A 57671-nucleotide genomic window follows, 5' to 3' on the forward strand; every position below is an offset into this window, starting at 1 on the left:
GCGATGAACAGCTGGAAGCGCTGTCCCATGCGCTGCTGGACATACCGCGTTTATCCTACACGACGCGCGGCGTGGTAGATGAGAACAGGCATCACGGGGCGCTGTTCCGGTTTAAGGTGTTTCATCGGGCGGGAAAAAAGTGCGAGCGATGTGGCGGGATTATCGACAGGATTATGCTCTCTTCGAGACCTTTTTACTGGTGCCCGCACTGCCAGAAATAAAAGTAAAACGGTAACCCAAGGGTTACCGTTTTTAAGGTTTTCACCCTCTCCCTGTGGGAGAGGGCTGGGGTGAGGGCATCATGCCGCACCCAACGTCTGTTAGCGCTTAATATCAGACTTAAAATCACGCTGCTCGTAGCCGGTATACAGCTGACGAGGACGGGCGATTTTCATGCCTTCGCTGTGCATTTCGTTCCAGTGCGCAATCCAGCCTACGGTACGGGCCATGGCGAAGATTACGGTGAACATGGAAGACGGAATACCCATCGCTTTCAGAATGATACCGGAGTAGAAGTCGACGTTCGGGTAGAGTTTCTTCTCGATGAAGTACGGGTCGTTCAGCGCGATGTGTTCCAGCTCCATCGCCACTTCCAGCAGATCATCTTTGGTACCCAGTTCTTTCAGCACTTCGTGGCAGGTTTCACGCATCACGGTGGCGCGTGGGTCATAGTTTTTGTAAACACGGTGACCGAAGCCCATCAGGCGGAAGGAGTCATTCTTGTCTTTCGCGCGACGCACGAATTCAGGAATGTGCTCAACGGTGCTGATCTCTTCCAGCATCTTCAGTGCCGCTTCGTTCGCACCGCCGTGCGCCGGTCCCCACAGGGAGGCGATGCCCGCAGCGATACAGGCGAACGGGTTCGCGCCTGAAGAACCCGCGGTACGGACGGTAGAGGTGGAAGCATTCTGTTCGTGGTCAGCGTGCAGGATCAGGATACGGTCCATTGCGCGTTCCAGCACCGGGTTCACTTCGTACTCTTCGCACGGCGTGGAGAACATCATGCGCAGGAAGTTACCGGCGTAGGAGAGGTCGTTACGTGGATACACAAACGGCTGGCCGATGGAGTATTTGTAACACATCGCCGCCATGGTAGGCATTTTGGACAGCAGACGGAACGCCGCGATATCACGGTGACGCGGGTTATTCACGTCAAGGGAGTCGTGGTAGAACGCCGCCAGCGCACCGGTAATCCCACACATCACCGCCATCGGGTGAGAGTCACGACGGAACGCATGGAACAGACGGGTAATCTGCTCATGGATCATGGTGTGACGGGTGACGGTGGTTTTGAATTCATCGTACTGCGCCTGCGTTGGCTTTTCGCCGTTCAGCAGGATGTAGCACACTTCCAGATAGTTGGATTCGGTGGCTAACTGATCGATGGGGAAGCCGCGATGGAGCAGGATACCTTCGTCACCGTCAATGTAGGTGATTTTGGATTCGCAAGATGCGGTAGAGGTAAATCCAGGGTCAAAGGTAAATACTCCTTTGGAACCCAGCGTACGGATATCAATAACATCCTGACCGAGCGTGCCTTTTAGCACATCCAGTTCAATAGCATCACCACCGTTGAGGGTGAGTTTTGCCTTTGTATCAGCCATTTACGGTCTCCTTAGCGCCTTATGCTTAAGACTGCGCTTTACCGGATTTGCTTTCAGCTGTTAATCACCGTTACCAGATTGTTATTTGGCTTACCGCTCAGCTCACGAGGACAAACCAGGGTACAGAGCTATGGCGCCTTGCAGGTAAACGAATGAAATATCAGTGAAACAACAGCAAATCAGCGTTTTTGCAGTCCGAATTATTCAAACCTGTATATCACTAATAACTGTCCTGATAACTTCGGTCAATACCATCACACTGTTACATAACTATTTGTCAGGTGAAAGAGAGACCTCATAACTTTTGCGCATTATATGCCTTTTCTGATGACGTTTGTAACAATATTGTTTAACATTTGTCAAATCAGATGATTAAAAATTAAAAAGATGTTGTTATCGTGACCCTGATCACTGTTCCAGAGAAAACCCGACAAACTGTATGTAGGTTAATTGTAATGATTTTGTGAACGGCCTATACTGCCGCCAGGTCTCCGGAACACCCTGCAATCCCGAGCCACCCAGCGTTGTAATGTGTCGTTGAAGCATCTGGAAGCATTGTTTTGCATGACGCGCAGTTATAGAAAAGGAACGCTGCTTGACCCGCATCGCAGTCCGGAGGAAGGAAACAATAAGAACAGCATGTGGGCGTTATTCATGATAAGAAATGTGAAAAAACAAAGACCTGTCAATCTGGATCTGAAAACGATCCGGTTCCCCGTAACAGCAATAGCGTCCATTCTGCACCGTGTTTCAGGTGTAATTACGTTTGTGGCGGTCGGCATTCTGCTGTGGTTACTGGGTACCAGCCTCTCCTCCCCTGAAGGATTCCTCCAGGCCTCTGCCATCATGAACAGCTTCTTCGTGAAATTCATCATGTGGGGCATTCTGACCGCGCTGGCGTACCACGTCGTCGTGGGTGTTCGTCATATGCTGATGGACTTTGGCTACCTGGAAGAGACGTTCGAAGCCGGGAAACGCTCCGCTAACATTTCATTTGTGATTACTGTCGTGCTTTCACTTCTCGCAGGAGTTCTCGTATGGTAAGCAACGCCTCCGCATTAGGACGCAACGGCGTACATGACTTCATTCTTGTCCGTGCTACCGCCATCGTTCTCACCCTTTACATCATCTATATGATTGGTTTCTTCGCGACCAGCGGTACGCTGACGTGGGAAATCTGGAGTGGGTTCTTCGGATCCGCCTTCACCAAAGTGTTCACCCTGCTGGCGCTGTTCTCCATCCTTATTCATGCGTGGATTGGTATGTGGCAGGTGTTGACCGATTACGTTAAACCGCTGGCGATTCGCCTTCCTCTGCAGCTGGCCATTGTCGTTGCACTGGTGGTTTACGTTATTTATGGATTCGTTGTGGTGTGGGGTGTGTAATGAAACTGCCAGTCAGAGAATTTGATGCTGTTGTGATTGGTGCCGGTGGCGCAGGTATGCGTGCCGCACTGCAAATTTCCCAGAGCGGCCAGACCTGTGCGCTGCTCTCTAAAGTGTTCCCGACCCGTTCCCACACTGTATCCGCGCAGGGCGGTATTACCGTTGCGCTGGGTAACTCCCATGAAGATAACTGGGAATGGCACATGTACGACACGGTAAAAGGTTCCGACTACATCGGCGACCAGGATGCCATCGAATATATGTGTAAGACCGGCCCGGAAGCGATTCTGGAGCTGGACCACATGGGGCTGCCGTTCTCCCGTCTGGAAAACGGCACCATCTATCAGCGTCCGTTTGGCGGCCAGTCGAAAAACTTCGGCGGCGAGCAGGCGGCACGTACCGCAGCGGCGGCTGACCGTACCGGCCACGCACTGCTGCACACCCTGTATCAGCAGAACCTGAAAAACCACACCACCATCTTCTCCGAGTGGTATGCGCTGGATCTGGTGAAAAATGCCGATGGCGCAGTGGTCGGTTGTACCGCGCTGTGTATCGAAACCGGTGAAGTCGTTTACTTCAAAGCCCGCGCAACCGTGCTGGCCACCGGCGGTGCAGGCCGTATTTACCAGTCCACCACCAACGCCCACATCAACACCGGTGACGGTGTCGGCATGGCAATCCGCGCAGGCGTGCCGGTTCAGGATATGGAAATGTGGCAGTTCCACCCAACCGGTATCGCCGGTGCCGGCGTTCTGGTAACAGAAGGCTGCCGTGGTGAAGGCGGCTACCTGCTGAACAAACACGGCGAACGCTTCATGGAGCGTTATGCCCCGAATGCGAAAGACCTGGCGGGTCGTGACGTGGTGGCGCGTTCCATCATGATCGAAATCCGTGAAGGCCGCGGCTGTGATGGCCCATGGGGTCCACACGCGAAGCTGAAACTCGACCATCTGGGTAAAGAGGTGCTGGAATCCCGTCTGCCGGGCATTCTGGAGCTGTCTCGTACCTTCGCACACGTCGACCCGGTGAAAGAGCCAATTCCTGTTATCCCAACCTGCCACTACATGATGGGCGGTATTCCGACCAAAGTGACCGGTCAGGCGTTGACCGTGAACGAGCAGGGCGAAGATGTGGTTATTCCTGGCCTGTTCGCCGTAGGTGAAATTGCCTGCGTATCCGTTCACGGCGCAAACCGTCTCGGCGGCAACTCGCTGCTGGACCTGGTGGTATTCGGCCGTGCAGTCGGTCTGCATCTGCAGGAATCCATTGCCGAGCAGGGCGCGCTGCGTGACGCGACCGACGACGAAATTGATGCCTCTCTTGAGCGCCTCAACCGCTGGAACGGCAACCGTAACGGCGAAGATCCGGTGGAAATCCGTAAAGCACTGCAGGAATGCATGCAGCATAACTTCTCGGTATTCCGCGAAGGTGACGCAATGGCCAAAGGTCTTGAGCAACTGAAAGCGATCCGCGAGCGTCTGAAAAATGCCCGTCTGGATGACACCTCCAGCGAGTTCAACACCCAGCGCGTTGAATGCCTGGAGCTGGATAACCTGATGGAAACTGCGTTCGCGACCGCGATGTCGGCAAACTTCCGTACCGAGAGCCGTGGCGCGCATAGCCGCTTCGACTTCCCGGATCGTGATGACGAAAACTGGCTGTGCCATTCCCTGTATCTGCCAGAGTCGGAATCCATGACGCGTCGTAGCGTCAACATGGAACCGAAACTGCGTCCGGCGTTCCCGCCGAAGATTCGTACTTACTAATGCGGAGACAGGATAATGAAACTCGAATTCTCAGTTTATCGTTATAACCCGGATGTTGATGATGCTCCGCGTATGCAGGACTACACCCTGGAAGCGGAAGAAGGTCGCGACATGATGCTGCTGGATGCGTTAATCCAGCTGAAAGAAAAAGATCCGACACTGTCGTTCCGTCGCTCCTGCCGTGAAGGGGTCTGCGGCTCTGATGGCGTGAACATGAACGGCAAAAATGGCCTGGCCTGCATCACGCCAATTTCCGCGTTGCAGCGTCCTGGTCAGAAAATTGTTATCCGTCCTCTGCCAGGCCTGCCGGTCGTGCGTGATTTGGTGGTAGACATGGGGCAATTCTATGCACAATATGAGAAGATTAAGCCTTACTTATTGAATAATGGGCAAAATCCACCCGCTCGCGAGCACTTACAGTCTCCTGAGCAGCGTGAAAAACTCGATGGGTTGTACGAGTGTATTCTCTGCGCATGTTGTTCAACGTCCTGTCCGTCGTTCTGGTGGAACCCGGACAAGTTTATCGGCCCGGCCGGTCTGCTGGCTGCCTATCGCTTCCTGATCGATAGCCGCGACACCGAAACCGAGAGTCGTCTGGAAGGACTGAGTGACGCTTTCAGCGTATTCCGCTGCCATAGCATCATGAACTGCGTCAGTGTATGTCCGAAGGGACTGAACCCGACGCGCGCCATCGGCCATATTAAGTCGATGCTGCTGCAGCGCAGTGCGTAAGTAAAAACGCCGGATGGCGCTGCGCTTATCCGGCCTATGTAACAGTAGGCCCGGTAAGCGTAGCGCCACCGGGCAAATTGCAGAAACCTTTAAAAACTGCCCTGAAGTTTAGACAGTTTCTAAAGGTTCCTTCGCGGGCCAAATGAAAAGAGCTCGCAGGTGAACCCCGGCACGTACACGTGGTGTGCGTGGTAGTTTCTACGGCGAAAGTAAGCATAAAAATGCTTAAGGGATCACGATGCAGAACGGCGCAATGAAAGCCTGGCTGGACTCTTCTTTCCTTTCTGGTGCGAACCAGAGCTGGATTGAACAGCTCTATGAAGACTTCTTAACCGATCCTGACTCAGTGGACGCAAACTGGCGTTCCATGTTCCAGCAGTTGCCTGGCACAGGGGTCAAACCGGATCAATTCCATTCCAAAACACGTGATTATTTCCGTCGTCTGGCGAAGGATGCCTCACGTTACTCTTCTGCGATTTCCGACCCTGACACCAATGCGAAGCAGGTTAAAGTCCTGCAGCTTATCAACGCTTATCGCTTCCGTGGTCACCAGCATGCGAATCTCGATCCGCTGGGACTGTGGCAGCAAGAACGTGTGGCCGATCTCGATCCGGCGTATCACGATCTGACCGAGGCCGATTTCCAGGAAAGCTTTAACGTAGGTTCTTTTGCCATCGGCAAAGACACGATGAAGCTGGGCGAACTCATTGATGCGCTCAAGCAAACCTACTGCGGCTCCATCGGCGCGGAATACATGCACATTACCTCTACCGAAGAGAAACGCTGGATCCAGCAGCGCATCGAATCCGTAGCGGGCCATGCGAATTTCTCAGCAGACGAGAAAAAACGTTTCCTTGGCGAACTGACTGCAGCAGAGGGTCTTGAGCGCTATCTGGGCGCGAAATTCCCGGGCGCAAAGCGCTTCTCGCTGGAAGGCGGCGACGCGCTGGTGCCGATGCTGAAAGAGCTGATTCGTCATGCAGGCAAGAGCGGTACCCGTGAAGTGGTACTGGGCATGGCGCACCGTGGTCGTCTGAACGTCCTGGTCAACGTGCTGGGTAAAAAACCGCAGGACCTGTTCGACGAATTTGCGGGCAAACATAAAGAGCACCTCGGCACCGGCGACGTGAAGTACCACATGGGCTTCTCGTCTGATATCGAAACCGAAGGCGGTCTGGTTCACCTGGCGCTGGCGTTTAACCCGTCACACCTGGAGATCGTCAGCCCGGTGGTTATCGGTTCCGTGCGAGCGCGTCTGGATCGTCTGGACGAGCCAAGCAGCAACAAAGTGCTGCCAATCACCATTCACGGTGATGCGGCGGTAACCGGGCAGGGCGTGGTTCAGGAAACCCTGAACATGTCGAAAGCGCGTGGTTATGAAGTGGGCGGTACCGTTCGCATCGTGATCAACAACCAGGTGGGCTTCACCACCTCTAACCCGCTGGATGCTCGCTCTACACCATATTGCACCGACATCGGTAAAATGGTTCAGGCGCCGATCTTCCACGTGAACGCGGACGATCCGGAAGCTGTCGCTTTCGTGACCCGTCTGGCGCTGGACTTCCGTAATACCTTCAAACGCGATGTGTTCATTGACCTCTTTTGCTACCGCCGTCACGGCCACAACGAAGCGGATGAGCCAAGTGCAACCCAGCCGCTGATGTATCAGAAAATCAAAAAACACCCGACGCCACGCAAAATCTATGCTGACAAGCTGGAAAGCGAAAAAGTGGCGACGCTGGAAGATGCGACCGAACTGGTCAACCTCTACCGCGATGCGCTGGATGCGGGTGAATGCGTAGTGAAAGAGCTGCGTCCGATGAACATGCACTCCTTTACCTGGTCGCCGTACCTCAACCACGAGTGGGATGAGAGCTACCCGAACAAGGTTGAGATGAAGCGTCTGCAGGAGCTGGCTAAACGCATCAGCACCGTACCAGACGCTATCGAGATGCAGTCTCGCGTGGCGAAAATCTATGCTGACCGTCAGTCCATGGCAGCAGGTGAGAAGCTGTTTGACTGGGGTGGCGCGGAAACGCTGGCTTATGCAACGCTGGTTGACGAAGGCATTCCCGTGCGTCTGTCCGGCGAAGATGCGGGCCGTGGCACCTTCTTCCACCGTCACGCGGTGGTTCACAATCAGTCTAACGGTTCAACCTATACCCCACTGCAGCACGTCCACAACGGTCAGGGCCAGTTCAAGGTCTGGGACTCCGTACTGTCTGAAGAAGCGGTACTGGCCTTCGAATACGGCTACGCCACCGCTGAACCACGCACCCTGACCATCTGGGAAGCGCAGTTCGGTGACTTCGCGAACGGTGCGCAGGTCGTTATCGACCAGTTCATCTCCTCCGGCGAGCAGAAGTGGGGCCGCATGTGTGGTCTGGTCATGCTGCTGCCGCACGGTTATGAAGGCCAGGGTCCGGAGCACTCCTCCGCGCGTCTGGAACGCTATCTGCAACTTTGCGCTGAGCAGAACATGCAGGTTTGCGTGCCGTCCACTCCGGCTCAGGTCTACCACATGCTGCGTCGTCAGGCACTGCGCGGTATGCGCCGTCCGCTGGTGGTCATGTCTCCGAAATCCCTGCTGCGCCATCCGCTGGCGGTATCCAGCCTGGATGAGCTGGCAAACGGCACCTTCCTGCCAGCCATCGGTGAGATTGACGAGCTGGATCCGCAGGCCGTGAAGCGTGTGGTGATGTGTTCTGGTAAGGTTTATTACGACCTGCTGGAACAGCGCCGTAAGAACGATCAGAAAGATGTCGCCATCGTGCGTATCGAACAGCTTTATCCGTTCCCGCATCAGGCGATGCAGGAAGTGCTGAAACCTTACGCTCACGTTCATGATTTTGTCTGGTGCCAGGAAGAGCCGCTTAACCAGGGCGCATGGTACTGCAGCCAGCATCATTTCCGTGAAGTGATTCCATTTGGGTCCGCTCTGCGTTACGCAGGTCGCCCGGCCTCCGCCTCTCCGGCGGTAGGGTATATGTCCGTTCACCAGAAGCAGCAACAAGATCTGGTCAATGACGCGCTGAACGTCGATTAATTAAAGGATACATAATGAGTAGCGTAGATATTCTTGTTCCCGACCTGCCTGAATCTGTAGCAGATGCGACCGTCGCTACCTGGCACAAAAAACCAGGCGATGCCGTTAAGCGCGATGAAGTGCTGGTAGAAATCGAAACTGACAAAGTGGTACTGGAAGTACCGGCTTCGGCGGATGGCGTACTGGACGCGGTGCTGGAAGATGAAGGTACGACCGTCACCTCTCGTCAGATCCTGGGTCGCCTGCGTGAAGGCAACAGCGCGGGTAAAGAGTCCAGCGCCAAGTCTGAAGAGAAAGCCTCTACGCCGGCTCAGCGCCAGCAGGCTTCTCTGGAAGAACAGTCTAACGACGCCCTCAGCCCGGCGATCCGTCGCCTGCTGGCTGAACATAGCCTTGACCCGGCTGCCATCAAAGGCACCGGTGTGGGTGGCCGTCTGACGCGTGAAGACATCGACAAGCACCTGGCGAAAGCACCTGCTCAGGCAGAAGCGAAAGCCCCTGCGGCAGCGCCAGCAGCAGCTCAGCCTGCTCTGGGTGCCCGTAGCGAAAAACGCGTCCCAATGACGCGCCTGCGTAAGCGTGTAGCCGAGCGTCTGCTGGAAGCGAAAAACTCCACCGCGATGCTGACCACCTTCAACGAAGTGAACATGAAGCCAATCATGGACCTGCGTAAGCAGTACGGTGACGCGTTTGAAAAACGTCACGGTATCCGTCTGGGCTTTATGTCCTTCTACGTGAAGGCTGTCGTTGAAGCGCTGAAACGCTACCCGGAAGTGAACGCGTCCATCGATGGCGATGATGTGGTTTACCACAACTATTTCGACGTCAGCATGGCGGTTTCTACCCCACGTGGTCTGGTCACCCCGGTTCTGCGTGATGTGGATACCCTGGGTATGGCTGACATCGAGAAAAATATCAAAGAGCTGGCTGTTAAAGGCCGCGACGGCAAGCTGACCGTAGACGACCTGACCGGCGGTAACTTCACCATTACCAACGGCGGCGTATTCGGCTCGCTGATGTCTACCCCGATCATTAACCCGCCGCAGAGCGCGATCCTGGGTATGCATGCCATTAAAGATCGTCCGATGGCGGTAGACGGTAAAGTTGAGATCCTGCCAATGATGTACCTGGCGCTCTCTTACGATCACCGCCTGATCGACGGCCGCGAGTCCGTGGGCTTCCTGGTTGCCATTAAAGAGCTGCTGGAAGATCCAACGCGTCTGCTGCTGGACGTCTAGTTTTGCAGTCTTGCCCGGCGGCGTATGGCTGCCGGGCCACTAAAAGCACTACCTAACGATTACCTGAAGGATGGATAGAACACATGAACTTACATGAATATCAGGCCAAACAGCTGTTTGCCCGGTATGGCTTACCGGCTCCGGTGGGTTATGCCTGTACTACCCCGCGTGAAGCAGAAGAAGCCGCATCTAAAATCGGTTCCGGCCCGTGGGTAGTTAAATGTCAGGTTCACGCTGGTGGCCGTGGTAAAGCGGGCGGTGTGAAGGTTGTTAAGAGCAAAGAAGAGATTCGTGCGTTTGCTGAACATTGGCTCGGCAAACGTCTGGTGACCTACCAGACAGATGCGAACGGCCAGCCGGTTAACCAGATCCTGGTTGAAGCTGCGACGGATATCGCTAAAGAGCTGTACCTGGGCGCGGTTGTTGACCGTAGCTCCCGTCGCGTGGTGTTCATGGCGTCTACCGAAGGCGGCGTGGAAATCGAAAAAGTGGCGGAAGAAACCCCACATCTGATCCACAAAGTGGCGATCGATCCGCTGGCAGGCCCAATGCCTTACCAGGGTCGCGAGCTGGCGTTCAAACTGGGTCTGGAAGGCAAGCTGGTTCAGCAGTTCACCAAGATCTTCATGGGTCTGGCGACTATCTTCCTGGAGCGCGACCTGGCGCTGATCGAGATTAACCCGCTGGTGATCACCACCCAGGGCGATCTGATCTGCCTCGACGGCAAACTGGGTGCTGACGGCAACGCGCTGTTCCGCCAGCCGGATCTGCGCGAAATGCGCGACCAGTCTCAGGAAGACCCTCGTGAAGCACAGGCTGCACAGTGGGAGCTGAACTACGTGGCGCTGGACGGCAACATCGGCTGTATGGTCAACGGTGCGGGCCTGGCAATGGGCACCATGGACATCGTTAAGCTGCACGGTGGTGAGCCAGCGAACTTCCTCGACGTGGGCGGTGGCGCAACCAAAGAGCGCGTGACCGAAGCGTTCAAAATCATCCTCTCTGACGACAATGTTAAAGCGGTTCTGGTTAACATCTTCGGCGGCATCGTTCGTTGCGACCTGATCGCCGACGGTATCATTGGTGCGGTAGAAGAAGTGGGTGTTAACGTTCCGGTGGTTGTACGTCTGGAAGGTAACAACGCTGAACTCGGCGCGAAAAAACTGGCTGACAGCGGCCTGAATATTATTGCAGCGAAAAGTCTGACGGATGCAGCTCAGCAGGTTGTTGCCGCAGTGGAGGGGAAATAATGTCAGTTTTAATTAATAAAGATACCAAGGTTATCTGCCAGGGCTTCACCGGTAGCCAGGGGACTTTCCACTCCGAACAGGCGATTGCCTACGGCACGCAGATGGTTGGCGGCGTCACGCCAGGTAAAGGTGGCACCACGCACCTGGGCCTGCCGGTGTTCAACACCGTGCGTGAAGCCGTAGAAGCGACGGGCGCAACCGCGACCGTTATTTACGTTCCGGCACCGTTCTGCAAAGATTCCATTCTGGAAGCGATCGACGCGGGCATCAAACTGATCATCACCATCACTGAAGGTATCCCGACGCTGGATATGCTGACCGTGAAAGTGAAGCTGGATGAAGCCGGCGTGCGCATGATCGGCCCGAACTGCCCGGGTGTTATCACGCCAGGCGAATGCAAAATCGGCATCATGCCGGGTCATATTCACAAGCCGGGCAAAGTAGGCATCGTGTCCCGTTCCGGTACCCTGACCTATGAAGCCGTTAAGCAGACCACCGATTACGGCTTCGGCCAGTCCACCTGTGTGGGCATCGGCGGTGACCCGATCCCGGGCTCTAACTTCATCGACATCCTGAAACTGTTCCAGGAAGATCCACAGACCGAAGCGATCGTGATGATTGGTGAGATCGGTGGTAGCGCGGAAGAAGAAGCGGCTGCTTACATCAAAGAACACGTGACCAAGCCGGTTGTCGGTTACATCGCGGGTGTGACCGCGCCGAAAGGCAAGCGTATGGGTCACGCAGGGGCGATCATCGCCGGTGGTAAAGGTACGGCTGACGAGAAATTCGCAGCGCTCGAAGCCGCAGGCGTGAAAACCGTTCGCAGCCTGGCGGATATCGGCGAAGCACTGAAATCCATCATTAAGTAAGTCCTCTCTGCTCCCCGACAGGGGAGCGTTGAAGTAAAAAAATGTCCGTTTCGACATGGTTGGCCGCTGAAAAGCGGCCTTTTTTATTGCCTGCGTTTGGCAACGAGCGTGAACTTGTAATCGTCGGTATTGAAGACGTTGCGACTGTATTCAAATACCCGTCCGTCCTTCAGGAAACCGCGGGAGGCTTTTTCCAGGATCGGTTTGGCCGGATCGAGCGCCAGCGCGGCGATCGCCTCCTCTGATGGCATGATCGGCACCAGCTCCTGCTCGCTGCGATCGATAACCATCTTTTTGATCTGCTCGATGTAGTGGTATTTCGAATTTTCCATTACGTCCCAGGTGAGGTCGGGAAACATTGCCAGCGGCATCCATGTCTCTTCCAGGTTAACCGGCTTCTGCTTGATGAAGCGTACGCGCTTCACGTGCCAGACTTTATCCTCCGGATTGATGGCCAGCGTTGCCGCAAGCCGCTCATCGGCTTTCACCACTTCAAAAATTTTAACATCACTGTGCGTATCGACGTTTCGGTCAGCCAGCTTTTCGTAAAAACCGGTGAGCTGGTAGATATCGTAATTTACGCGTTCCTCTTTTACATAAGAGCCGCTGCCCTGAATGCTTTCGATAATCTGCTCATCAGCCAGCAGTTTCAGGGCCTGCCGGACGGTGACACGGCTAACGCTGAACGTCTCCTGAAGGCTGGACTCCGTCGGGAGCGCGTCACCGGGTTTTAACTCCCCGGCGTTAATTTTCTCGCGAAACGCATCGGCTATCTGCCGGTACATCGGTTTATTACCCATTTGATTGCGCCTGCTTAATACCTTTTCAGGGAATTATGCATTCAACTGATGATTTGTAAATAATACAAATAAAATACAAATTGGCTTATTAGTGAAAGTGATCACATACATGTATTATAAGGTCTGCCAGAATCCATCCCAGACAATAACGATCTAAATGTGAGGATCACTATGAACCTGACGACCCTGACCGATCCGCGTGCAGTCTGCGTTCAGGCGCGGTTTTCCTGCCGGGATGAGGCAATCCGTCAGCTTGCGACACGTCTGGTGGCGCTGGGCAAAATCGCTGATGCCGATGCTTTTCTTAAAGAAGTTTTCCATCGGGAATCGCTTGGCCCCACCGCCCTGGGCGAAGGGCTGGCGGTGCCCCACGGTAAATCAGCCGTCGTGAAAGAAGCGGCCTTCGCCGTGGCAACGCTGCGCGAACCGCTGGAGTGGGAAGGCGTGGACGGACCGGAAGAGGTTGAGCTGATTTTTCTTCTCGCCATTCCTCCTGCCGAAGCGGGGTCGACACATATTCAGGTACTGACGGAACTGACGTCTCGCCTGGCGGATGACGATCTCCGGGCGCGCGTGATGGCAGCCACCACGGCGGAAGATGTGCTTGCTGCCCTGGAAGCGACCCCTGAAGCGCAAGAGGCCGCCGTTGCGGTGAATGCCCCGACGATCGTTTGCGTTACCGCCTGTCCGGCTGGAATTGCGCATACCTATATGGCTGCGGAATACCTGGAAAAAGCGGGACGCAGGCTGGGCGTCAACGTGGTGGTCGAAAAGCAGGGGGCGAACGGCATTGAGGGGCGCATCACTGCGCAGCAGTTGAAGGAGGCGAAAGCATGCATTTTTGCCGCAGACGTGGCGATCAAAGAGCGTGAGCGTTTTCAGGGGATCCCCGCGATTTCCGTCCCCGTTGCGGAGCCCCTGCGCCATGCTGAAGCGCTAATTGAGCGCGCGCTGGCGCTACGGCCTTCATCCGATGCGGGTCATGAGTATGTCGATACCGAAACGAAAACGGGCGTAAAAAGTGAGCTCAAACAGGCGCTCCTCAGCGGGATCTCCTTTGCGGTGCCGCTGATCGTCGCTGGCGGTACGGTGCTGGCTGTGTCGGTACTGCTGGCGCAAATCCTGGGCTTGCAGCACTTGTTCGACCAGGAAAACTCGTGGCTGTGGATGTACCGCAAGCTTGGCGGCGGCATGCTCGGAATTTTGATGGTTCCCGTTCTGGCCGCGTATACCGCTTACTCGCTGGCGGATAAACCCGCCCTGACACCGGGATTTGCTGCTGGTCTTGCTGCCAATATGATCGGCTCCGGTTTTCTGGGGGCTATCGTGGGCGGCCTGATCGCGGGTTACCTGATGCGCTGGGTGAAAAATCACATCCGCCTGAGTAGCCGCTATAACGGCTTTTTAACCTTTTATCTCTATCCGGTCATTGGCGTGCTGGGGGCGGGTAGCCTGATGCTGTTTGTGATCGGCGAACCGGTGGCCTGGCTTAATAACACGCTCACCGTCTGGCTTAATGGTCTGTCCGGTGCGAATGCGCTGCTCCTGGGGGCGATCCTCGGCTTTATGTGTTCATTTGATTTGGGCGGGCCGGTCAACAAAGCCTCTTACGCGTTTTGCCTGGGCGCGATGGCGAACGGCGTATACGGTCCCTATGCCATCTTTGCCTCCGTCAAAATGGTCTCGGCCTTTACCGTGACGGCGTCAACGATGCTGGCTCCGGGACTGTTTAAACCGTTTGAAATTGAAACCGGTAAATCAACGTGGCTGCTCGGACTCGCGGGCATTACCGAAGGGGCGATTCCGATGGCGATAGAAGATCCCCTTCGCGTCATTGGCTCCTTTGTGCTCGGCTCCATGGTAACCGGCGCGATTGTTGGGGCGATGGGGATCGGGCTGTCTACCCCGGGGGCGGGTATTTTCTCCCTCTTTTTACTTCACGACGCAGGGCTGACCGGTGTGGTTGCCGCAGCGGGCTGGTTTGGCGCGGCGCTGCTGGGGGCCGCTATCTCCACGTTTGTTCTGCTGCTCTGGCGACGCCAGGCGGTAAAAAAGGGCAAATACGTCACTGAAGACGCCATACGGTAAAAACTCACACACAGGAAACGAAGATGAAAGCTGTATCTCGCGTTCATATCACACCGCATATGCACTGGGACCGTGAGTGGTATTTCACCACCGAAGAGTCACGTATTCTTCTGGTCAATAATATGGAAGAGATCCTGACCCGCCTGGAGCAGGATGACGAGTATAAATATTACGTCCTTGATGGGCAGACGGCGGTGCTGGAGGATTATTTTGCCGTCGTGCCTGAAAACCGCGCGCGCGTGAAGGCCCTGGTCGAGCGCGGAAAACTGATTATCGGCCCCTGGTATACCCAGACTGATACCACCCTCGTCAGCGGCGAGTCGATCGTCCGCAACCTTATGTATGGCATTCGCGACTGTATGGCGTTCGGCGAGCCGATGAAAATCGGCTATCTGCCGGATTCATTTGGTATGTCCGGTCAGCTTCCGCATATTTATAACGGGTTTGGCATAACGCGGACCATGTTCTGGCGCGGCTGCTCGGAACGACACGGAACCGATAAAACGGAATTTCTCTGGCAGAGCCAGGACGGCAGCGAAGTGACGGCACAGGTGCTGCCGCTGGGCTACGCGATTGGTAAGTACTTACCGGAGGACGAAGCGGGGCTGCGAAAGCGGCTCGACAGCTATCTCGAGGTGCTGGAAAGCGCCTCCGTCACCAAAGAGATTTTGCTGCCCAACGGTCACGATCAGATGCCGCTGCAGCAGAATATTTTTGCAGTAATGGACAAGCTGCGAGAAATCTATCCCCAGCGTCAGTTTGTGATGAGTCGGTTCGAAGAGGTATTTGACCACATCGATGCGCACCGCGATGAACTGGCGACGGTAAAAGGGGAGTTTATCGACGGGAAATACATGCGCGTTCACCGGACAATCGGCTCTACGCGCATGGACATCAAAATCGCCCATGCGCGTATTGAGAACAAAATTGTCAATATCCTCGAGCCGCTGGCGACCCTTGCCTGGACGCTGGGCTTCGATTACCACCACGGTCTGCTGGAGAAAATGTGGAAAGAGATCCTCAAAAACCACGCTCACGACAGCATCGGTTGCTGCTGCAGCGACAAAGTGCATCGTGAGATTGTCTCCCGCTTCGAACTGGCTGAAGACATGGCAGACAACCTGGTGCGTTTCTATATGCGCAAGATTGTCGACAACATGCAGCAAAGCGATGCCGATAAGCTGGTGATGTTCAACCTGATGCCCTGGCCGCGTGAAGAGGTGATGAACACCACCATCCGACTGCGTGCCAGCCAGTTCCGTCTGCGGGATGATAAAGGCAATGAGATTCCGTATTTCATTCGCAGCGCACGCGAACTCGACCCCGGTCTCATCGACCGACAGATTGTCCATTACGGCAATTACGAACCGTTTATGGAGTTTGATATTCAGCTCAGCCAGATACTGCCGTCGATGGGGTACCGTACGTTGTTTATCGAACCGAACGTGGCCGGGAAGCAGCGCCCAGAGGTGAAAAACACAGAATCCTTACTTGAAAATGCGTTCTGGCAGGTTGATTTCAATGAAGACGGCACGCTGCGCCTGCGTGACAAAGAAACCGGGCTGATTTATGACCGCGTACTGGAAATCGAAGAGAGTTCGGATGATGGCGATGAGTACGACTACTCGCCTGCCCGGGAAGAGTGGAGGCTCACTTCAGCACAGGGCGAGCATCAGGTTGAGGTGACGCATGAAGGCTGGCAGAGCAGGGCGGTGATCCGTCATCGGATCGCTGTTCCGGCTAATCTGGCCGAACGCACGGCACGTCAGAGGAACGGTTCTCTCAGCGCTGAGTTTGAAATAACGCTTAGCCACAACAGCAGACGCATTGATGTGGCGGTTCGTCTGGACAATCAGGCTGACGACCACCGCGTTCGCGTGCTGATCCCAACGCCGTTTACAACCCTGGAGGTGTTAGCGGATACGCAGTTTGGTACGGTCACGCGTGCTGCGCAGGATCCCGCCATGCAAAACTGGCAGGAGGAGGGCTGGAAAGAAGCGCCGGTTCCCGTCTGGAACTTACTCAATTACGCCGTCCTGCAGGAGAAACGAAACGGGCTGGCGCTGTTCACCGAGGGACTGCGCGAATTTGAAGTGGTGGGCGAGGATAAAAAAGCCTTTGCCGTAACCTTGTTGCGTGGCGTGGGGCTACTCGGCAAAGAAGATTTGCTGTTGCGTCCCGGCAGACCATCAGGGATCAAACTGCCCGTTCCTGACTCCCAGGTTCGGGGCGCGCTAAGCTGTCGCTTTAGTCTCTTCAGTTTCAGCGGTACGCCGGAAAATGCGGGTGTCGCGCAGCAGGCTAAATCGTGGTTAACGCCTGTACAGTGCTACAACAAAATTCCCTGGGATGCCATGAAACTGAACCGCGCACCGTTTACCACGCCGGAAAGTTACAGTTTGTTAGCGCTTTCGCCAACGGGATGTGTGCTCAGTGCTCTCAAAAAGGCGGAAGATCGTGATGAGCTTATTCTTCGTCTGTTTAACCCGTCAGCGTCCAGCGCATGTGATGCGACGTTATCTGTGAATCCGACGGTGAAACGGTGCTGCGAAACGGACATGAATGAACAGGTGTTAGCGCAGCATGAAGGCGAGGGCATTGCCGGGGTATTCAGGCCTGGACAGTCACGCACCTTTAGCGTGCTTGTCGGCTGAAAACAGTGATAAAAAGGCTGCAGCGTTAGCGGCCTTTTTTCATTGAATAGTCACACCGTGGTGTTAACTTATGGGGTGATAAAGGTAAATTAAATGTAATTTCTAAGAGTTGAAGAAAAGCAATGGAAAAATAATCTGGCTCGACTACGCTTTATTGTTGGTCGCGCTTGAAAAGGACAATTTCTCTCGCGTTAATAAAAATCACTTCTGTTTATATTTTTTCCTTCTTCGATAACCTATCACATCCTTGCATGTACATATCGTTAACATGGTTTTTACCATTCTCACCGCGTTTAAACATGATTAACATTGCTGCTTGTTTTTGATTTAAATCAATGTTTAATCCTTGGAAAAAGGCGTTGAAAAGCGCTAAATTGTTCCCGATCAAAATGGCCGAAAAGTGGTAATTTTGCTATAAATTGATCGCCGTCGAAAAACGTAAATGTGATTCAATAAAAACCTGTTTATTGTAAGGGTTTTGCAGCGTATTATATTTGCGGGATCAATTTGAGTTTTTTATTAACCTATTTGTAACCTGACGTCATCGTTTTTATCCTTCTTCAGGGTAATAACGACGACCAGGATGCGAATAATTTGTATTGGGGCATGCGTGTGGATCTCTTCTGACGGGGTTCACTCTCGGAGTCTTCATGCGATGAGCAAGGAGTCATAATGTTAGACGTAGTCGAACTGTCGCGCTTACAGTTTGCCTTGACCGCGATGTACCACTTCCTGTTTGTGCCGCTGACGCTCGGTATGGCGTTCCTGCTGGCCATTATGGAAACGGTTTACGTCCTCTCCGGCAAACAGATTTATAAAGATATGACCAAGTTCTGGGGCAAGTTGTTTGGTATCAACTTCGCACTGGGCGTGGCCACCGGTCTGACCATGGAGTTCCAGTTCGGGACTAACTGGTCATACTATTCCCACTATGTAGGGGACATCTTCGGTGCGCCGCTGGCCATTGAAGGTCTGATGGCCTTCTTCCTCGAATCCACCTTTGTAGGTCTGTTCTTCTTCGGCTGGGACCGTCTGGGTAAAGTCCAGCATATGGCCGTCACCTGGCTGGTGGCATTAGGTTCGAACCTGTCCGCGCTGTGGATCCTGGTGGCGAACGGCTGGATGCAGAACCCCATCGCGTCTGATTTCAACTTCGAGACCATGCGTATGGAGATGGTCAGCTTTGCCGAGCTGGTCCTGAACCCGGTTGCACAGGTGAAATTCGTTCACACCGTGGCTTCTGGTTACGTGTGCGGCGCGATGTTCATTCTGGGCATCAGCTCTTACTACATGCTGCGCGGTCGTGACTTCGCCTTTGCTAAGCGCTCCTTTGCTATCGCTGCAAGCTTCGGTATGGCTGCCATCCTCTCTGTTATCGTTCTGGGTGATGAATCCGGTTACGAAATGGGTGACGTGCAGAAAACCAAACTGGCTGCAATCGAAGCTGAATGGGAAACTCAACCCGCGCCTGCTGCCTTTACGCTGTTCGGTATTCCCGATCAGGACGCGCAGGAAAACCGCTTCGCGATTCAGATCCCTTACGCGCTGGGTATCATCGCCACCCGTTCTGTTGATAAGCAGGTCACTGGTCTGAAAGAGCTGATGGTTCAGCACGAAGAGCGTATCCGTAACGGTATGAAAGCCTACTCGCTGCTGGAACAGCTGCGTGCCGGTTCGACCGATCAGGCGGTACGTGACCAGTTCAACGACGTGAAGAAAGATCTGGGTTACGGTCTGCTGCTGAAACGCTATACCCCGAACGTTTCTGATGCGACGGAAGCGCAGATCCAGATGGCGACCAAAGACTCCATTCCGCGTGTTGCGCCACTGTACTTCGCATTCCGTATCATGGTGGGCTGCGGCATCATCATGCTGCTGATCATTGCGGCTTCCTTCTGGTCCGTCATTCGTAACCGCATCGGCGAGAAAAAATGGCTGCTGCGCACGGCGCTGTACGGTATTCCACTGCCGTGGATCGCTATCGAATCCGGCTGGTTTGTTGCGGAGTATGGCCGTCAGCCATGGGCCATTGGTGAGGTACTGCCAACGGCGGTAGCGAACTCTTCCCTGACTGCAGGCGACCTGATCTTCTCCATGCTGCTGATTTGCGGTCTGTACACCCTGTTCCTGGTGGCTGAACTGTTCCTGATGTTCAAGTTCGCGCGCCTTGGCCCAAGCAGCCTGAAAACCGGTCGCTATCACTACGAGCAGTCCACTGCGACTACTCAGCCGGCACGCTAAGACAGGAGTCATCAAATGATCGATTATGAAGTATTGCGTTTTATCTGGTGGCTGCTGATTGGCGTTCTGCTGATCGGTTTCGCTGTCACCGATGGTTTCGACATGGGGGTGGGGATGCTCACTCGTTTCCTCGGTCGTAATGACACCGAGCGTCGAATCATGATCAACTCCATCGCCCCGCACTGGGACGGTAACCAGGTGTGGCTGATCACCGCAGGCGGCGCGCTGTTTGCTGCCTGGCCGATGGTCTACGCGGCTGCGTTCTCCGGCTTCTATGTGGCGATGATTCTGGTGCTGGCCTCTTTATTCTTCCGTCCGGTCGGTTTCGACTACCGTTCCAAGATTGAAGACACCCGCTGGCGCAACATGTGGGACTGGGGCATCTTCATTGGTAGCTTCGTTCCACCGCTGGTGATCGGCGTGGCGTTCGGTAACCTGTTGCAGGGTGTACCGTTCCACCTGGACGAATACATGCGTCTTTACTACACCGGTAACTTCTTCCAGTTGCTGAATCCGTTTGGTCTGCTGGCGGGTGTGGTGAGCGTGGCGATGATCATCACGCAGGGCGCAACATACCTGCAGATGCGTACGGTGGGTGAACTGCACCTGCGTTCCCGTGCGACGGCTCAGGTTGCTGCACTGGTGACGCTGGTCTGCTTCGCACTGGCAGGCGTATGGGTGGTGTACGGTATTGATGGTTATGTCGTGACGTCTGCAATCAACCATACGGCACCGTCTAACCCGCTGACCAAAGAAGTGGCGCGTCAGGCTGGCGCATGGCTGGTGAACTTCAATAACATGCCTGCACTGTGGGCGATCCCGGCTCTGGGTGTACTGCTGCCTCTGCTGACCATGCTGACGTCTCGTCTGGAGAAAGGCGCGCTGGCGTTCCTGTTCTCCTCGCTGACCCTGGCGTGCATCATCCTGACGGCGGGTATTGCCATGTTCCCATTCGTCATGCCATCCAGCACCATGCTGAATGCTAGCCTGACCATGTGGGATGCAACCTCCAGCCATATGACGCTGAACTTAATGACTTACGTTGCTTGCGTGTTCGTTCCGATTGTTCTGGCTTACACCATCTGGTGTTACTGGAAAATGTTCGGTCGTATCACCAAAGAACATATCGAAAGCAACACCCACTCTATGTACTAAGTAAGGAGCTGAATATGTGGTATTTCGCATGGATTTTAGGGACGCTTCTTGCCTGTGCTTTTGGTGTCATCACCGCCCTGGCGCTTGAGCATGTTGAAGCGACGAAAGCGGGTGAAGAAAAACACTGATGAATATTATCGCGACGCTTTACGCGGTAATGGATAAGCGCCCGTTACGGGCGCTTTCTTTAGTGATGGCATTACTGCTGGCAGGCTGCATCTTCTGGGACCCGTCGCGTTTCGCGGCAAAAACAAGCGAACTGGAAATCTGGCATGGCTTCCTCATTATGTGGGCAGTGTGTGCTGGGGTGATCCACGGCGTGGGCTTTCGTCCGAAAGCGGTACACTGGCAGGGCATTTTCTGCCCGCTGATTGCCGATCTGGTTCTCCTCGCCGGTTTGATTTTCTTCTTCTTCTGAATAAGAAATGTCCTATAACGATATGGGCTTACCCGAGCCCATAAAAATTTACTCTCCGTTTACTTTCTCCCATTCCAAACCATCTTTCCCGCGCGTATAGTAGCGAAGTTTGAAAGCTCCAACTTTTCTTGTATTACTGGGATGTAAAGTGAATACAACGCTGTTTCGATGGCCGGTTCGTGTCTATTACGAAGATACCGATGCCGGTGGTGTGGTTTACCACGCCAGCTACGTTGCTTTTTATGAACGGGCACGCACAGAGATGCTGCGCCATCATCACTTTAGTCAACAGGTGCTGTTGGCTGAGCGAGTTGCCTTCGTGGTACGCAAGATGACGCTTGAGTATTTTGCGCCTGCCAGACTCGACGACATGCTCGAAGTCCAAACTGAAATTACATCAATGCGCGGGACCTCACTGGTTTTCACGCAGCGGATAGTCAACGCAGAGAACACCGTACTGAACTCAGCTGAAGTACTGATTGTTTGTGTTGATCCAACCATAATGAAGCCTCGTGCGCTTCCTAAGTCTATTGTCGCGGAGTTTAAGCAGTGACTGACATGAATATCCTTGATTTGTTCCTGAAGGCAAGCCTTCTGGTTAAACTTATCATGTTGATTTTGATTGGTTTTTCAATCGCATCCTGGGCCATCATCATCCAGAGAACGCGTATCCTCAATGCTGCTGGCCGTGAAGCGGAAGCGTTTGAAGATAAGTTCTGGTCGGGTATTGAGCTTTCTCGCCTGTATCAGGAGAGCCAGGGGCGCCGTGAAAACCTGACCGGCTCCGAACAAATTTTCTATAGCGGCTTCAAAGAGTTTGCTCGCCTGCATCGCGCAAATAACCATGCGCCGGAAGCGGTTGTGGAAGGCGCTTCTCGTGCGATGCGTATCTCCATGAACCGTGAGCTGGAAAATCTTGAAACGCACATTCCTTTCCTCGGTACTGTCGGCTCCATCAGCCCGTATATCGGCCTGTTTGGTACAGTATGGGGGATCATGCACGCCTTTATCGCGCTGGGTGCGGTGAAGCAGGCGACGTTGCAGATGGTTGCACCGGGTATCGCTGAAGCACTGATTGCGACCGCTATCGGTCTGTTTGCGGCAATCCCGGCGGTAATGGCTTACAACCGCCTGAACCAGCGCGTGAACAAACTGGAACTGAACTACGACAACTTTATGGAAGAGTTCACTGCGATTCTGCACCGTCAGGCGTTTACCAGCACCGAGAGCAACAAGGGGTAAACCATGGCCAGATCGCGTGGACGAGGTCGTCGCGAGCTCAAGTCCGAAATCAATATCGTTCCACTGCTGGACGTCCTGTTGGTACTGCTGCTGATCTTCATGGCAACAGCGCCAATCATAACCCAGAGCGTGGAGGTGGATCTGCCGGATGCGACAGAATCACAGGCGGTGAGCACCAATGACGATCCTCCGGTCATCATTGAAGTTTCCGGCGTAGGGCAGTACAGCGTGGTGGTAGAAAAAGATCGTATGGATCAGCTTCCACCGGAGCAGGTGATAGCTGAGGCGCAGCGTCGCCTGGAGTCAAATCCGAAAACGGTCTTCTTAATCGGTGGCGCGAAAGACGTACCCTACGATGAAATTATTAAAGCGCTGAACTTGCTACATAGTGCGGGTGTTAAGTCAGTTGGCTTAATGACTCAACCTATTTGATCATCCGCGTAGTTTTTGGGAACCGATAGTGTCAAAGGCAACCGAACAGAACGACAAGCTTAAGCGAGCGATAATCGTCTCCGCAGTACTGCACGTGATTCTTTTTGCAGCGCTGATCTGGAGTTCGTTCGATGAGCATATTGATGCATCAGGCGGCGGTGGAGGGTCTTCCATCGATGCCGTTATGGTGGATCCCGGTGCGGTAGTGCAAAACTATAATCGCCAACAGCAGCAGAAGGCGAGTGCAAAACGGGCTGAAGAACAGCGTGAAAAACAGGCGCAACAGCAAGCGGAAGAGCTGCGTGAAAAGCAGGCCGCGGAGCAGGAACGTCTGAAGCAGCTTGAGAAAGAACGTTTGCAGGCGCAGGAAGCGGCGAAAGAGCAGGCGGAACAGCAAAAGCAAGCTGAAGAGGCCGCGAAAAAAGCGCAGGAGCAGCAAAAGCAGGCGGAAGAAGCGGCCGCTAAAGCCGCAGCGGATGCCAAAGCGAAGGCTGATGCCCAGGCAAAATTAGCGGCTGAAGCAGCGAAGAAAGCGGCTGCCGATGCCCAGAAAAAAGCTGAAGCCGAAGCCGCGAAGAAAGCCGCTGCTGATGCTCAGAAGAAAGCCGAAGCCGAAGCGGCGAAGAAAGCGGCTGCTGACGCTCAGAAGAAAGCTGAAGCCGAAGCGGCGAAGAAAGCCGCTCAGGAAGCAGAGAAGAAAGCAGCGGCTGACGCTGCGAAGAAAGCGGCTGCTGCCGAGAAGGCCGCGGCTGAAAAAGCGGCTGCGGCTGAAAAAGCTGCTGCTGATAAAAAAGCGGCTGCCGAGAAAGCTGCAGCAGATAAAAAAGCGGCTGCCGAAAAGAAAGCTGCGGCTGAAAAAGCCGCTGCCAAAAAGGCCGCTGCAGATAAAGCGGCTGCGGCTGCCGGCGTCGACGATTTGCTGGGCGACCTGAGTTCAGGTAAGAACGCACCAAAAGCGGGTGGCGGGGCGAAAGGGAACGGTCAGCCGTCTAAAGACAGCGGGACCTCCGGCGCCAACGGCGGGGCAACGGGTGCAGATATCAGCGCTTATGCGAAGCAGATTCAGGTGGCGATCCAAAGCCGTCTGTTTGATGCGGGCCTGTATCAGGGCAAACAGTGCGTGCTGCATATCAATCTTGCCCCAGATGGACGGTTGAAAAGCGTCACTTCTGAAGGGGGCGATCCTGCGCTTTGTCAGGCAGCGTTAGCCGCAGCAAGATCGGCGAACATTCCTAAACCGCCGAGTGAGGCTGTTTACGATAAGATAAAAGATGCCAAACTAGACTTTAAGCTGTGATCGTCTTTCCTTTGGGAAGTATAGAAAACCGACTATTGTCATAGCCAGGATCGTGTAGTTTTGTCTATTTGAGTTTGTTAACATTCTGCTAAATTATCGTGGGTAAGGTTACCCGGATAAGGGAGATATGATGAAGCAGGCATTACGTGTAGCATTTAGTTTTTTAATGCTGTGGGCAGCTGTGCTGCACGCAGAAGTACGTATCGAGATCACCCAGGGGGTGGACTCGGCACGCCCAATCGGTGTTGTTCCGTTCCAGTGGGCCGGTCCTGGCGCTGCACCTGAAGATGCCGGTGGCATCGTGGCGGCTGACCTGCGTAACAGCGGTAAATTCAACCCGTTAGATCGTTCTCGTCTGCCTCAGCAGCCGGGCAGCGCACAGGAAGTACAGCCTGCTGCATGGTCTGCGCTGGGTATTGATGCGGTCGTTGTGGGTCAGGTTACCCCTAACCCGGACGGCTCTTACAACGTGGCCTGGCAGCTGGTAGATACCGGCGGTGCACCGGGTACCGTTCTGGCACAGAACTCTTACAAGGTCACTAAACAGTACCTGCGCTACGCGGCTCACGCGGCCAGCGATGCGGTATTCGAAAAACTGACCGGCATTAAAGGTGCGTTCCGTACCCGTATTGCTTATGTGGTGCAGACCAACGGCGGTCAGTTCCCGTATGAGCTGCGCGTCTCTGACTACGACGGCTACAACCAGTTCCTGGTGAAACGTTCTTCCCAGCCGCTGATGTCTCCAGCCTGGTCTCCGGACGGTTCTAAACTGGCATACGTGACTTTCGAGAGCGGTCGTTCTGCGCTGGTTATCCAGACGCTGGCTAACGGTGCTGTGCGTCAGGTAGCGTCGTTCCCACGTCACAACGGTGCGCCTTCCTTCTCTCCGGACGGCTCTAAACTGGCCTTTGCGCTGTCTAAAACCGGTAGCCTGAACCTGTATGTGATGGATATTGGCTCTGGCCAGATCCGCCAGGTGACCGATGGTCGCAGCAACAACACCGAACCTTCATGGTTCCCGGACAGTCAAAACCTGGCGTTTACCTCTGACCAGGCTGGCCGTCCACAAATCTATAAAGTAAACATCAACGGCGGTGCTCCGCAGCGTATTACCTGGGAAGGTTCGCAGAACCAGAACGCAGACGTGAGCAGCGACGGTAAATTCATGGTAATGGTCAGCTCCAACGGTGGGCAGCAGCACATTGCCAAACAAGATCTGGTAGCGGGTGGCGTTCAAGTTCTGTCGTCAACGTTCCTGGATGAAACGCCAAGTCTGGCACCTAACGGCACTATGGTAATCTACAGCTCTTCTCAGGGGATGGGATCTGTGCTGAATCTGGTTTCTACAGATGGGCGTTTCAAAGCGCGTATTCCGGCCACTGATGGACAGGTAAAATCACCTGCCTGGTCGCCGTATCTGTAAATAATAATTAATTGATTACTAAAGGAATCATAGAAATGCAACTGAACAAAGTGCTGAAGGGGCTGATGATCGCTCTGCCTGTAATGGCAATCGCAGCGTGTTCTTCTAACAAGAACGCAAGCAATGACCAGAGCGGCGAAGGCATGATGGGTGCCGGTACCGGTATGGACGCGAACGGCAATGGCAACATGTCTTCTGAAGAGCAGGCGCGTCTTCAGATGCAGCAGCTGCAGCAGAACAACATCGTTTACTTCGATCTGGATAAATACGACATCCGTTCTGACTTCGCTGCGATGCTGGATGCTCACGCTAACTTCCTGCGTAGCAACCCATCTTACAAAGTCACCGTAGAAGGTCACGCGGACGAACGTGGTACCCCAGAGTACAACATCTCCCTGGGTGAACGTCGTGCTAACGCTGTTAAAATGTACCTGCAGGGTAAAGGCGTTTCTGCTGATCAGATCTCCATCGTTTCTTACGGTAAAGAAAAACCTGCAGTACTGGGTCACGACGAAGCGGCTTACTCCAAAAACCGTCGTGCCGTACTGGTTTACTAAGAGAATGGCATGAGCAGTAACTTCAGACATCATCTGTTGAGTCTGTCGTTACTGGTTGGAATAGCGGCCCCCTGGGCCGCTTTTGCTCAGGCACCAATCAGTAGTGTCGGCTCAGGCTCGGTAGAAGACCGGGTCACTCAACTCGAGCGTATTTCTAACGCTCACAGTCAGCTTTTAACCCAACTCCAGCAACAACTTTCCGATAACCAAAACGATATTGACTCACTCCGCGGTCAGATTCAGGAAAGTCAGTATCAGCTTAACCAGGTTGTGGAACGTCAGAAGCAAATCTTGTTGCAGATAGATAGCCTGAGCAGCGGTGGTGGTGCAGCAGCACAACCCGCAGCAGGCGATCAGAGCGGAGCGGCGACATCCGCGCCCGCGCCGTCTGCGGATGCTTCCGCTTCCACAGGCGCGCCTGTACAGAGCGGTGACGCGAATACGGATTACAATGCGGCCATTGCCCTCGTGCAGGATCAATCTCGTCAGGACGACGCGATTGCTGCGTTTCAGAACTTTGTTAAGAAATACCCTGATTCAACCTACCAGCCAAATGCCAATTACTGGCTTGGTCAGTTGAATTACAACAAGGGTAAAAAGGATGATGCGGCGTTTTATTTTGCCTCCGTGGTGAAAAATTACCCAAAATCGCCGAAAGCGCCAGATGCGATGTATAAGGTTGGCGTGATCATGCAGGACAAAGGTGACACTGCGAAAGCCAAAGCGGTTTATCAGCAGGTGGTCGCCAAATTCCCTGGTACCGAAGGTGCCAAACAGGCGCAAAAACGTCTGAATTCGATGGGATGATTATCGCATGACCAGAAATCGCGTTATTTCTGGTCGTGCAGCATGATTCGTAAGCAGTTAAGTGATCTTCATCGAAATTTTTGTTGCGCAGAATTCTTAAATCAGTAATATATGCCGCCGTTGCCACGGGATATCAAACAACGTGAAAACAGCGTAAAAGTGGGTCGTTAGCTCAGTTGGTAGAGCAGTTGACTTTTAATCAATTGGTCGCAGGTTCGAATCCTGCACGACCCACCACTTAAGCAGTTCCGGTAGTACAGAGTGGGTGATTAGCTCAGTTGGTAGAGCATCTCCTTTACACGGAGGGGGTCGGCGGTTCGAGCCCGTCATCACCCACCACTCGGGTCGTTAGCTCAGTTGGTAGAGCAGTTGACTTTTAATCAATTGGTCGCAGGTTCGAATCCTGCACGACCCACCAATTTTAATGTCTTACTCAGATATTAAACGTGAAGGATAACGTTGCTTTAGCAACGGCCCGAAGGGCGAGGCGAAGCCGAGTCATCCTGCACGACCCACCACTTAAACGTGGTACCGAGTAAAAATCTTCGAAGTCAGCACCCGAATGGGTCGTTAGCTCAGTTGGTAGAGCAGTTGACTTTTAATCAATTGGTCGCAGGTTCGAATCCTGCACGACCCACCACTTCGAAGAAAAAATCCCGCAAGGGGTCGTTAGCTCAGTTGGTAGAGCAGTTGACTTTTAATCAATTGGTCGCAGGTTCGAATCCTGCACGACCCACCAATGTAGAAAGGCGCCCTAAAGGCGCCTTTTTGCTATCTGCAATTCTATAAATGCTCCACACCTCTATTCCCGGTGACTTTTCACTCCAGATTCGCTATCTTGTTTAGTATACAAAACACAATTGCCATGCGTTTTGCTATGTCAGGCAAAAGAAAGGCAATATTGTTAAGCCCGTAAAACGAGAAGCCATAATGAGTGTGATGTTTGATCCCGAAGCCGCCATCTATCCGTTTCCGCCAAAACCTGTTCCGCTAAGCCAGGACGAAAAACAGTTCTACCGCGAGAAGATCAAACGTCTTCTGAAAGAGCGAGACGCGGTGATGGTGGCGCATTACTACACCGACCCGGAAATCCAGCAACTGGCGGAAGAGACCGGGGGCTGCATCTCTGACTCTCTGGAGATGGCGCGCTTTGGCGCAAAACATCCTGCTTCCACGCTGCTTGTTGCTGGCGTGCGTTTTATGGGCGAAACGGCGAAAATTCTCAGCCCGGAAAAAACCATTTTGATGCCGACGCTGAATGCCGAGTGTTCGCTCGATCTTGGCTGCCCGATTGACGCGTTCACCGCCTTCTGCGACGCCCATCCTGACCGTACCGTGGTGGTTTATGCCAACACCTCCGCGGCGGTAAAAGCGCGGGCAGACTGGGTCGTGACCTCCAGCATCGCCGTTGAGCTGATTGAGCATCTGGACAGCCTGGGTGAGAAAATTATCTGGGCATCTGACCGACATCTCGGCAATTATGTTCAGAAGCAGACAGGCGCTGACGTCCTCTGCTGGCAGGGGGCCTGTATTGTGCACGACGAATTCAAAACCCAGGCGCTGGCACGCATGAAGGCGCTTTATCCTGACGCCGCCATTCTTGTTCACCCTGAATCCCCCAGTCCATTGTCGACATGGCGGATGCCGTGGGTTCAACCAGCCAGCTTATCAACGCGGCCAGAACGCTGCCGCACAAGCAGCTCATCGTGGCGACCGATCGCGGTATCTTTTATAAGATGCAGCAGGCCGTGCCGGAGAAAGAGCTCCTTGAGGCCCCAACGGCAGGCGAGGGCGCGACGTGTCGCAGCTGCGCGCATTGCCCGTGGATGGCGATGAACGGTCTGAAAGCGATTGCCGAAGGGCTGGAGACGGGCGGCGCCGCGCATGAAATTCATGTCGATGCTGCGCTGCGCGAAGGTGCGTTAATTCCGCTTAACCGCATGCTGGATTTTGCGGCTACACTACGTACTTAATTCAAAACGTTCCGGGGAAAAGATGGATTTTTTTAGCACGCAGAACATTCTGGTTCATATACCGATTGGTGCAGGTGGCTATGACCTGTCATGGATTGAGGCCGTCGGCACGCTGGCGGGTTTACTCTGCATCTGGCTGGCAAGCCTGGAGAAAATCAGCAATTACGCGTTCGGGCTGATTAACGTTACGCTGTTTGCGATTATCTTCTTCCAGATCCAGCTGTACGCCAGCCTGCTTTTGCAGTTGTTCTTCTTCGCCGCCAATATTTACGGCTGGTACGCATGGTCGCGGCAGAACAGCCAGCAGGAGGCTGAGCTACAGATCCGCTGGCTACCCCTGCCGAAAGCCATTGCCTGGTTTGTCGCTTGCGTGGTTGCTATTGGTTTCATGACCGTTTATATCAACCCGGTGTTTGCCTTCCTGACCCGTGTGGCCGTTTCGGCTATGTCCGGTATCGGCCTGAGCGTAACGATGCCAGAACTTCAGCCGGATGCTTTCCCGTTCTGGGATTCCTGCATGATGGTGCTGTCAATTGCGGCGATGATCCTGATGACCCGTAAATACGTTGAGAACTGGCTGCTGTGGGTCATCATCAACGTTATCAGCGTGGTCATTTTCGCGCTGCAGGGCGTCTATGCGATGTCGCTGGAATATCTGCTGCTGACCTTCATTGCCCTGAATGGCAGCCGTATGTGGATTAAGAGCGCGCGTGAGCGAGGCTCTCACACGCTTTCCCGCTAATGGTGATGATGATGTGAATGGTCGGGCTGCGCCTCGTTAAGGTGACAGTCCGGCCCGTTACAGGCCTGATACTCCATCTGGACGGTGGCGTGGCCAATCTCGTAATGATGTTCCAGGAAGTGATGAATGCGTTCCAGTAATGCATCATGATCGTGAGGTGGGATCACCTGAACGTGTAGCGTCATCACCGGTTTTTCGCCTACCTGCCAGACATGCACATGATGAACATTGCGCACTTCCGGGACAGAACGGCGCAGGTTACGCTTCAGCTCGTCAATGTCCATGGATGCGGGTGCCCCTTCAAGCAGTTCATTGACGCTCTCCTTCAGCAGACTCCAGGCGCTACGTAAAACCAGACACGATACCAGCACGGAGAGAATTGGGTCGACTGGCGTCCAGCCGGTATAGAGGATCACCAGCGCGGCGACTATCGCCCCGACTGAGCCGAGCAAATCCCCCAGCACATGCAGGGCAGCAGCGCGCACGTTGAGGTTCTTTTCTCCGCTGCCGCGATGCAAAATCCAGAATGCCAGAATATTCGCCAGCAGCCCCGCGACGGCAATCACCATCATTGTCGTTCCGGCTATTGGCTGCGGGTGCCTGAAGCGTTGGATGGCTTCCCAGACGATAAGAATAGTAATGACCACCAGCGCGATGGCGTTAACAAACGCGGCAAGCGTAGTCAGCCTCAACCAGCCGAAGGTATGGCGTGCGTTCGGAGGACGATGAGCAAATTGCACTGCCAGCAGAGCGAAGAGTAGCGCTGCGGCATCGGTCAGCATGTGCCCGGCATCAGCCAGCAACGCCAGCGAGCCGGAGACCAGACCGCCAATGACCTCGATAACCATAAACGTGGCCGTAACGCCGAAGGCCAGCATGAGTCGTTTTACGTTGTCATTTCCGGGAGAAGATGCGTGTGAGTGGGTGTGCGCCATGTCTGCTTTCCTGTTTCGTTATTTTTTAGTGTAGCGTTTTTAACAGGTTACTCCAAAAAGAAAGGAGAGCCTGGGCTCTCCTTTCGCATTTAAAGCACTGACGACTTACTGGGTTGTGCCATCGGTTTTGGTATTGGCATCGTTACCCACTTTGTCGTTAGGGTCGGGACATTTGCCGTCCTTACACATTGAGTTCTTATGAACTTCATTTGAACTCATATTGTCGTGATTCATGGTGCCGGAATCACTGCCGTTCGGATGCAGCATGGTGCCCCCGGTATTGGTGTTGCCGGTATTGATCTGGCTGTTATCGACATTATTTGGGGCGATATTCTGTTTCGCATCAGGGGCGACCTGGCCTGCTTCTGCTGCCGCATTGGCATCACCGTTGCTGTCTGAGGTGCCCGTTTCAGCAGCCAGGACGCTGCCGCTTGCCAGGGTGAGAGTGGCGGTCAGGAAGAGGGTTGCCAGTTTTGTCATTTTCATCATGGTGCTCCTGTTCTTGTCGTTACGCTGGATAACTTTCTCCAACAGTGCATCTTTTTAGAGGCGAAAGATTCCGCCTTACGGACTTACGTCAGTAGGGAATCGCGTTTAGGCGTATAAAATTGGTTGTTACAGTTAAAAAGCTTAGGTTAGATCTCATTTTTCGCTATTTTGTGGCGATTTTTAGGCGAATTCCAGGAATTATCTGCGTGAAGTGTAAAACCGTGTTTACACTTCCTGGTCGACAAGATAGATTGAAAGGATTGCTTTCATTACTAAAGATATGGCAGAGCTGGAAAGAAAATGAATTATCAGAACGACGATTTACGCATTAAAGAGATCAATGAGTTATTACCTCCTGTAGCGCTCCTTGAGAAATTCCCCGCCACTGAAAATGCCGCAAACACGGTTTCTCATGCTCGCAAAGCGATCCATAAGATCCTGAAAGGTAATGACGATCGTCTTCTGGTGGTGATTGGTCCATGCTCTATCCACGATCCTGCTGCGGCAAAAGAGTATGCGGCAAGGCTGCTTCAGCTGCGCGAAGAGCTGAAGGATGAGCTGGAAATCGTCATGCGCGTCTATTTTGAAAAACCGCGTACGACCGTTGGCTGGAAAGGGCTCATTAACGATCCGCACATGGATAACAGCTTCCAGATCAACGACGGTCTGCGTATTGCGCGCAAGCTGCTGCTGGAGATCAACGACAGTGGCCTGCCTGCTGCCGGTGAGTTCCTGGATATGATCACGCCACAATACCTGGCTGATTTGATGAGCTGGGGCGCAATTGGTGCCCGTACCACGGAATCTCAGGTTCACCGCGAACTGGCATCCGGTCTCTCTTGTCCGGTTGGTTTTAAAAACGGCACTGACGGCACCATTAAGGTGGCTATCGACGCCATTAACGCAGCGGGTGCACCGCACTGCTTCCTGTCCGTGACCAAATGGGGTCATTCCGCCATCGTGAACACCAGCGGTAACGGGGATTGCCATATTATTCTGCGTGGCGGCAAAGAGCCAAACTACAGTGCAAAACATGTGGCCGACGTGAAGGTCGGGCTGGAAAAAGCCGGGCTGCCACCGCAGGTGATGATCGATTTCAGCCATGCCAACTCCAGCAAGCAGTTTAAAAAGCAGATGGACGTCGGGGCTGATGTCTGTCAGCAGATTGCCGGCGGTGAGAAGGCGGTGATTGGCGTGATGATTGAAAGCCATCTGGTCGAAGGTAACCAGAACCTGGAAGGCAGCGAGCCGCTGGTGTACGGCAAGAGCGTCACGGATGCCTGCATCGGCTGGGACGATACCGACACCCTCCTGCGTCAGCTGGCGAACGCGGTGAAAGCACGTCGCGGTTAAGTCCTGAGGCAGAAATAAAAAAGCGCGGAAGGTTCCGCGCTTTTTTTATGTCTGGCGAAAATTACTTCGCTTTACCCTGGTTCGCGACAGCCGCGGCTTTCGCTGCGATTTCATCCGCGTTACCCAGATAGTAGTGTTTGATTGGTTTGAAGTTTTCGTCGAACTCATACACCAGCGGTACGCCAGTTGGGATGTTCAGTTCAAGAATTTCGTCTTCACCCATGTTGTCCAGGTATTTCACCAGCGCACGCAGGGAGTTACCGTGAGCGGCGATGATCACGCGCTCACCGCTTTTCAGGCGTGGCAGAATGGTTTCGTTCCAGTAAGGCACAACGCGGTCGATGGTCAGCGCCAGGCTTTCGGTGGTTGGCAGCTCAGCGTCAGTCAGTTTCGCGTAACGCGGGTCGTGGCCCGGGTAGCGCTCGTCATCTTTGGTCAGCTCTGGTGGGGTTACCGCGAAGCCGCGACGCCACTGTTTAACCTGCTCGTCACCGTATTTCTCAGCGGTTTCGGCTTTGTTGAGACCCTGCAGCGCACCGTAGTGACGCTCGTTCAGTTTCCAGGATTTCTCAACCGGCAGCCAGGCCTGATCCAGTTCGTCGAGCACGTTCCACAGCGTGTGGATGGCGCGTTTCAGCACAGAGGTGTAAGCAAAATCAAAGCTGAAGCCTTCTTCCTTCAGCAGTTTACCTGCTGCTTTTGCTTCGCTTACGCCTTTCTCAGACAGATCAACGTCGTACCAACCGGTAAAGCGGTTTTCGTTGTTCCACTGGCTTTCGCCGTGACGCACCAGGACCAGCTTAGTAATAGCCATCTCTTACTCCTCAAGCATTTTTAGAATGATAACAATTCTCATTATATTGCTGTGGCCAGGCCAGCAGCAACGCTTAACCCTAACCATAGCGAAAATAGTCTCCGAGTGTAAGATGCTTGTGAATCCAGGGTTATGATTTTGTCTGCGATCGGCGCTATTTTCAGCAAGGGGAGCAGAAAAAAGCCCTCTATGTGAGGGCCTGTCGTTAAGCGCGCGGAATGAAATGATACTCGGTGACGCTCACGTACTCTTCACCCGGGCGCAGAACGCAATCTGGCTGCGGCCATTCCGGATGATTCGGGCTGTCAGGCAGGAACTCGCTCTCCAGTGCCAGACCCTGCCAGTCGCTGTATTCATTGTGTTCGCGTGCCGTTGTGCCGCCAAGATAGTTACCTGAGTAGAACTGCAGGGCAGGGGCGGTGGTATAAACGGTCATCTGCAGCTTCTCATCAGCAGACCAGACCTGCGCGGCGGGCTGGCTGAGATCGCCTTTGGCCTGCAACAGGAAAGCGTGGTCGTAGCCTTTCACCTTGCGCTGATCGTCATCACTCAGGAAATCCTGTGCGATAGCTTTCGCATTGCGGAAGTCGAAGCTGGTGTCGTTCACCTGCTTCAGGCCCTTATACGGTATGCCCATTTCGTCAACCGGCAGGTACGCGTCCGCAAGGATTTGCAGCTTGTGGTTGCGCACGTCGCACTGGTTGCCGTCCAGATTAAAGTAGGCATGGTTAGTCAGGTTAACCGGACACGGCTTGTCGACCGTGGCACGGTATTCGATGGCGATTCGGTTGTCGTCGGTTAGCGTGAAGCGTGCTGAGGCGATAAGGTTGCCCGGGAAGCCCTGATCGCCATCAGGTGAATCCAGCGAGAACAGCACTTCGCTGTCATTTTGACGGACAATTTTCCAGCGGCGTTTATCAAACCCTTCCGGTCCGCCGTGAAGCTGGTTCTCACCCTGACTTGGAAGGAGAGGGTACGCCACGCCGTCGAGTTCGAAACGGCTTTTAGCGATGCGGTTGGCATAGCGGCCGACGGACGCTCCCAGAAAAGCCGATTGGTTAACATACTGCTCAGGCGATGCACAGCCGAGCATCGTTTCACGCACGCTGCCGTCCGGCATCGGTACGCGGGCGGAGAGCAGGGTTGCACCCCAGTCCATCAGCGTAACCACCATCCCTGCGCGGTTGCGCAGGGTTAACAGGCGATACGGCAGACCATCCGGTGCGAGGGTAGGTGTTTCGTTTAGCACTGTCCGGCTCCTTGTGATGCTTTACATACATAGAAGGTTTCTTTAATACCTGTTTTTGCTTCGTACTGCTTCGTCACGGCATCCTGTACAGCAGGGACCAGCTCTTCCGGCACCAGCGCAACGATGCAGCCCCCGAAGCCACCGCCGGTCATGCGCACACCGCCTTTATCGCCGATGGTCGCTTTGACGATCTCAACCAGGGTATCAATTTGCGGGACGGTGATTTCAAAGTCATCGCGCATGGAGGCATGCGATTCAGCCATCAGTTCTCCCATGCGTTTCAGGTCGCCTTTCGCCAGCGCGGACGCGGCTTCAACGGTACGGGCGTTCTCCGTCAGCACGTGACGAACGCGTCTGGCGACAACCGGATCCAGCTCATGCGCAACCTTATTGAATTCATCAAGCGTCACGTCGCGCAGGGCGGGCTGCTGGAAGAAGCGTGCACCGGTTTCACACTGCTCGCGGCGGGTGTTGTACTCGCTGCCCACCAGCGTGCGCTTAAAATTACTGTTGATAATCACAACAGCCGCGCCTTTGGGCAGCGGAACGGCTTTGGTGCCAAGCGAGCGGCAGTCGATCAGCAGCGCGTGCTCTTTTTTGCCCAGCGCGGAGATCAGCTGGTCCATAATGCCGCAGTTACAGCCCACGAACTGGTTTTCTGCTTCCTGACCGTTAAGGGCGATTTGCGCCCCGTCCAGCGGCAGATGATAAAGCTGCTGGAACACGGTCCCCACGGCGACTTCCAGAGAGGCAGAGGAGCTTAAGCCCGCGCCCTGTGGCACGTTGCCGCTGATCACTAAATCCGCACCGCCAAAGTTCTTGTTACGCTTCTGCAGATGCTTCACCACGCCGCGCACATAGTTAGACCACTGCTGGCTGTCGTGCGTCACAATGGGGGCATCAAGGGAAAACTCGTCGGTTTCGTTACCGTAATCCGCCGCTATTACGCGGACGTTACGGTCGTCGCGCTTTGCGCAACTAATAACCGTCTGGTAATCAATGGCACACGGCAGCACAAAACCGTCGTTGTAGTCAGTATGTTCACCGATCAGATTGACGCGGCCAGGCGCCTGAATAACATGGGTGGCAGGGTAGCCAAATTTCTCAGCAAACAGGGATTGTGTTTTATCTTTCAGACTCATTTTTTAGACTCCTGATTCGCGATAGTGGACGTCACTCACGGCACGCAGACGTTCGGCTGCCTGTTCCGCCGTCAGGTCACGCTGGGTTTCCGCCAGCATTTCATAGCCCACCATGAACTTACGTACCGTCGCAGAGCGAAGCAGTGGCGGATAGAAATGGGCATGCAGCTGCCAGTGTTGGTTCTCTTCACCGTTAAACGGTGCGCCGTGCCAGCCCATGGAATACGGGAAAGAGCACTGGAACAGGTTGTCGTAACGGCTGGTCAGTTTCTTCAGCGCCAGCGCAAGGTCGTCGCGCTGTGCGTCGCTGAGATCGGTCATACGCTGTATGTGCGCTTTCGGCAACAGCAGCGTTTCAAACGGCCAGGCGGCCCAGTAAGGTACGACGGCGAGCCAGTGTTCGGTTTCCACCACGGTACGGCTGCCATCGGCCAGCTCACGCTGGGTGTAATCAACCAGCATGGGTGAGCCGTTTTCCTCGAAATAGGCTTTTTGCAGGCGGTCTTCGCGTTCGGCTTCGTTAGGCAGGAAGCTGTTCGCCCAGATCTGGCCGTGCGGATGCGGGTTGGAGCAGCCCATCGCCGCACCTTTGTTTTCAAATACCTGCACCCACGGGTAAGTCTGCCCCAGCTCAGCGGTTTGCGCCTGCCAGGTGCCGATCACCTCTTTCAGTGCCTCAACGCTCAGCTCCGGCAGCGTTTTGCTGTGATCGGGCGAGAAGCAGATCACGCGGCTGGTACCCCGCGCGCTTTCACAGCGCATCAGCGGGTCATGGCTCGCGGGCGCGTCCGGCGTGTCGGTCATTAGCGCAGCAAAATCGTTGGTGAAGACGAAGGTGCCTTTGTAGTCCGGGTTTTTATCTCCGGTGACGCGCGTGTTGCCCGGACACAGGAAGCAATCCGGGTCATGCTGCGGTAGCGTTTGTTTCGCAGGCGTCTCTTGCGCCCCCTGCCAGGGGCGCTTGGCGCGATGCGGAGACACCAAAATCCATTGTCCGCTTAACGGGTTAAAACGACGATGCGGATGATCGACGGGATTAAACGAAGTCATGAAGGATCCTTAGTCCGGATAGCCTTGCGGGTGGCGTGACTGCCAGTGCCAGGTATCCTGTGCCATTTCATCAAGCGTGCGGGTCACACGCCAGTTAAGCTCTTTGTCGGCTTTGGTGGCATCCGCCCAGTAAGCGGGCAGGTCACCATCACGACGCGGTGCGAAGTGGTAGTTCACTGGCTTACCGCAGGCTTTGCTGAAGGCGTTAACCACGTCCAGCACGCTGCTGCCGACCCCGGCGCCGAGGTTGTAAATATGCACGCCCGGTTTATCTGCCAGCTGTTGCATGGCCGCAACGTGACCGTCGGCCAGATCCATCACGTGGATATAGTCGCGCACGCCGGTGCCGTCCTGGGTTGGGTAGTCGTTACCAAAAATCGCCAGCGACTCACGACGGCCTACCGCCACCTGGGCGATATACGGCATCAGGTTGTTCGGGATGCCCTGCGGATCTTCACCCATATCGCCAGACGGATGGGCGCCGACCGGGTTGAAGTAGCGCAGCAAGGCGATGCTCCATTCCGGCTGCGCTTTTTGCAGATCGGTCAGGATCTGTTCCACCATCAGCTTGCTTTTGCCGTACGGGCTTTGTGGCGTGCCTGTCGGGAAACTTTCAACGTAGGGGATTTTTGGCTGATCGCCATAGACGGTGGCGGAGGAGCTGAAGATAAAGTTTTTAACGTTCGCCGCACGCATGGCGGAGATGAGACGCAGGGTACCGTTGACGTTGTTGTCGTAATACTCAAGCGGCTTCGCAACGGATTCACCGACGGCTTTCAGACCGGCGAAGTGGATCACCGCTTCAATGGCGTGGTCGTGAAGGATTTCGGTCATCAGCGCTTCGTTGCGGATGTCGCCTTCCACGAAAGTGGGTTGTTTCCCGCCAAGACGTTCAATCACCGGCAGCACGCTGCGCTTACTATTGCACAGGTTGTCGAGGATGATCACATCGTGACCATTTTGCAGCAGTTGCACACAGGTATGACTTCCTATGTAACCGCTACCACCTGTTACCAGAACTCGCATGATTCGCTCCATTAGGCTTATGGTATGTAATAACCATAGCATAACAGAGACGCTAAAAGTGTGACATGGGATAAAATAGTGGAATCGTTTACACTCGTTTTCAAACTCGCTTTTCCAATCACTCAGACCATTCTAGATCAAAGAGATAGTGTTGTAATGATGCAAGTTATCTGAAAAGAGGAGGGCGGGGCCCTCCACGGTTAGTCGATGTGGCTGAGAAGGTAGCGATAGCGCTCGCCGTCCGGAATGAACTCAAGACGATGGGTGATACAGGAAGGGGCATCCTCGGCATGGTGTGAAACAAACAGCAGTTGGGTTTCACCCTCGGCAATGAGAATATCCACAAAGCGACGAATCAGCTGGCGGTTTAGCGGATCCAGACCCTGCAGGGGCTCATCCAGAATTAACAGTGTCGGGTGTTTTACCAGCGCGCGAACGATCAATGCCAGGCGCTGCTGCCCCATGACAAACTGTGAAACGGCGCGTCAGCCACCCGGCTATCCATCCCCAGAATATCCAGCCACTGCTGGGCCAGCTTGTGCTGCTTGTCCGACACCGCCTGATAAATTCCGATGGAGTCAAAATACCCGGAGAGGATCACGTTACGTACCGTGGTACTGACCCGGTAATCCAGATGTAGGCTGCTGCTGACGTAGCCGATATGTTTTTTAATATCCCAGATGGTTTCACCGCTGCCGCGACGACGGCCAAACAACGTGAGATCGTTGCTATAGCCCTGCGGATGGTCGCCGGTGATGAGGCTCAGCAGCGTGGATTTTCCCGCGCCATTCGGGCCGACAATCTGCCAGTGCTCGCCCGGATTCACCGTCCAGCTAAGATGGTTAAGGATCGGGCGGTCGTCATAAGAGACGATACCATCACGCAGCACGATGCGTGGCTGGTGAGGATCGAGCGCGTGGCGGGCTGACGGGGCATCGGGTTCCGGAAGGGTGATGCCGTCGAGCTGTTCACTGTGCGCGAGCTGGGCGATCAGCGCCTGCTTAAGCAGCGCCGACTTTTCGCCCGTCTCGGTCAGATGGCAGTCGGCCAGCACACCGGCATGCTGGACAAAATCCGGAATCTCATCAAAGCGGTTAAGTACCAGCACAAGGGTATATCCCTGCTGATTAAGCGAGCCCAGCAGATGCGCCAGCTGCGCCCGGGACTGGACGTCAAGGCCGTCGAACGGTTCGTCGAGGATCAGCAGCTCAGGCTCGCTCATCAGCGCCTGGCAAAGCAGGGTTTTCCGCGTTTCGCCGGTAGAAAGATATTTGAAGCGTCGGTTGAGCAGGGCGGTAATGCCGAACTGTTCAGCCAGGCGCTGACAGCGGGCAGGATCTTTCACCTCATCCTGGATAATTTCCGCCGTTGTACGGCCGGTATCTTCTTCTCCAGGACTGAGTAAATCGGTATTGTTGCGCTGCCATTCGTCGCTCACCAGCTTTTGCAGTTGTTCAAAAGAGAGGCGCGTCAGGCGCGTAACGTCGCTCTGGTATTCCCCTTTGAGGAGGGTGAGCTCCCCCGCCAGCGCACGGGCCAGCGCGGATTTACCGCTGCCGTTAGTGCCAACAAACGCCCAGCTTTCACCCGCGCGTATTGTCAAATCAGCAATCGCCAGCGTCCGGGTATCGCTAAGACAAAACGTACCTTGCGAAATATGCAATAATGCCATGATTTATCCCATTTTTTGCAGCAACAGATGTCAGGGATACTCACTGTCAGCGCGGTTGTCAATGCGCTCAGCACAATGTGGCGATAATCACCCGGTCTGCGTTGAAATATGCGGTGACGACAGCTCCTTCTTCTAAGCCGTCCGCCTCGCTGCAAGGTACCGTCGCGCAGAGTGATTGTCCGTCCGCCAGCGTCATAAGCACTTCGCATTGCGCCTTGCCGCGTTCAATATGGCTGATTGCGCCCGATAGCTGGTTATCCGCTGCCTGTGCCGTGTCGGGGTTACGCGTGATATTGACCCATGGCGCTTTCAGTAACACCAGCACCTCTTTACCTTCATCCAGGCCAAGGCGCTCTGCACTCTGCGCGGTGATTGCGGCTTTCAGACGCGTTGTTCCATCGGCAAGCAGGATCTCAACATGCTGTTGTATCTGAAGATTATCGCGCGCCGTCACCGTACCAAACCACTGGTTGCGGGCGCTGGTTTGTAACGAGAAGCGGGAAATGGCGGCCAGCAAACTGTCCAGTGGAACGCTATCGTCATCACTCAGAACATCAAACGCTTTTTGCTGGATCTGGCCCAGAAGATCGTAAAGCTGAATCAGGCGCTGGCCGTAGCGCGTCACCCTGGCGCCGCCACCGCCCTTACCGCCCGTGGCTCTGTCGACCAGCGGGTGTTCGCTCAGGGTGTTCATTTCATTGATGGCATCCCAGGCGCTTTTATAGCTGATCCCGGCATTCTTTGCCCCCTGGCTAATCGAGCCCGTTTGTTCTATTTGTTTAAGCAGGGCTATACGTCTGGGGTCGGCAAAAAGCTTTTGCTGTAGTCGGAGAGTAAGAAGAATTTCGGCCTGCATAACAGTGTCCTGGCAAAAAGGATATTGTGACCCAAATGGTGCGGGGCGCAAAGGCTACCGCACAAAAGGGGATGTTTTTCTTACTTTTCAGGGTAGAATAAGCCCTTCACAATATCTGGAGAAAACCATGTTAGAGTTGTTGAAAAGTCTGGTATTCGCCGTGATCATGGTGCCAGTAGTGATGGCCATCATCCTCGGTGCCATCTACGGCCTGGGTGAAGTGTTCAACCTCTTTTCGAACATTGGTCACAAAGACCAGGCTAAAAAGCAGCATTGATTCCCTTCAAAACGCCCGGCTAGCCCGGGCGTTTTGCTCTCAAGCTTTTCTCATTTTCTCCGATAGTATTAAGAATCAGTCCAGCTTACCCCTTGAGCGGTACGATATAGCGCTGGGATCTCTATGAAGATATCGTTATATTATCGTCTATATAACGCTATATACAGGAGCTACAAATGGCACGTTCATGGGGACGTCTTTTCGCTGGGGCAACGCTGACGCTTTCACTTGCCGGGCAGGCGCTGGCGGACGACGGAAAAATTACGGTTTTTGCGGCGGCGTCGCTGACCAACGCGCTGCAGGATATTGCGGCGGCGTATAAAAAAGAGAAAAACGTCGATGTTGTCTCCTCTTTCGCCTCTTCATCTACGCTTGCGCGCCAGATAGAAGCGGGGGCACCGGCGGATCTGTTCATTTCAGCCGATCAGAAATGGATGGATTACGCGGCGGAGAAGAAATCAATTGATCCGGCAACCCGCGAAACGCTGCTGGGGAATAGCCTGGTTGTGGTGGCACCAAAAGCCAGCGCGCAGGCGGATATTACCATTAACAAAGAGACCAACTGGATGAGCCTGCTTAACGGTGGCCGTCTGGCGGTGGGCGATCCGGAGCATGTTCCGGCGGGGATCTACGCCAAAGAAGCGCTGCAAAAACTGGGCGCGTGGGAGACATTGTCGCCGAAACTGGCGCCGGCGGAAGATGTACGCGGTGCGCTGGCGCTGGTGGAACGCAACGAAGCCCCGCTGGGGATTGTATATGGCTCTGATGCCGTTGCCAGCAAGGGTGTGAAAGTGGTTGCAACGTTCCCGGAAGACTCCCACAAGAAAGTGGAATATCCTGTCGCGATTGTTGATGGACATAAAAACGCGACCGTGACGGCCTTTCGCGATTACCTGAAGGGGCCAGAAGCGTCCGCAATCTTTAAACGTTATGGATTTACGACTCACTGATGATATTGACCGATCCTGAATGGCAGGCTGTTCTGCTGAGCCTTAAAGTCTCTTCCCTGGCGGTTGCGCTGAGTTTGCCCTTTGGGATCTTCTTTGCCTGGTTACTGGTGCGCTGCCGGTTTCCCGGCAAAGCGCTGCTCGACAGCGTACTTCATCTCCCGCTCGTTTTACCCCCCGTGGTGGTCGGCTATCTGTTGCTGATTTCGATGGGGCGACGCGGTTTTATCGGCGAGAAGCTCTACGACTGGTTTGGGCTGACGTTCGCCTTTAGCTGGCGCGGTGCGGTACTGGCCGTGGCGGTGATGTCATTTCCGTTGATGGTGAGGGCGATCCGCCTCGCGCTGGAAGGGGTGGACATGAAGCTCGAACAGGCGGCCCGCACGCTGGGTGCCGGGCGCTGGCGCGTCTTTTTCACCATCACGCTCCCGCTTACGCTGCCGGGGATTATAGTTGGCACGGTACTGGCGTTTGCCCGTTCGCTGGGCGAGTTCGGCGCGACCATCACGTTTGTATCGAACATTCCCGGCGAGACGCGAACGATTCCGTCAGCCATGTACACCCTGATTCAAACACCCGGCGGAGAAGGCGCGGCGGCGCGACTGTGCATCATTTCAATCGTCCTGGCCCTGGCTTCGCTGCTGGTGTCTGAATGGCTGGCGCGGCTGAGTCGCGAACGGATGGGGAAATAAGGATGCTGGAACTGAATTTCACCCAGACGCTGGGGAACCACACGCTGACGCTTAACGAGACGCTGCCTGCAAGCGGCATCACCGCCATTTTTGGCGTCTCCGGTGCGGGAAAAACCTCTCTGATTAATGCGATTAGCGGCCTGACACGCCCGCAGTCAGGGCGAATTGTTCTGAATGACCGCGTTCTGAATGACGTGGAGAACAAAATATACCTCTCGCCGGATAAACGTCGCATCGGCTATGTTTTCCAGGACGCGCGCTTGTTCCCGCACTACAGCGTGCGCGGCAACCTGCGCTACGGTATGGCCAAAAGTATGGCCGGGCAGTTTGATAAGCTGGTGACGCTGTTAGGTATTGAGCCTCTGCTCGACAGGCTGCCTTCCTCGCTTTCCGGTGGAGAAAAACAGCGTGTGGCGATTGGCCGTGCCTTGCTGACCGCGCCCGAGCTGCTGTTGCTCGACGAACCGCTGGCTTCGCTGGATATTCCGCGTAAACGTGAACTGCTGCCCTACCTGCAGCGCCTGACCCGCGAGATTAACATTCCCATGCTCTACGTCAGCCACTCGCTGGATGAGATCCTCCATCTGGCCGACAAAGTGCTGGTACTGGAAGAGGGCAGCGTAAAGGCCTTTGGCAACCTGGAAGAGGTGTGGGGAAGCAGCGTGATGCATCCCTGGCTTCCAAAGGAGCAGCAGAGCAGTATCCTGAAAGTGAGCGTGCTGGAACACCACCCGCATTATGCGATGACCGCGCTGGCGCTGGGCGACCAGCATCTGTGGGTGAACAAGGTCGACAAGCCGTTACAGTCCGCGCTGCGTATTCGCATTCAGGCATCGGACGTCTCGCTGGTGCTGCAACCGCCGCTGCAAACCAGCATTCGTAATATTCTGCGCGCCAAAGTGGCGGAGTGCTTTGATGATAACGGTCAGGTGGAAGTGAAGCTTGAGGTGGGAAGCAGGACGCTCTGGGCGCGCATCAGCCCGTGGGCCAGGGACGAGTTAGGTATCAAGCCCGGCCTGTGGCTTTACGCGCAAATCAAGAGCGTCTCGATCACTGCCTGATTACAGCAGGTGGGTATAAATGTACTGCGCGATGCTATCGGTGGTGTTATCGCCAATCACCACGTTAGCGCGCGCTTTCACCGCGTCATCGGCGTTGCCCATCGCCACGCCGGTACCGGCAGCCTCCAGCATACTGATGTCGTTATAGTTATCGCCAAAGGCAATCACGTCACGCATCGACCCTCCCTGAGATTCCACGTACTGCGTCAGGCGCTTGCCCTTGCTGTTGCCTTTGCGGGCAATATCTACCTGATCGTGCCAGGACCATTCACATTCCAGACCCAGGGTCTGTTCAACCTGTTTCGCGAAGGTATTCAGTTTGGTGGTGTCTTCATCCGTCAGGGCGAATTTCCAGATAGCGTCAACTTCCTGAGCGGCCTGGCGCAGGGAGGACACCTGGGTAAAGACCGGACGCTGCGCTTCTGGCAGCGAAAGTGCCCAGTTACTGGTGCGCACCACATGGCCTGTAGGGCGCTCGTACAGCATCGCGTTGTCCACATACATCAGGCCATGAATGGCATGCTCATCCAGCAGATCAATCAGTTGCAGCGCCTGAGGAACCGGTAGCGGGTCGGAAGCTAAAACCTTTTTTGCCTGATAATCATACAAATAAGTGCCATTACAACAAATTGCAGGTGTATCTAACGCCAGTGCCTGATAAAAAGGATGAATGGCAACGTGATGTCGACCCGTTACGATAAGGAGTTGATACCCGTCTTCCTGGGCTCGTTTAAGCGCTTCAAGGGAGGAGGGGAGCAGGGTTTTCTGAGGGGTCAGTAATGTTCCGTCTAAATCCAGGGCAATCACACGCGAGGTCATTTGTTCTTCCGGGTTAATGTTGAATTTTAGGTCTCAGGCGATGTTACACCGAGAGTAAATCGCTGCAAAATTCCTGGCTAAAATTCAGCATTCACCGTTAAAAATAATCACTTTCACGCGCAGTGAGGAAAGGAGTATTCATGAAACAAACCGTTTATACCGCCAGTCCTGAAAGTCAGCAGATCCACGTCTGGCGTTTGAATGCAGAAGGTTCGCTCACGCTGGTTCAGGTTGTTGATGTTCCGGGGCAAGTACAGCCAATGGTCGTCAGCCCGGATAAACGTTTTCTCTATGTTGGCGTACGTCCTGAGTTCCGGGTGCTGGCCTACCGCATCTCGCCGGACGACGGCGCGCTGACCTACACTGCCGAAGCGCCGCTGCCGGGCAGCCCGACCCACATCTCGACCGATCGTAAAGGGCGTTTCATCTTTAGCGGCTCTTACAATGCGGGCTGCGTCAGCGTGACCCGCCTTGACGACGGCATTCCGGTCGACACAGTCGACGTGGTGGAAGGACTGGAAGGGTGTCACTCGGCGAATATCTCTCCGGACAACCGCACGCTGTGGGTGCCTGCACTGAAGCAGGATCGCATCTGCCTGTTTACCCTGAGCGACGATGGTCACCTGGTGGCGCAAAACCCGGCTGAAGTGACTACCGTTGAGGGCGCAGGCCCACGCCATATGGTCTTCCACCCGAACCAGCAGTATGCCTATGTGGTAAACGAACTGAACAGTTCGGTAGACGTGTGGGAGCTGAAAGATCCAAACGGTCAGATCGAATGCGTGCAGACGCTGGATATGATGCCGTCTGACTTCTCTGACACCCGCTGGGCGGCGGATATCCACATTACGCCTGACGGCCGTCATCTGTATGCCTGCGACCGTACCTCCAGCCTGATTACCGTCTTCAGCGTCTCCGAAGATGGCAGCGTGCTGGCCATTGAAGGTTTCCAGCCAACGGAAACTCAGCCGCGTGGCTTTAATATCGATCACAGCGGTAAATACCTGATTGCGGCAGGGCAGAAATCCCACCATATCGCGCTGTATGAAATCAAAGGCGTACAGGGTCTGCTGGAAGAAAAAGGACGCTACGCCGTAGGCCAGGGACCGATGTGGGTCCTGGTCAACGCTCACTAGGTGGCCTGAAACAAAAAACCTCGCGAATGCGAGGTTTTTTTTATCTCTGTAGGCCGGGTAAGGCGAAGCCGCCACCCGGCAAAACAGCTTACTGCTTCGGCTCTGCAACCACCTTGCTACCCAGACCGCGGTTGTTGTATTCCCACATGCGGTTGAAGTTCGCGTCATTCAGATTGCGCTGGACGTTCCCTTTATCATCCACCGCACCGGTATTGCCGGAGAACGGACGTTTGGAGATCGCGGCATCAGCCCACGGCTTCGCCATGTTAAAGCCTTCGTTGATCACGCTGTCGCGGATCACGACCTGACCGTTAGTGGCAGAGTCCACATCCAGGGAGCGACCCAGCTGTGCCACGCCGTCACCGGCAGCGTTAAAGCGGCTGTTAACGGCCAGGAAGCCGTAGAACAGGTTAGACTGTGTTGCTGGCGCAAACACGTAACCTTCCTGCTGAGTGCGCGAGTTCACCACGCGGAAATCGGTGTTTTCAAATACCACCGCGCCGCGACCGGACACCAGATCCACGTCACCTTCAACGTAGCTGTTGGTTACCAGCGTACGGGTCAGGCGGTTGTTCTGCAGCGTGTTCTTAACATCGCTGTTGGTCACGAAGAAGGTATTCTGACGACCCAGAATGTTGACGTTGTTAATCTGCACCTTATCGCCATCACTACGCAGCGCGACGGCCTGGTGGGTACCGGCATCGACGCTGTCGCCGAGGGTATTTTGAATGGTCAGGTTTTGCAGCTGCAGGCCATTATTTTGGGACCAGAATACCGCCGAGCACATCAGGCCAACGGTAGCGGAACGCTTGCTCTGGCAGTTATCAAACATGTACCACGCCGGTTTACCTGGCATATATTTACCGGCCGGGTTCACCAGGCGACGCCAGGTGGTGCTGTCGATTTCGGAATCAATCGCCAGGCCAATTTTCACGTCGATTGCTTTTTCGCCCAGACCGTAAAGGGTGATGCTGCCTGGTGCGGCCGGAACATACACGGTGCCTTCGTATTCACCCGGCAGGATCGCGATGTACTGGCGAGAGGCGCTGTGTTTGGTAATGGCCGCGTCAACCGCTGCCTGAATGGACGTGTGCGTTACGCCCTGGGCGCCAGCCGGGCCAACCACGAAGTCAGGCTGTTTCGGCAGGTTAATAGAAGACGGTGTCCACGGCGCAGCGTTAGGATCCATCGCTGAGAAGTAGTGGGCACGGTCGAAGTTCTTCGCTTCATCAGCGGACAAAATCGGGCGGGACGCGGTGCCCGGTGCTACCTGCTCAGAAGGCAGCTGATCCGGTGGTGTTGAACTGCATGCGGATAAGGTCACGCCAAAGGCGAGCGCTAACGCCAGACGGGAAATCCTGGAAATGTTCAAGGTGGAGCTCCTGGGTATGCAAGTCTTAAACGGGATAGACGAAATAGCCTGCTTTTTTATACTAAGTTGAGCGAAACGGGAAGATAAAAAGGGTAAAAGTTGCATTTTTTACCCCCGGGAGGCGGGAAAGTCATCACAAATAAATAACATTTTCTACCAGAACGGTTGACAGCAGACGGCGGATGAAAATAAATGTCTATACAACCTATGACAAGTGGAATGCCCATGCAGCTTCATCCTGACGATGTAATATGGCGAAATGCGCGACTGGCAACGATGGTTCCCGATGCCTCCGCACCCTATGGTCTGAAAGCGCAACACGCCCTGGTCGTGCGCGGTCAAACCATCCTGGCCGTGATCCCTGAATCTGACATTCCTTCCGGACACCGTCACTGCATCGATCTACAGGGGCGTCTGGTGACGCCGGGGCTGATTGATTGCCATACCCATCTGGTGTTTGGCGGCGACCGCGCGGCAGAGTGGGAGCAGCGCCTGAACGGTGTCTCTTATCAAACCATCAGCGCGCAGGGCGGCGGGATTAACGCCACCGTGACTGCGACACGCAACAGTTCGCCGGAAACCCTGTTGAAGCTGGCGCAGCAGCGGCTAGAGCGTCTGATGAATGAAGGCGTGACGACCATAGAAATTAAATCGGGATACGGACTTAACGCGGATGCCGAAGAGAAAATGTTGCTGGTTGCTCGCCAGCTTAGTCTGAGTAATCTGGTCGAGATTAGCCCGACGCTTCTGGCGGCACATGCCGTCCCTGCGGAATACCGACAGGATCCGGATGCGTATCTCACGCTGGTCTGCGAGCAGATCATGCCCACGCTGTGGCAAAAAGCGTTATTTGAAGCGGTAGATGTGTTTTGTGAAAACGTCGGCTTTACCCCGTCGCAAACCGAGCGCCTTTTCCAGGCCGCCACCGCGCTGGGTATTCCGGTGAAAGGGCATGTTGAGCAGCTGTCTAATCAGGGCGGTGCGGCGCTGGTCAGCCAGTATAAAGGGCTGTCAGCGGATCATATCGAATATCTCGACGACGCAGGCATTCAGGCGATGGCGCAAAGCGGTACGGTGGCGGTATTGCTCCCCGGCGCGTTCTATTTCCTTCAGGAGCGCCAGCGCCCGCCGGTTGAACAGCTCAGAAAACAGGGAGTGCCGATGGCGGTGGCCACCGACTATAACCCCGGCACCAGCCCGTTTGCGAGCCTGCACCTGGCGATGAATATGGCCTGCGTCCAGTTTGGCCTGACCCCTGAAGAGGCCTGGGCTGGCGTCACGCGACACGCCGCGCAGGCGCTGGGTCGCGGCGCAACCCACGGGCAATTGCAGGCGGGGTATGTGGCCGATTTTATCGTCTGGGATGCTGACCATCCGGTTGAGATGGTCTATGAACCGGGTCGCAATCCGTTGTATCAGCGTATTTTCCGTGGGGAGGCAGTATGAGGTTATGGCGGCCCGTAGCCGAAACGGTCTGGCAGGGGCGTGACGACAGCGCCGAGGCCAGCAATGCAAAGCGTATCTTTCAGACGATACAGCAGCAGGCGCAGTTTACGCCGCTTTCCTCTGGCATCGCGCTGATCGGGTTTGAATGCGATGCAGGGGTTAAACGCAATCAGGGCAGGCCTGGCGCCGTGCAGGCCCCTGATATCCTGCGCAACGCGCTGGCGAATATGGCCAGCCATCAGGGACACGAACGGCTTGCGGATATGGGGTCCGTGTATGTCGAAGGTGATGAACTTGAAGCGGCACAGCGGGTTTTAAGCGATGCGGTGACGGCCTGCCAGCAGTCCGGGATGCGCACGCTCATCTTTGGCGGCGGGCACGAGACCGCCTGGGCGCATGGTCGGGGCATTCTCGATGCCTTCCCGAACGAGCGCGTGGCGGTGATTAATCTTGATGCCCATCTCGATCTGCGCAAGGCCGAGCGTGCAACATCCGGTACCCCGTTTCGTCAACTGGCCCATTACTGCGAGGACCACGGTCGGGCGTTTCGCTACGCCTGCTTTGGCGTCAGCCGGGCAGCCAACACGCAGGCACTCTGGGATGAAGCGGAACGCCTGAACGTCACGCTGGTGGAGGACTGGCATTTCAGACGCGATGCGTTATCTGCGCTGGAAAAGGTGCTGGCGCAGGCCGATCGGGTCTACCTGACTATTGACCTCGACGTTCTGCCGGCGAGCGAAATGCCTGCCGTATCCGCCCCTGCGGCGTTAGGGGTACCGGCGCTGGATCTTCTGCCGGTTATCGAACAAATCTGTCGCAGCGGTAAGCTGCAGGCCGCCGATCTGGTAGAGTTTAACCCGCAGTACGACAGGGACGGACAGGGCGCGAAGCTTGCCGCTCGTCTGGCCTGGCAAATTGCTCACTGGTGGGCATAACCCTATTTAAGGAGTCATGATGTTTTCACGCTCGCCCCTGGCGCAGTCGAGCCCTCCTGCGCCTTTCTACGAAAAGGTGAAGCAGGCTATCAGCGAAAAAATTGCTACCGGTGTCTGGCGCCCTCACGATCGTATTCCGTCCGAGGCCGAGCTGGTGGCGCAATTTGGATTTAGTCGGATGACCATCAACCGGGCGCTGCGCGAACTGACCGATGAAGGTCTTCTGGTGCGCCTGCAGGGGGTCGGCACTTTCGTGGCGGAGCCCAAAGGTCAGTCGGCGCTGTTTGAAATCCGCAGTATTGCCGATGAGATACACTCGCGAAATCATCAGCACCGCTGCGAGGTGCTGGTGCTCGAAGAGACCGAGGCGAGCGCCGAGCAGGCCGCCGAGCTGAATGTTAAAGAAGGGAGCCGCATCTTCCACTCCGTGATGGTGCATTTTGAGAACGACATTCCGGTACAGATTGAAGATCGCTGCGTTAACGCAGAGCGGATACCGGAGTATCTGAGCCAGGATTACACCCAAACCACGCCGCATGCGTACCTCTCGCTGGTCGCACCGCTGACGGAAGGGGAACACATTGTGGAGGCTGTGCGCGCCACGCCGCAGGAATGTGAACGGTTGCGCATTAAAGAGCACGATCCGTGCCTGCTGATCCGCCGTCGAACCTGGTCATCATCGCAGATTGTCTCCCATGCCAGGCTGCTTTTCCCGGGTAACCGTTACCGGCTGCAGGGCCATTTTATGTCATAAGTTTTATAAGCGTGATCGCTAACGCAATATAACAAAATTGTATCTTTTTTGTTAAATCTGACCTTGTGTGTGCTTGTCTATACAAGTATATCTAAATGCATCATCTGTCCTTTATGAGGAGCACACAATGTCGTCAGGTAAACACCGCCAGCAGGATGTCCGCGCCGCGCGCGGCACCACGCTTACCGCCAAAAGCTGGCTCACCGAAGCCCCGCTGCGCATGTTGATGAATAACCTCGACCCTGAGGTGGCGGAGAACCCCCACGAGCTGGTGGTCTACGGCGGTATAGGCCGCGCCGCGCGTAACTGGGAATGCTATGACGCAATTGTAAAATCCCTGACTCATCTCGAACACGACGAAACCCTGCTGGTACAGTCCGGCAAGCCGGTCGGCGTATTCAAAACCCATAAAAACGCGCCACGCGTGCTGATCGCCAACTCTAACCTGGTGCCGCACTGGGCGACGTGGGAACACTTCAACGAGCTGGATGCCAAAGGGCTGGCGATGTATGGTCAGATGACCGCCGGGAGCTGGATCTACATTGGCAGCCAGGGGATTGTGCAAGGCACTTACGAAACCTTCGTGGAAGCCGGTCGCCAGCACTATAACGGCTCGCTGAAAGGCCGCTGGGTATTGACTGCCGGTCTCGGCGGTATGGGCGGCGCGCAGCCACTGGCTGCCACGCTTGCTGGCGCCTGCTCGCTTAACATTGAGTGCCAGCAGAGCCGCATTGATTTCCGTCTGCGTACCCGCTACGTCGACGAGCAGGCTGATAATCTCGACGATGCGCTGGCGCGCATCAAAAAATACACCTCGGAAGGCAAAGCGGTGTCGATCGCCCTGTGCGGCAACGCGGCAGAGATTCTGCCTGAACTTGTCGCCCGCGGCGTTCGCCCGGATCTCGTCACCGACCAGACCAGCGCCCATGACCCGCTGCACGGTTACCTGCCAAACGGCTGGACGTGGGAAGAATACCAGCAAAAAGCGGAAACCGACCCGGAAGGCACGGTACTTGCCGCGAAACGTTCGATGGCTGAACACGTCTCCGCGATGCTGGCCTTCAGCAAGATGGGCATTCCGACCTTCGATTACGGCAATAACATCCGCCAGATGGCGAAAGAGATGGGCGTGACGAACGCCTTCGACTTCCCGGGCTTCGTGCCTGCCTATATTCGCCCGCTGTTCTGTCGCGGCATTGGGCCGTTCCGCTGGGTTGCTCTGTCCGGTGACCCGGAGGATATCTACAAAACCGATGCCAAAGTGAAAGAGATCGTCGCGGATGACGAACATCTCCACCACTGGCTGGACATGGCCCGCGAGCGCATTAACTTCCAGGGCCTGCCGGCGCGTATCTGCTGGGTCGGTCTGGAGTGGCGGCAAAAACTGGGTCTGGCCTTCAATGAAATGGTGCGCAGCGGCGAAGTCTCCGCACCGATTGTCATTGGTCGCGACCACCTTGATTCCGGCTCCGTTGCCAGCCCTAACCGTGAAACGGAAGCCATGCGCGACGGCTCGGATGCCGTTTCAGACTGGCCGCTGCTGAATGCCCTGCTTAATACCGCCAGCGGCGCGACCTGGGTCTCGCTGCACCACGGCGGTGGCGTGGGAATGGGCTTCTCCCAGCACTCGGGGATGGTTATCGTTTGTGACGGTACCGATGAAGCCGCCGCGCGTATCGCTCGCGTGCTGCACAACGACCCGGCCACCGGCGTGATGCGTCACGCGGACGCGGGTTACGAGATTGCTATTGACTGTGCCAAAGAGCAGGGGCTAAACCTGCCGATGATCCCTGCCACACAAGGAAATCATGAATGAACGCCTTAACACTTACGCCCGGTTCCCTGACGCTTAAACAGCTGCGAAACGCCTGGCGTCAGCCGGTTACGCTCTCGCTTGATGAAAGTGCCCACGCCGCCATTAACGACAGCGTTGCCTGCGTGGAGGCCATTGTTGCCGAAGGGCGCACGGCTTACGGGATCAACACCGGGTTTGGTCTGCTGGCACAAACGCGCATTGCAACGCACGATCTGGAAAACTTACAGCGTTCGCTGGTGCTGTCTCACGCGGCGGGGGTCGGCCAGCCGCTGGATGACGAGATTGTCCGTCTGATGATGGTGCTTAAAATCAACAGCCTGGCGCGCGGTTTCTCCGGCATTCGCCTGAGCGTGATCCAGGCGCTGATGGCGCTGGTTAATGCCGACGTCTATCCGTGGATCCCGGCGAAAGGTTCCGTCGGCGCCTCCGGCGATCTTGCGCCGCTGGCGCATATGTCGCTGCTTCTGTTGGGGGAAGGGCAGGCACGCTGGCAGGGCGAATGGCTTCCTGCCAAAGAGGCGCTGAAAAAAGCCGGTTTAGCCCCGATCACCCTGGCGGCGAAGGAGGGGCTGGCGCTGCTGAACGGCACGCAGGCGTCGACCGCCTTCGCGCTGCGCGGCCTGTTTGAAGCGGAGGATCTGTTTGCCTCGGCGGTGGTGTGCGGCGCGCTCACTACTGAAGCCGTGCTGGGTTCGCGTCGTCCGTTCGACGCCCGCATCCACGAGGTGCGCGGCCAGCGCGGCCAGATTGACGCCGCCGCCATGTATCGCCACGTGCTCACCGACACCAGCGAAATTGCGGATTCACACCACAACTGTGAAAAAGTGCAGGATCCGTACTCTCTGCGCTGCCAGCCGCAGGTGATGGGCGCGTGCCTGACGCAGCTGCGCCAGGCCGCAGAGGTACTGCTGATAGAGGCCAACGCGGTATCCGATAACCCGCTGGTCTTCGCCCAGGAAAACGAGGTGGTCTCCGGCGGTAACTTCCACGCCGAGCCGGTGGCGATGGCGGCGGATAATATCGCCCTGGCCATTGCCGAAATTGGCGCGTTGTCAGAACGCCGTATCGCGCTGATGATGGATAAACATATGTCGCAGCTGCCACCGTTCCTGGTGCGTAACGGCGGGGTCAACTCGGGCTTTATGATTGCCCAGGTGACGGCTGCCGCGCTGGCGAGTGAAAACAAAGCGCTGTCGCACCCGCACAGTGTCGACAGCCTGCCAACCTCGGCGAACCAGGAGGACCACGTCTCGATGGCCCCGGCTGCCGGACGTCGTCTCTGGGAGATGGCCGCCAACACCCGCGGCGTGCTGGCGGTGGAATGGCTGGCGGCAAGTCAGGGTATTGATTTGCGTGAAGGGCTGAAATCCAGCCCGCTGCTGGAGCAGGCGCGTCAGGCGCTTCGTGAGCACGTATCGCATTACGATGACGACCGCTTCTTTGCGCCGGACATTGATAAAGCGATGCAGCTTCTGGAAGAGGGACGGCTGGTAGGGCTGCTACCTTCCGTGCTGTGATTCGTGCCCGGTGGCGCTGCGCTTACCGGGCCTACGAGTGCAAAATGTAGGCCGGGTAAGGCGTAGTCGCCACCCGGCTTTTTTTACGAATACATCGCCGTAATCGACGCGCTACCAAGCGAATGGAAATGCACGTTAAAGCCTACCATCGCGCCACTCGCGCCTTCATCGACCTCAATCTTGTCCACATCCAGCGCATGCACCGTGAAGATATAGCGGTGGGTTTCCCCTTTTGGTGGCGCCGCGCCGCCGTAGCCCGCTTTACCAAAGTCAGTGCGCGTCTGAATAGCGCCTTCCGGCAGGGCGACCAGGCCGGAGCCGGAACCCTGCGGCAGCACGCGCGTGTCGGCAGGCAGGTTTGCTACGATCCAGTGCCACCAACCGGAGCCGGTTGGTGCATCCGGGTCGTAACAGGTCACGACAAAGCTTTTCGTGCCAGCCGGAACCTCATCCCACGCCAGGTGCGGGGAGATATTATCGCCCTGATACCCCATGCCGTTGAAAACGTGGCGTTCCGGCAGCTTTTCGCCGTCGCGCAGATCTTTGCTGATGATTTTCATACGGTTTACCCTCGTTAATCACTCGTTCTCGAAGTGTAACGCATAGGGCTAAATCGTGAAATGCGCGGGTATGTTGACCGCGTCGACTACCGCGGCGGTGAGCTTACGCAGCTGCTCAGCAGTGATGATATACGGCGGCATCAGGTAGATCAGCTTGCCGAAAGGCCGCACCCAGACGCCCTGCTCAACGAAGAAGCGCTGCAGCGCCGCCATATTCACCGGATGCGTGGTTTCAATTACCCCGATGGCGCCCAGCACGCGCACGTCCGCCACAAAATGGGCACCCGAGGCGGCGCTCAGCTCGTCTTTCAGCTGCGCTTCAATCACCGCGACCTGCGTCTGCCACTCGCCGCTCTCCAGTATGGCGAGGCTTTCACTGGCGACGGCGCAGGCCAGTGGGTTGCCCATAAACGTCGGACCGTGCATAAAGCAGCCCGCGTCGCCGTCGCTGATGGTGTCGGCAACATGACGGGTCGTGAGGGTGGCCGAGAGCGTCATGGTGCCGCCAGTCAGCGCTTTGCCCAGGCATAAAATATCCGGGGCGATACCCGCATGCTCACAGGCAAACAGCTTCCCGGTGCGGCCAAAGCCGGTGGCGATTTCATCGGCAATCAGCAGAATGCCCTCGCGGTCGCACATCTTGCGAATACGCTTCAGCCATTCCGGATGATACATCCGCATTCCGCCTGCGCCCTGCACAATCGGCTCCAGGATCACGGCGGCGATATCATGACGATGTGCCGCCATGAGTCGCGCGAAGCCAACCATGTCCATCTCGTTCCACTCGCCGTCGAAGCGGCTTTGCGGGGCAGGCGCGAACAGGTTTTCCGGCAGGTACCCTTTCCACAGGCTGTGCATGGAGTTATCCGGGTCGCAGACCGACATCGCCCCGAAGGTGTCACCATGATAGCCATTGCGGAACGTGAGGAAGCGCTGGCGCGTTTCGCCTCTGGCGTGCCAGTACTGCAGCGCCATTTTCATCGCCACTTCCACCGCCACGGAGCCGGAATCGGCCAGGAAGACACACTCCAGCGATTCAGGGGTCATTGCCACCAGGCGACGGCACAAATCCACCGCAGGTTGATGGGTGATCCCGCCAAACATGACGTGCGACATCTGGTCAATCTGGGCCTTCATCGCCGTGTTCAGGCGCGGGTGGTTATACCCGTGAATGGCCGCCCACCAGGAGGACATCCCGTCGACGAGCTGTTCACCGCTGGCAAGGTGCAGCTCGCAGCCGTGGGCCGAGGCCACCGGATAGACGGGAAGAGGGCGGGTGGTGGAGGTGTAAGGGTGCCAGATATGCTGCTTGTCGAAGGCGAGATCGTCCTGGGTCATAATCGACTTGTAAACCATTTTGAAAAGTTTTAGGTTTACGAGTATAAACCGAACCGAAAATTAACAAAACCCTTTGGAGAAGCCCGATGGCTCACCACGCACGCTGGACGATGTCGCAAGTTACTGAATTATTCAATAAACCTTTCCTTGAGCTGATGTTTGAAGCCCAACAGGTGCATCGTCAGCACTTCGATCCGCGCCATGTTCAGGTCAGCACGCTGCTGTCGATCAAGACCGGCGCCTGTCCTGAAGACTGCAAATATTGCCCACAGAGCGCACGCTATAAAACCGGTCTTGAATCCGAACGCCTGATGGAAGTAGAGCAGGTGCTCGACTCCGCGCGTAAGGCGAAAAACGCCGGCTCGACCCGCTTCTGCATGGGGGCGGCGTGGAAGAACCCGCACGATCGCGATATGCCGTATCTGGAGCAGATGGTGAAAGGGGTGAAGGAGATGGGCCTCGAAGCCTGTATGACGCTCGGAACGCTGAACGAAGAACAGGCGCAGCGCCTCTCGGCGGCAGGACTGGATTACTACAACCATAACCTCGATACCTCGCCGGAGTTTTACGGCAACATCATCACCACGCGCACCTATCAGGAGCGTCTGGATACGCTGGACAAAGTGCGTGACGCGGGGATCAAAGTCTGTTCCGGCGGTATTGTGGGCTTAGGTGAAACGGTGAAAGATCGTGCGGGTCTGCTGCTGCAGCTGGCGAACCTGCCAACGCCGCCGGAAAGCGTCCCGATTAACATGCTGGTGAAGGTCAAAGGCACGCCGCTGGCGGATAACGAGGACGTGGACGCGTTTGATTTTATTCGCACTATCGCGGTGGCGCGCATCATGATGCCGACCTCTTATGTACGCCTTTCTGCGGGCCGTGAGCAGATGAACGAGCAGACCCAGGCAATGTGCTTTATGGCCGGGGCCAACTCCATCTTCTACGGCTGCAAGCTGCTGACCACGCCGAACCCGGAGGAAGACAAAGATGTTCAGCTGTTCCGCAAGCTGGGGCTGAACCCGCATCAGACCGAGGTGCTGACGGGCGATAACGAGCAACAGCAGCAGCTGGAGCAGCAGATTTTCAATGCCGACACCGACCAGTTCTACAACGCGGCAGCAGTATGACCTGGCAGGCACGTATCCAGTCGGCGCTCGACGAGCGTCGGGCGACTGATGCGTTTCGCGTACGCAAGGTGGTCGAAAACGGCGCAGGCCGTTTTCTGACCCGCGACAGTCGGCGTTACCGTAACTTCTCCAGTAACGATTATCTCGGTCTTAGCCAGCATCCGGCTATCGTTCGCGCCTGGCAGCAGGGGGCAGAGCGGTTTGGCGTGGGCAGCGGTGGATCGGGGCACGTTAGCGGCTACACCCCGGCACATCAGGCGCTGGAGGAGGCGCTTGCCGACTGGCTGGGCTACCCGCGCGCGCTGTTGTTTATTTCGGGTTTTGCCGCCAATCAGGCGGTGATTACCGCCCTGATGGGGAAGGACGACCGCATTGTCGCCGACCGCTTAAGCCATGCCTCGCTGCTGGAAGCGGCAAGTTTGAGTCCGGCTCAGCTGCGCCGCTTTGCCCATAACGATGCGGGGCAACTCGCTGCGCTGCTGGATAAACCGTGCGAGGGGCAACAGCTGGTGGTCACAGAAGGGGTATTCAGCATGGACGGCGACAGCGCACCGCTTGCCGTACTGCACGAGGCTGCCAGACAGCAACATGCCTGGCTGCTGGTCGACGATGCCCACGGTATCGGCGTGACGGGTGATGAAGGGCGGGGAAGTGTTCACCAGCAAGGCGTCAGACCGGAGCTGCTGATAGTCACTTTCGGCAAAGGCTTTGGCGTGAGTGGCGCCGCCGTACTGTGCAGTGAGTCCGTTGCAGACTATCTGCTGCAGTTTGCCCGGCACCTGATCTACAGCACCAGCATGCCACCGGCGCAGGCCGTGGCGTTGTCTGCGTCCCTGGCCGTCATTCGTAGCGCAGAAGGGGAGGAACGTCGCCAGCGGCTGGCAGAGCATATCTGCCGCTTCCGTCAGGGACTGGCGGCGCTTCCTTTCCGCAGTACTGATTCGCAAAGTGCCATCCAGCCGGTGATCGTAGGGGAAAACGCGCAGGCGCTCTCCCTGGCACAAACGCTGCGCGATCGGGAGATGTGGGTCACGGCTATTCGTCCGCCCACCGTACCGCCGGGCACGGCGCGTCTGCGGCTCACGCTGACGGCGGCGCACGAGACCGAGGATATTGCTGCACTGCTGGAGGCGCTGCATGTTGCCAGTCAATAAGCAGGCCATTGCGGCGGCGTTCGGCCGGGCCGCGCGCAGCTATTCACAGCACGATGAACTGCAGCGCCAGAGCGCACAGGGGCTGATGACGTTGCTCGGCGAGAGGCGCTTTACCCAGGTGCTTGACGCCGGGTGCGGCCCCGGCGGGAATAGCCGACTCTGGCGCGAGGCGGGAAGTCACGTGACGGCCATCGACCTGTCTCCCGCTATGCTGGATGAGGCGCGCCAGCAGCAGGCTGCGCATCGTTATCTGGTGGCGGATATCGAGGCGATTCCGCTGGCGGACGCGCAATTCGATCTGGTCTGGAGCCATCTGGCGGTGCAGTGGTGCAGCAGCCTGCCGCAGGCGTTGAGCGAGCTTTACCGCGTCGCCTGCCCGGGCGGCAAGGTGGCGTTTACCACGCTACTGGAAAGC

General features: G+C 55.6%; 51 protein-coding genes, 5 tRNA genes and 2 pseudogenes (2 of these 58 cut by a window edge). 43 read left to right on the top strand and 15 right to left on the bottom strand.

Going from position 1 to position 57671, the window contains the following annotated elements; genetic code table 11:
- A protein-coding gene (gene nei, locus BFV64_RS06245; RefSeq protein ID WP_047027564.1) for an endonuclease VIII crosses the window boundary here: on the top strand, window positions 1–221 show its end. It extends 571 nt beyond the left edge of the window; only the last 221 of its 792 coding nucleotides appear in the window; its start codon lies beyond the left edge, outside the window; its stop codon occupies window positions 219–221.
- 99 nt (window positions 222–320) lie between these two features.
- Here the strand turns inward: nei and BFV64_RS06250 are convergent, their stop codons facing one another.
- Window positions 321–1604, bottom strand: coding sequence for a citrate synthase (locus tag BFV64_RS06250; RefSeq protein ID WP_014883035.1), 1284 nt, complete (start codon window positions 1602–1604; stop codon window positions 321–323).
- 639 nt (window positions 1605–2243) lie between these two features.
- Between BFV64_RS06250 and sdhC the strand changes: the two genes are divergently transcribed.
- The 8 genes from sdhC (at window position 2244) to sucD (ending at window position 11890) form a co-directional block, all read left to right on the top strand.
- Complete coding sequence (sdhC, locus tag BFV64_RS06255; protein ID WP_020684965.1) at window positions 2244–2648, top strand: succinate dehydrogenase cytochrome b556 subunit; 405 nt, start codon at window positions 2244–2246, stop codon at window positions 2646–2648.
- Window positions 2642–2989, top strand: coding sequence for a succinate dehydrogenase membrane anchor subunit (sdhD, locus tag BFV64_RS06260; RefSeq protein WP_008501088.1), 348 nt, complete (start codon window positions 2642–2644; stop codon window positions 2987–2989). The genes sdhC and sdhD overlap by 7 nt, the downstream gene beginning before the upstream one ends.
- Window positions 2989–4755: a succinate dehydrogenase flavoprotein subunit gene (gene sdhA, locus BFV64_RS06265; protein ID WP_014883036.1), complete on the top strand. Its 1767-nt coding sequence runs from the start codon at window positions 2989–2991 to the stop codon at window positions 4753–4755. The genes sdhD and sdhA overlap by 1 nt, the downstream gene beginning before the upstream one ends.
- Before the next feature lie 15 nt (window positions 4756–4770).
- Window positions 4771–5487 carry a succinate dehydrogenase iron-sulfur subunit SdhB gene (sdhB, locus tag BFV64_RS06270; protein WP_014883037.1) on the top strand — a complete coding sequence of 239 codons (717 nt, stop codon included), beginning with the start codon at window positions 4771–4773 and terminating at the stop codon, window positions 5485–5487.
- Between the two features lie 238 nt (window positions 5488–5725).
- On the top strand, window positions 5726–8533 hold the full coding sequence (gene sucA, locus BFV64_RS06275; protein WP_014883038.1) for a 2-oxoglutarate dehydrogenase E1 component: 2808 nt from the start codon (window positions 5726–5728) through the stop codon (window positions 8531–8533).
- Between the two features lie 14 nt (window positions 8534–8547).
- Window positions 8548–9771, top strand: coding sequence for a 2-oxoglutarate dehydrogenase complex dihydrolipoyllysine-residue succinyltransferase (gene odhB / locus BFV64_RS06280; protein ID WP_014883039.1), 1224 nt, complete (start codon window positions 8548–8550; stop codon window positions 9769–9771).
- An 83-nt stretch (window positions 9772–9854) separates the two neighbouring features.
- Window positions 9855–11021: an ADP-forming succinate--CoA ligase subunit beta gene (gene sucC, locus BFV64_RS06285; RefSeq protein WP_006809579.1), complete on the top strand. Its 1167-nt coding sequence runs from the start codon at window positions 9855–9857 to the stop codon at window positions 11019–11021.
- Window positions 11021–11890, top strand: coding sequence for a succinate--CoA ligase subunit alpha (gene sucD / locus BFV64_RS06290; protein WP_008501094.1), 870 nt, complete (start codon window positions 11021–11023; stop codon window positions 11888–11890). The genes sucC and sucD overlap by 1 nt, the downstream gene beginning before the upstream one ends.
- Window positions 11891–11973: 83 nt before the next feature.
- Here the strand turns inward: sucD and BFV64_RS06295 are convergent, their stop codons facing one another.
- Window positions 11974–12690, bottom strand: a complete 717-nt coding sequence (locus tag BFV64_RS06295; RefSeq protein WP_045134254.1) for a GntR family transcriptional regulator — start codon at window positions 12688–12690, stop codon at window positions 11974–11976.
- Window positions 12691–12861: 171 nt separating this feature from the next.
- On the opposite strand from BFV64_RS06295, the gene mngA reads away from it, so the two are divergent.
- From mngA to pnuC, 20 genes and pseudogenes are all read left to right on the top strand, one after another.
- Window positions 12862–14778, top strand: coding sequence for a PTS 2-O-a-mannosyl-D-glycerate transporter subunit IIABC (gene mngA, locus BFV64_RS06300; protein WP_045134253.1), 1917 nt, complete (start codon window positions 12862–12864; stop codon window positions 14776–14778).
- 23 nt (window positions 14779–14801) lie between these two features.
- Window positions 14802–17432, top strand: coding sequence for a mannosylglycerate hydrolase (gene mngB / locus BFV64_RS06305; protein WP_045134252.1), 2631 nt, complete (start codon window positions 14802–14804; stop codon window positions 17430–17432).
- A gap of 672 nt (window positions 17433–18104) precedes the next feature.
- Entirely contained in the window at window positions 18105–19673 is a 1569-nt protein-coding gene (gene cydA / locus BFV64_RS06310) for a cytochrome ubiquinol oxidase subunit I (protein ID WP_014883043.1), read from the top strand.
- A 15-nt stretch (window positions 19674–19688) separates the two neighbouring features.
- The gene (gene cydB / locus BFV64_RS06315) at window positions 19689–20828 is read left to right on the top strand and encodes a cytochrome d ubiquinol oxidase subunit II (RefSeq protein ID WP_014883044.1); all 1140 of its coding nucleotides are present in this window, start codon (window positions 19689–19691) and stop codon (window positions 20826–20828) included.
- A 14-nt stretch (window positions 20829–20842) separates the two neighbouring features.
- Window positions 20843–20956: a cytochrome bd-I oxidase subunit CydX gene (cydX, locus tag BFV64_RS06320; protein ID WP_003858598.1), complete on the top strand. Its 114-nt coding sequence runs from the start codon at window positions 20843–20845 to the stop codon at window positions 20954–20956.
- Window positions 20956–21246 (top strand): cyd operon protein YbgE, encoded by a 291-nt coding sequence (gene ybgE, locus BFV64_RS06325; protein WP_010428735.1) that lies wholly within the window; start codon window positions 20956–20958, stop codon window positions 21244–21246. The genes cydX and ybgE overlap by 1 nt, the downstream gene beginning before the upstream one ends.
- Before the next feature lie 148 nt (window positions 21247–21394).
- Window positions 21395–21799, top strand: a complete 405-nt coding sequence (ybgC, locus tag BFV64_RS06330) for a tol-pal system-associated acyl-CoA thioesterase (protein ID WP_003858593.1) — start codon at window positions 21395–21397, stop codon at window positions 21797–21799.
- Window positions 21796–22488, top strand: coding sequence for a Tol-Pal system protein TolQ (gene tolQ / locus BFV64_RS06335; protein ID WP_008501101.1), 693 nt, complete (start codon window positions 21796–21798; stop codon window positions 22486–22488). The genes ybgC and tolQ overlap by 4 nt, the downstream gene beginning before the upstream one ends.
- A gap of 3 nt (window positions 22489–22491) precedes the next feature.
- The gene (gene tolR, locus BFV64_RS06340) at window positions 22492–22920 is read left to right on the top strand and encodes a colicin uptake protein TolR (protein ID WP_003858589.1); all 429 of its coding nucleotides are present in this window, start codon (window positions 22492–22494) and stop codon (window positions 22918–22920) included.
- A gap of 28 nt (window positions 22921–22948) precedes the next feature.
- Window positions 22949–24217, top strand: coding sequence for a cell envelope integrity protein TolA (gene tolA / locus BFV64_RS06345; protein ID WP_045281592.1), 1269 nt, complete (start codon window positions 22949–22951; stop codon window positions 24215–24217).
- Between the two features lie 130 nt (window positions 24218–24347).
- On the top strand, window positions 24348–25640 hold the full coding sequence (gene tolB, locus BFV64_RS06350; RefSeq protein ID WP_013097529.1) for a Tol-Pal system beta propeller repeat protein TolB: 1293 nt from the start codon (window positions 24348–24350) through the stop codon (window positions 25638–25640).
- Between the two features lie 35 nt (window positions 25641–25675).
- Window positions 25676–26197, top strand: a complete 522-nt coding sequence (gene pal / locus BFV64_RS06355) for a peptidoglycan-associated lipoprotein Pal (RefSeq protein WP_003858578.1) — start codon at window positions 25676–25678, stop codon at window positions 26195–26197.
- A gap of 9 nt (window positions 26198–26206) precedes the next feature.
- Window positions 26207–27004 carry a cell division protein CpoB gene (cpoB, locus tag BFV64_RS06360; RefSeq protein ID WP_023332428.1) on the top strand — a complete coding sequence of 266 codons (798 nt, stop codon included), beginning with the start codon at window positions 26207–26209 and terminating at the stop codon, window positions 27002–27004.
- A gap of 161 nt (window positions 27005–27165) precedes the next feature.
- A tRNA-Lys gene (locus BFV64_RS06365) sits at window positions 27166–27241 on the top strand.
- Window positions 27242–27267: 26 nt separating this feature from the next.
- Window positions 27268–27343 (top strand) — tRNA-Val (locus BFV64_RS06370).
- A 3-nt stretch (window positions 27344–27346) separates the two neighbouring features.
- A tRNA-Lys gene (locus BFV64_RS06375) sits at window positions 27347–27422 on the top strand.
- 146 nt (window positions 27423–27568) lie between these two features.
- Window positions 27569–27644: transfer RNA gene (locus BFV64_RS06385), tRNA-Lys, on the top strand.
- Between the two features lie 23 nt (window positions 27645–27667).
- Window positions 27668–27743: transfer RNA gene (locus tag BFV64_RS06390), tRNA-Lys, on the top strand.
- A 191-nt stretch (window positions 27744–27934) separates the two neighbouring features.
- A pseudogene (nadA, locus tag BFV64_RS06395) lies at window positions 27935–28977 on the top strand (quinolinate synthase NadA).
- 22 nt (window positions 28978–28999) lie between these two features.
- The gene (gene pnuC, locus BFV64_RS06400) at window positions 29000–29719 is read left to right on the top strand and encodes a nicotinamide riboside transporter PnuC (protein WP_069601827.1); all 720 of its coding nucleotides are present in this window, start codon (window positions 29000–29002) and stop codon (window positions 29717–29719) included.
- Here pnuC and zitB read toward each other — a convergent pair.
- Window positions 29716–30654 carry a CDF family zinc transporter ZitB gene (gene zitB, locus BFV64_RS06405; RefSeq protein ID WP_045281113.1) on the bottom strand — a complete coding sequence of 313 codons (939 nt, stop codon included), beginning with the start codon at window positions 30652–30654 and terminating at the stop codon, window positions 29716–29718. The two genes, pnuC and zitB, sit on opposite strands and share 4 nt — an antisense overlap.
- A gap of 105 nt (window positions 30655–30759) precedes the next feature.
- Entirely contained in the window at window positions 30760–31140 is a 381-nt protein-coding gene (locus tag BFV64_RS06410; protein ID WP_058689823.1) for a protein YbgS, read from the bottom strand.
- 303 nt (window positions 31141–31443) lie between these two features.
- Between BFV64_RS06410 and aroG the strand changes: the two genes are divergently transcribed.
- Window positions 31444–32496, top strand: coding sequence for a 3-deoxy-7-phosphoheptulonate synthase AroG (gene aroG, locus BFV64_RS06415; protein ID WP_014883052.1), 1053 nt, complete (start codon window positions 31444–31446; stop codon window positions 32494–32496).
- A 61-nt stretch (window positions 32497–32557) separates the two neighbouring features.
- On the opposite strand, the gene gpmA is transcribed toward aroG, so the two are convergent.
- From gpmA to modE, 7 genes and pseudogenes are all read right to left on the bottom strand, one after another.
- Window positions 32558–33310 carry a 2,3-diphosphoglycerate-dependent phosphoglycerate mutase gene (gene gpmA, locus BFV64_RS06420; protein ID WP_008501111.1) on the bottom strand — a complete coding sequence of 251 codons (753 nt, stop codon included), beginning with the start codon at window positions 33308–33310 and terminating at the stop codon, window positions 32558–32560.
- A 205-nt stretch (window positions 33311–33515) separates the two neighbouring features.
- Window positions 33516–34559, bottom strand: a complete 1044-nt coding sequence (gene galM, locus BFV64_RS06425) for a galactose-1-epimerase (protein WP_023332432.1) — start codon at window positions 34557–34559, stop codon at window positions 33516–33518.
- Window positions 34553–35701 carry a galactokinase gene (galK, locus tag BFV64_RS06430; protein WP_014883054.1) on the bottom strand — a complete coding sequence of 383 codons (1149 nt, stop codon included), beginning with the start codon at window positions 35699–35701 and terminating at the stop codon, window positions 34553–34555. The genes galM and galK overlap by 7 nt, the downstream gene beginning before the upstream one ends.
- Before the next feature lie 3 nt (window positions 35702–35704).
- On the bottom strand, window positions 35705–36751 hold the full coding sequence (gene galT / locus BFV64_RS06435) for a galactose-1-phosphate uridylyltransferase (protein ID WP_023332433.1): 1047 nt from the start codon (window positions 36749–36751) through the stop codon (window positions 35705–35707).
- A 9-nt stretch (window positions 36752–36760) separates the two neighbouring features.
- Window positions 36761–37777 (bottom strand): UDP-glucose 4-epimerase GalE, encoded by a 1017-nt coding sequence (gene galE / locus BFV64_RS06440; RefSeq protein WP_023332434.1) that lies wholly within the window; start codon window positions 37775–37777, stop codon window positions 36761–36763.
- Window positions 37778–37977: 200 nt separating this feature from the next.
- Window positions 37978–39449, bottom strand: a pseudogene (gene modF, locus BFV64_RS06445) (molybdate ABC transporter ATP-binding protein ModF).
- 67 nt (window positions 39450–39516) lie between these two features.
- Window positions 39517–40305 carry a molybdenum-dependent transcriptional regulator gene (modE, locus tag BFV64_RS06450; protein WP_023332436.1) on the bottom strand — a complete coding sequence of 263 codons (789 nt, stop codon included), beginning with the start codon at window positions 40303–40305 and terminating at the stop codon, window positions 39517–39519.
- A gap of 127 nt (window positions 40306–40432) precedes the next feature.
- Between modE and BFV64_RS06455 the strand changes: the two genes are divergently transcribed.
- The 4 genes from BFV64_RS06455 (at window position 40433) to modC (ending at window position 43282) form a co-directional block, all read left to right on the top strand.
- Complete coding sequence (locus tag BFV64_RS06455; protein WP_014883059.1) at window positions 40433–40582, top strand: AcrZ family multidrug efflux pump-associated protein; 150 nt, start codon at window positions 40433–40435, stop codon at window positions 40580–40582.
- A 176-nt stretch (window positions 40583–40758) separates the two neighbouring features.
- Window positions 40759–41532, top strand: a complete 774-nt coding sequence (modA, locus tag BFV64_RS06460) for a molybdate ABC transporter substrate-binding protein (RefSeq protein ID WP_049010795.1) — start codon at window positions 40759–40761, stop codon at window positions 41530–41532.
- A complete protein-coding gene (modB, locus tag BFV64_RS06465) occupies window positions 41532–42221 on the top strand; it encodes a molybdate ABC transporter permease subunit (RefSeq protein ID WP_023332437.1) in 690 nt (229 codons plus the stop codon). The genes modA and modB overlap by 1 nt, the downstream gene beginning before the upstream one ends.
- A 2-nt stretch (window positions 42222–42223) precedes the next feature.
- Entirely contained in the window at window positions 42224–43282 is a 1059-nt protein-coding gene (gene modC, locus BFV64_RS06470) for a molybdenum ABC transporter ATP-binding protein ModC (RefSeq protein WP_032637159.1), read from the top strand.
- Here modC and BFV64_RS06475 read toward each other — a convergent pair whose 3' ends face one another.
- Entirely contained in the window at window positions 43283–44101 is an 819-nt protein-coding gene (locus BFV64_RS06475; protein WP_069601828.1) for a pyridoxal phosphatase, read from the bottom strand.
- Between the two features lie 140 nt (window positions 44102–44241).
- Here BFV64_RS06475 and pgl point away from each other — a divergent pair, with 140 nt between their 5' ends.
- Window positions 44242–45237, top strand: coding sequence for a 6-phosphogluconolactonase (pgl, locus tag BFV64_RS06480; protein ID WP_023338174.1), 996 nt, complete (start codon window positions 44242–44244; stop codon window positions 45235–45237).
- 88 nt (window positions 45238–45325) lie between these two features.
- Here the strand turns inward: pgl and BFV64_RS06485 are convergent, their stop codons facing one another.
- Entirely contained in the window at window positions 45326–46609 is a 1284-nt protein-coding gene (locus BFV64_RS06485) for a putative acyl-CoA thioester hydrolase (RefSeq protein ID WP_032637155.1), read from the bottom strand.
- A gap of 225 nt (window positions 46610–46834) precedes the next feature.
- On the opposite strand from BFV64_RS06485, the gene hutI reads away from it, so the two are divergent.
- The 5 genes from hutI to hutH all read left to right on the top strand — a co-directional run bounded on the left by hutI (window position 46835) and on the right by hutH (window position 53077).
- Window positions 46835–48055 carry an imidazolonepropionase gene (hutI, locus tag BFV64_RS06490; protein WP_045281108.1) on the top strand — a complete coding sequence of 407 codons (1221 nt, stop codon included), beginning with the start codon at window positions 46835–46837 and terminating at the stop codon, window positions 48053–48055.
- A complete protein-coding gene (gene hutG, locus BFV64_RS06495; RefSeq protein ID WP_045281107.1) occupies window positions 48052–48990 on the top strand; it encodes a formimidoylglutamase in 939 nt (312 codons plus the stop codon). Before hutI ends, hutG begins: the two co-directional genes overlap by 4 nt.
- A 19-nt stretch (window positions 48991–49009) precedes the next feature.
- Complete coding sequence (locus tag BFV64_RS06500; protein WP_014883068.1) at window positions 49010–49744, top strand: histidine utilization repressor; 735 nt, start codon at window positions 49010–49012, stop codon at window positions 49742–49744.
- 127 nt (window positions 49745–49871) lie between these two features.
- Entirely contained in the window at window positions 49872–51560 is a 1689-nt protein-coding gene (gene hutU / locus BFV64_RS06505; RefSeq protein ID WP_047625430.1) for a urocanate hydratase, read from the top strand.
- Window positions 51557–53077 (top strand): histidine ammonia-lyase, encoded by a 1521-nt coding sequence (gene hutH / locus BFV64_RS06510; protein WP_069601829.1) that lies wholly within the window; start codon window positions 51557–51559, stop codon window positions 53075–53077. The genes hutU and hutH overlap by 4 nt, the downstream gene beginning before the upstream one ends.
- Window positions 53078–53160: 83 nt before the next feature.
- Here the strand turns inward: hutH and BFV64_RS06515 are convergent, their stop codons facing one another.
- Together BFV64_RS06515 and bioA are read right to left on the bottom strand one after the other, a co-directional pair.
- Window positions 53161–53637 carry a kinase inhibitor gene (locus BFV64_RS06515; protein ID WP_014883071.1) on the bottom strand — a complete coding sequence of 159 codons (477 nt, stop codon included), beginning with the start codon at window positions 53635–53637 and terminating at the stop codon, window positions 53161–53163.
- Between the two features lie 48 nt (window positions 53638–53685).
- A complete protein-coding gene (bioA, locus tag BFV64_RS06520; RefSeq protein ID WP_392389252.1) occupies window positions 53686–54975 on the bottom strand; it encodes an adenosylmethionine--8-amino-7-oxononanoate transaminase in 1290 nt (429 codons plus the stop codon).
- A gap of 86 nt (window positions 54976–55061) precedes the next feature.
- Between bioA and bioB the strand changes: the two genes are divergently transcribed.
- The 3 genes in view from bioB to bioC are tightly spaced (each overlapping or abutting the next) and all read left to right on the top strand, a layout consistent with a single transcriptional unit that may run on beyond the window.
- On the top strand, window positions 55062–56102 hold the full coding sequence (gene bioB / locus BFV64_RS06525; RefSeq protein WP_008501133.1) for a biotin synthase BioB: 1041 nt from the start codon (window positions 55062–55064) through the stop codon (window positions 56100–56102).
- Window positions 56099–57256 carry an 8-amino-7-oxononanoate synthase gene (bioF, locus tag BFV64_RS06530; protein ID WP_014883073.1) on the top strand — a complete coding sequence of 386 codons (1158 nt, stop codon included), beginning with the start codon at window positions 56099–56101 and terminating at the stop codon, window positions 57254–57256. Before bioB ends, bioF begins: the two co-directional genes overlap by 4 nt.
- On the top strand, window positions 57240–57671 hold the 5' portion of the coding sequence (gene bioC, locus BFV64_RS06535) for a malonyl-ACP O-methyltransferase BioC (protein WP_045134236.1). The gene runs 324 nt beyond the window's last position; only the first 432 of its 756 coding nucleotides appear in the window; it begins with the start codon at window positions 57240–57242; its stop codon lies off the right edge, out of view. Before bioF ends, bioC begins: the two co-directional genes overlap by 17 nt.

The organism is Enterobacter kobei (assembly GCF_001729765.1).
Classification (GTDB): domain Bacteria; phylum Pseudomonadota; class Gammaproteobacteria; order Enterobacterales; family Enterobacteriaceae; genus Enterobacter; species Enterobacter kobei.

Bases quoted from the DNA above. Each gene is read 5' to 3' on its own strand.
- BFV64_RS06500 (WP_014883068.1), top strand. From the start codon at position 49,010: ATGTTTTCACGCTCGCCCCTGGCGCAGTCGAGCCCTCCTGCGCCTTTC.
- BFV64_RS06295 (WP_045134254.1), bottom strand. From the start codon at position 12,690: ATGGGTAATAAACCGATGTACCGGCAGATAGCCGATGCGTTTCGCGAG.
- odhB (WP_014883039.1), top strand. From the start codon at position 8,548: ATGAGTAGCGTAGATATTCTTGTTCCCGACCTGCCTGAATCTGTAGCA.
- hutU (WP_047625430.1), top strand. From the start codon at position 49,872: ATGTCGTCAGGTAAACACCGCCAGCAGGATGTCCGCGCCGCGCGCGGC.
- modE (WP_023332436.1), bottom strand. From the start codon at position 40,305: ATGCAGGCCGAAATTCTTCTTACTCTCCGACTACAGCAAAAGCTTTTT.
- modA (WP_049010795.1), top strand. From the start codon at position 40,759: ATGGCACGTTCATGGGGACGTCTTTTCGCTGGGGCAACGCTGACGCTT.
- sucD (WP_008501094.1), top strand. From the start codon at position 11,021: ATGTCAGTTTTAATTAATAAAGATACCAAGGTTATCTGCCAGGGCTTC.
- BFV64_RS06515 (WP_014883071.1), bottom strand. From the start codon at position 53,637: ATGAAAATCATCAGCAAAGATCTGCGCGACGGCGAAAAGCTGCCGGAA.
- zitB (WP_045281113.1), bottom strand. From the start codon at position 30,654: ATGGCGCACACCCACTCACACGCATCTTCTCCCGGAAATGACAACGTA.
- sdhA (WP_014883036.1), top strand. From the start codon at position 2,989: ATGAAACTGCCAGTCAGAGAATTTGATGCTGTTGTGATTGGTGCCGGT.
- pnuC (WP_069601827.1), top strand. From the start codon at position 29,000: ATGGATTTTTTTAGCACGCAGAACATTCTGGTTCATATACCGATTGGT.
- cydX (WP_003858598.1), top strand. From the start codon at position 20,843: ATGTGGTATTTCGCATGGATTTTAGGGACGCTTCTTGCCTGTGCTTTT.
- tolB (WP_013097529.1), top strand. From the start codon at position 24,348: ATGAAGCAGGCATTACGTGTAGCATTTAGTTTTTTAATGCTGTGGGCA.
- sucC (WP_006809579.1), top strand. From the start codon at position 9,855: ATGAACTTACATGAATATCAGGCCAAACAGCTGTTTGCCCGGTATGGC.
- tolR (WP_003858589.1), top strand. From the start codon at position 22,492: ATGGCCAGATCGCGTGGACGAGGTCGTCGCGAGCTCAAGTCCGAAATC.
- modC (WP_032637159.1), top strand. From the start codon at position 42,224: ATGCTGGAACTGAATTTCACCCAGACGCTGGGGAACCACACGCTGACG.
- BFV64_RS06475 (WP_069601828.1), bottom strand. From the start codon at position 44,101: ATGACCTCGCGTGTGATTGCCCTGGATTTAGACGGAACATTACTGACC.
- galK (WP_014883054.1), bottom strand. From the start codon at position 35,701: ATGAGTCTGAAAGATAAAACACAATCCCTGTTTGCTGAGAAATTTGGC.
- cydB (WP_014883044.1), top strand. From the start codon at position 19,689: ATGATCGATTATGAAGTATTGCGTTTTATCTGGTGGCTGCTGATTGGC.
- sdhB (WP_014883037.1), top strand. From the start codon at position 4,771: ATGAAACTCGAATTCTCAGTTTATCGTTATAACCCGGATGTTGATGAT.
- sdhC (WP_020684965.1), top strand. From the start codon at position 2,244: ATGTGGGCGTTATTCATGATAAGAAATGTGAAAAAACAAAGACCTGTC.
- BFV64_RS06250 (WP_014883035.1), bottom strand. From the start codon at position 1,604: ATGGCTGATACAAAGGCAAAACTCACCCTCAACGGTGGTGATGCTATT.
- pgl (WP_023338174.1), top strand. From the start codon at position 44,242: ATGAAACAAACCGTTTATACCGCCAGTCCTGAAAGTCAGCAGATCCAC.
- hutG (WP_045281107.1), top strand. From the start codon at position 48,052: ATGAGGTTATGGCGGCCCGTAGCCGAAACGGTCTGGCAGGGGCGTGAC.
- hutI (WP_045281108.1), top strand. From the start codon at position 46,835: ATGCAGCTTCATCCTGACGATGTAATATGGCGAAATGCGCGACTGGCA.
- bioA (WP_392389252.1), bottom strand. From the start codon at position 54,975: ATGACCCAGGACGATCTCGCCTTCGACAAGCAGCATATCTGGCACCCT.
- ybgE (WP_010428735.1), top strand. From the start codon at position 20,956: ATGAATATTATCGCGACGCTTTACGCGGTAATGGATAAGCGCCCGTTA.
- cydA (WP_014883043.1), top strand. From the start codon at position 18,105: ATGTTAGACGTAGTCGAACTGTCGCGCTTACAGTTTGCCTTGACCGCG.
- BFV64_RS06410 (WP_058689823.1), bottom strand. From the start codon at position 31,140: ATGAAAATGACAAAACTGGCAACCCTCTTCCTGACCGCCACTCTCACC.
- modB (WP_023332437.1), top strand. From the start codon at position 41,532: ATGATATTGACCGATCCTGAATGGCAGGCTGTTCTGCTGAGCCTTAAA.
- mngB (WP_045134252.1), top strand. From the start codon at position 14,802: ATGAAAGCTGTATCTCGCGTTCATATCACACCGCATATGCACTGGGAC.
- sucA (WP_014883038.1), top strand. From the start codon at position 5,726: ATGCAGAACGGCGCAATGAAAGCCTGGCTGGACTCTTCTTTCCTTTCT.
- galE (WP_023332434.1), bottom strand. From the start codon at position 37,777: ATGCGAGTTCTGGTAACAGGTGGTAGCGGTTACATAGGAAGTCATACC.
- mngA (WP_045134253.1), top strand. From the start codon at position 12,862: ATGAACCTGACGACCCTGACCGATCCGCGTGCAGTCTGCGTTCAGGCG.
- bioF (WP_014883073.1), top strand. From the start codon at position 56,099: ATGACCTGGCAGGCACGTATCCAGTCGGCGCTCGACGAGCGTCGGGCG.
- sdhD (WP_008501088.1), top strand. From the start codon at position 2,642: ATGGTAAGCAACGCCTCCGCATTAGGACGCAACGGCGTACATGACTTC.
- cpoB (WP_023332428.1), top strand. From the start codon at position 26,207: ATGAGCAGTAACTTCAGACATCATCTGTTGAGTCTGTCGTTACTGGTT.
- bioB (WP_008501133.1), top strand. From the start codon at position 55,062: ATGGCTCACCACGCACGCTGGACGATGTCGCAAGTTACTGAATTATTC.
- aroG (WP_014883052.1), top strand. From the start codon at position 31,444: ATGAATTATCAGAACGACGATTTACGCATTAAAGAGATCAATGAGTTA.
- hutH (WP_069601829.1), top strand. From the start codon at position 51,557: ATGAACGCCTTAACACTTACGCCCGGTTCCCTGACGCTTAAACAGCTG.
- BFV64_RS06455 (WP_014883059.1), top strand. From the start codon at position 40,433: ATGTTAGAGTTGTTGAAAAGTCTGGTATTCGCCGTGATCATGGTGCCA.
- galT (WP_023332433.1), bottom strand. From the start codon at position 36,751: ATGACTTCGTTTAATCCCGTCGATCATCCGCATCGTCGTTTTAACCCG.
- gpmA (WP_008501111.1), bottom strand. From the start codon at position 33,310: ATGGCTATTACTAAGCTGGTCCTGGTGCGTCACGGCGAAAGCCAGTGG.
- pal (WP_003858578.1), top strand. From the start codon at position 25,676: ATGCAACTGAACAAAGTGCTGAAGGGGCTGATGATCGCTCTGCCTGTA.